The following is a 57,147-nucleotide window of genomic DNA, read 5'->3' as shown; positions in this document are numbered from 1 at the left end:
GGCGATGTGCGCGTGGGTCAGGCGCTTGAGCAGTTGCTCGCGCAGCGCCGGCAAGCCCAAGGGCGTGCTGTAGTTGAACAGGCCGCCGGTGTCGGTGCGGGTGACTTCACGAATGGCGTAACTGATGTCATCGCTCTCGCGCCAGGCATCCGGCAACCAGCCGCACCCCAGCTTGAGTTCCCCCAACGGATTGTCGGCAAAGTCGCCCCACTCCCGTTCTGCGCCTTCATACCAGTGGCCTTCGTGCGTAACGGGCGGCTGGGCCACTACAAAACCCGAGCCCGGCCGGGTCGCCAGCACCCCTTGCGCAACCATCCGCTCGAACGCCTCGACCACACTGGACTGGCTGAGCAGGTTATCCAGGGCAAATTGCCGGATGGACGGCAGACGCGTGCCGGGGCTCACCCCGTTCTTGCGAATCCACTCGGCCACTGCACTGACGATCTGCTGCACCACCGGTACAAGGGCTTGTCGATCGATCCCTAAATCCATGCGCCACTCACTTCAACTGTCTGTTATTCAACCCGACGAGTTAAGCACAGAAGCCCATGATGGCCGGCGACGAAAACTTATTAAATTATTGATTTTATTAGGTTATTTACCTAGTGATACACATTCACGCAAGGCACTTCGCCAGTTGTGGAAATGCCCCACACCCCCTTTGGCCCTTTTCGAATGAGCCACCACGCGAGGTCCTAGATCGCCGTTGCGCCTCCATCCACCGCCAAGGCCTGGCCGGTGGTGAATGCCGCGCCATCGCTGCACAGGTACAGCACCGCACTGGCGATTTCCTCGACCTTGCCAATGCGCCCGACCGGGTGCATGGCGGCGGCGTAATCGGCTTTGCGCGGGTCGGCTTCATAGGCGCGACGGAACATATCGGTATCGATCACCGCCGGGCACACGGCATTGACGCGGATTTTCTTCTTCGCATATTCGATGGCTGCCGACTTGGTCAGGCCGATCACCGCATGCTTGGAGGCTGCGTAGATGCTCATTTTGGGCGCCGCGCCCAAACCCGCCACCGACGCGGTGTTGACGATCGCCCCGCCGCCCTGGGCCAGCAGCAGCGGCAACTGATGCTTCATGCACAACCACACGCCCTTGACGTTGACACCCATGATGGCGTCGAACTCATCGAGGCTGCCGTCCGCCAGCTTGCCCTTCTCGATCTCGATCCCGGCGTTGTTGAACGCATAGTCCAGGCGCCCATACGCGGCAAGGGTCTGCGCCATCAATTGCTGCACATCCGCTTCAAGGGTGACGTTGCAGCGCACAAACAGCGCCTCGCCACCGGCCTGCTCGATCAGCGCGACAGTGCCCTCGCCGCCCGCCACATCCAGGTCGGCAACCACCACCTTCAACCCTTCGGCGGCGAACGCCAGCGCGGTGGCGCGGCCAATACCGGCGGCGGCGCCGGTTACCAGGGCGACCTGGCCGGAAAACGTCATGCTCATAGGGAATGTCCTTTGGAGGAAAACACGCGGGGTGCGAGTCTAGCCAACGCCGCCACGGGCGCGTCAGCACTATCAAAAGGCCGGTTGGGTCTGCATGAATCGCAGTGATAAGAGCCACTGTGTGACTATCAGCAACGCCTATCGCCCAGCATTCGCGCGTTCGGTGAACCTTGCTCCCGGGCCGCCCAAGGTCTATCACTGGAGGTTCATTTCCAATCAGAGTCGCTGCCATGACCGCCCAGACCAACCGCCAATTCCTGCTCGCCAAGCGCCCGGTCGGCGCGGCCACCCGGGACACCTTCACCTACCAGGAAATGCCGGTTGGCACGCCCCAGGACGGCCAGGTGCTGGTGCGCAATGAATACCTGTCCCTCGACCCGGCCATGCGTGGCTGGATGAATGAGGGCAAGTCCTACATTCCGCCGGTAGGTATCGGCGAAGTCATGCGTGCACTCGGTGTGGGAAAGGTGATTGCCTCGAACAACCCGAAATTCGCGGTGGGGGATTACGTGAATGGTGCGCTGGGCGTGCAGGATTACTTCCTCGGCGAGCCGCGCGGCTTTTACAAGGTTGACCCGAAACTTGCGCCATTACCGCGCTATCTGTCTGCCCTGGGCATGACCGGCATGACCGCCTACTTTGCGCTGCTGGACACCGGTGCGCCCAAGGCCGGCGAAACCGTAGTGATCTCCGGTGCGGCTGGCGCCGTGGGCAGCATTGCCGGGCAGATCGCCAAGATCAAAGGCTGCCGTGTGGTGGGCATTGCCGGCGGCGCCGACAAGTGCAAATTCCTGGTGGATGAACTGGGCTTCGACGCGGCCATCGACTACAAAAGCGAAGACGTGCCCGCCGCCCTCAAGCGCGAGTGCCCCAAGGGCGTGGATGTGTATTTCGATAACGTCGGCGGCGAAATTCTCGACGCGGTCCTCAGCCGCCTGGCGCTGAAAGCCCGCGTGGTGATCTGCGGGGCGATCAGCCAGTACAACAACAAGGAAGCCGTGAAAGGCCCGGCCAACTATCTGTCATTGCTGGTCAACCGCGCGCGCATGGAAGGTTTTGTGGTGATGGACCACGCCGCCAACTTTGCCGCCGCCGGCCAGGAAATGGCCGGCTGGATGGCCCAGGGCAAACTCAAGAGCAAGGAAGATATCGTCGAGGGGCTGGAGACGTTCCCGGAAACGCTGATGAAGCTGTTCAACGGCGAGAACTTTGGGAAGTTGGTGTTGAAGGTCAGCTGATACACCCCCGATCTAACTGTGGGTGATGTAAATGTGGGAGGGGGCTTTCTCCCGATGGCGGTGGTTCAGTCAATAAAGATTTCGACTGTCACACCGCTATCGGGAGCAAGCCCCCTCCCACATTATTTATTGCGTTCGCCTCAGGTATCAGGCGATCTCGGCCACCACCGCCGCCAACGCCTTGGCCGGATCTGCCGCTTGGCTGATCGGGCGACCGATCACCAGGTAGTCGGAGCCCGCGTCCAGTGCCTGACGCGGGGTCAGGATACGGCGCTGATCATCCTGGGCGCTGCCCGCCGGGCGAATCCCCGGGGTGACCAATTGCAGCGACGGGTGCGCCGTCTTGAGGGCCTGGGCTTCCAGCGCCGAGCACACCAGGCCGTCGAGGCCGGCTTTCTGCGCCAGGGCCGCGAGGCGCAATACCTGCTCCTGAGGCTCGATGTCCAGGCCGATGCCGGCCAGGTCTTCGCGCTCCATGCTGGTCAGTACGGTCACACCGATCAGCAGGGGTTTGGGGCCGCTGCGCTGTTCCAGCACTTCACGGCAGGCCGTCATCATGCGCAGGCCGCCCGAGCAGTGCACATTGACCATCCACACGCCCATCTCGGCCGCAGCCTTGACCGCCATCGCGGTGGTGTTGGGGATGTCGTGGAATTTCAGGTCGAGGAACACCTCGAAGCCTTTGTCACGCAGGGTGCCGACGATTTCCGCGGCGCAACTGGTGAACAGTTCCTTGCCGACCTTGACCCGGCAAAGCTTAGGGTCCAACTGGTCAGCCAGCTTCAGTGCGGCGTCACGGGTGGGGTAATCCAGGGCGACGATGATAGGAGTCTGGCAGACGGACATTGGAATGGGCTCTCAGGCAAGTCGAAATCGGCGCGGATTGTAGCGCAAGCGGCGCCGTTGCGGGATCCGATGATCGGTAAATACTGACTAACCGCCATTTGGCGGGCATTTCGGGGAAATGTTTCAAAGCTGATACATTCACGACATGCCCCCAACACGCCCCGCCGCTAGCCTCGCTCGCACGACCCACCGACCAGCACTTCCAGCCATGTGGCTGGGCGCCTATGCTGACCGCAACAACCAGGCAGATGATCGCATTATGCATACCCCTCCCGCCCCCGTGAATGACGAGCAAAAAGCTGCGGTGATCGCTGATGAAAAGCGCTGGAACACCCGCGCGCTGATCGTTGACGACGATGTGCCGATCCGCGAGCTGCTGATCGACTACCTGGCGCGCTTCAATATTCTGGCCACCGGCGTGACCGACGGCGCCGCGATGCGCCTGGCCATGCAAGCCGAAACCTTTGATGTGGTGGTGCTCGACCTGATGCTGCCGGGCGAAGACGGCCTGTCGCTGTGCCGCTGGCTGCGCGCGGAGTCGGATATTCCGATTTTGATGCTGACCGCCCGCTGCGAACCCACCGACCGCATCATCGGCCTGGAGCTTGGCGCCGACGACTATATGTCCAAGCCGTTCGAACCGCGTGAGCTGGTGGCGCGGATCCAGACCATCCTGCGCCGTGTGCGCGATGACCGCACCGAGCAGCGCGCCAATATCCGCTTCGACAATTGGCGCCTCAACAGTGTGTTGCGCCAACTGGTCGCGGACGATGGCCTGGTGGTGCCGCTGTCCAACGCGGAATTTCGCCTGTTGTGGGTGTTTATCGAGCGCCCGCGCCGGGTGCTGAGCCGCGAGCAATTGCTGGACGCCGCCCGTGGACGCTCGATTGAGGCGTTTGATCGCAGCATCGATCTGCTGGTATCGCGCCTGCGGCAGAAACTCGGGGATGACCCCAAGGCTCCGCAACTGATCAAGACCGTGCGCGGCGAAGGCTACCTGTTCGACGCGCGGGATATCGGTTGATGCGAGCCCCGTTCAACACGCTGTTCGGTCGGCTGTTCGGCGTGTTGCTGGTGGCTATCGTGCTGGCCCATGTGCTGGCGATCTCGTGGTTTCGCTATTACGGCCCGCCCCCACCGCCGCCGCAGGAAGCCTTTGTAGAACAGCCGGACGGCACGATGAAGCCGTTGCCCAAGCACAAGCGTCCATGGTTCGGCGGCCCGATCGTGCCGCTGACGTTCCAGTTTATCTCGCTGATCATCGCCGCCTGGTATGGCGCCAAGCTGCTGAGCCGGCCGATCCAGCGCCTGAGTGACGCCGCCGAGCGCTTGAGCCTGGACCTCGACAGCCCACCCCTCGACGAGTCCGGCCCACGGGAGGCCAAACAGGCCGCGTCGACCTTCAACCTGATGCAACGGCGCATCCGCGAACAGGTCAGCCAACGCGCGCGCATGCTCGGGGCGGTGTCCCACGACCTGCGCACCCCGCTGTCACGCCTCAAGCTGCGCCTGGAACAGATCGAGGACACCAAGCTGCAAGGCCAGATGCGCCAGGACCTGAACGACATGATCGGGATGCTCGACGCCACCCTGAGCTACCTGCACGAACAGCGCACCAGCGAAACCCGGCATTGGCTGGATGTGCAGGCACTGGTGGAGTCCATGAGTGAAAACGCCCAGGACCAAGGCGCGGATGTGCAATTTGCCGGCACCTGCGCGCCGTTGCAGGTGCAGCCGATGGCCCTGCGCTCATGCCTCAACAACCTGATCGACAACGCCTTGCGTTATGCCGGCACCGCGCGGATCGAGCTGACCGACAGCCGCGACGCCTTGGTTATCCGCGTGATCGACCATGGGCCGGGCATCGCGGCCGACATGCGCGAGGCGGTGTTCGAGCCGTTCTATCGGCTCGAAGGCTCACGCAATCGCAACTCCGGTGGTGTCGGCCTGGGCATGACGATTTCCAAGGAAGCCGCAGAGCGCCTCGGCGGCCGCCTGAGCCTGGAAGAGACCCCAGGCGGCGGCTTGACCGCTGTGATGTGGTTGCCCCGAGCCTGAAATGTGGGAGGGGGCTTGCCCCCGATGAGGGTGTGTCATTTGATGAGTCTGTTACTGACCCACTGCCATCGGGGGCAAGCCCCCTCCCACATTCGCTTGCACAGGGCAGTTATAGCGGTTTGTCTTCGCGGCGCTGCGCGTGGGTCGCACTCCAGTCCATTAACAGGCTATAAGCCACCGCCAATAGGGTCGGGCCGATAAACAGGCCGATGAAACCAAAGGCAATCAAGCCGCCGAACACACCCAGCAACACGATCACCAGCGGCAGGTTGCCGCCGCGACTGATCAGGTAGGGTTTGAGCACGTTGTCCACGCCGCTGATGATGAACGTACCCCACACCCCGAGGAAGACCGCATAGGTGTAGTCGCCCTTCCATGCCAGCCAGGCCGTGGCCGGGATCCACACCAGCGGTGGGCCCATGGGGATCAGGCTGAGCAGGAATGTCACGATGCCCAGCACCAGCGCGCCCGGCACCCCGGCAATCAGAAAGCCGATCAACGCCAGCACGGCCTGCGCGGCGGCGGTGCCGATCACGCCATTGACCACTCGTTGCACGGTGCCGGCTACCAGTTCGATGTAGTAACCGGCACGGTCGCCGATCAAGCGCTCGAGCAAGCGGTGCACGAACATCGCCAGTCGTGGCCCATCACGATAGAAAAAGAACACGAATACCAGGCTCAGGGTGAGTTCAAGTATGCCGCCGCCGATCTGCGCGCTGCGCGCCAGCAACCAGTTGCCCACCTGCCCCAGGTACGGCTTGATGCTGACCATCAATGCCGCGCCCTGCTGGTCGATACTGTCCCACATCGCCACCAGCCGCTCGCCGACCAGCGGCACCGAGCCCAGCCACGCAGGCGCCTCGGGCAGGCCGTCGACTTGGATGTCCTTGATCAACGCCGTGGCATCGCGCACATGGTCGGCCAGGTTGAACCCCAGCCACACCAGCGGTACCGCCACCAGCAACATCCAGCCTAAGGTCAGGATGCCAGCGGCCAGGGATTCGCGGCCGCCCAGCGCTCGCGTGAGCAAGCGCATCAACGGCCAACTGGCAAAGGCCAGCACCGCACCCCAGAACAGCGCCGACCAGAACGGCGCCATCACCCACAAGCTGGCACCGAACAGCACCAGCAGCAGGATTTGCACCAGCAGGCGATCGTTATTGAGCATCGGGTATCTCTAGAGGAAGGCTGTAGGAAGAGAGCTTAGGCGAACGGCACGGGTCCGTTCACCTTGTGGCGGTCAGCGTATCAGATGCAGGTGCAGACCTTTGGTTTCATCGGTGCCGGTTTCCAGCCGGGCGGCGCGCACGCCCTTGTCGATCAGGGCCAGGCGCCAGGCTTCGGCCGCAGGGCCGGTCAAGCTGACGCGCAACGTGGTATCGAGGTTCAACCCACGGGAAATCAGGGTCAGCCACGTGTCGTCAGGCTCGCCACCGAGCGCAGGCAAATCCAGCTCGCCGGTGCTTTTCAGCTCGCGCAGCAGGGTCGCCGAGGTTGGCAGCAGGTTGCCCAGGGGCGCGTTGGCGTCCAGTTGCTCCACGTGCAGATAGGCCCGGCGATTGCCCCGCGTGATGCCGTACAGCGCCACCAGGGAATTGTCCTGCGGCGCGGCCAGGCGCAAAAGCAGGTATTCCTGCTGGCCGTCGGCCCCTACCAGCTTGGCGTTGCCGAACACTTCATTGGCCCATAGGCTGCTTTCGCCGCAATCGCGGGCCTGGCACCAGAACAGCAGTTGCGCGCCCTGGGCCTGCAAGGCTTCGCGCGTTGCGGTGAACGCGGCACTGGAGGTGTGCTCGGCGGGCAGTTCGTAGGTAATGGCCGTGGCTTGCCCACGGGCGGTGGCCTGGCCTTCGTAACGCAGTTGGCCGCTGATCCTGCGGATCGCGCCCATGGGGTAGATGCGTTCCTTCTCTTCGGCCGGGCGGTAATCGACGATTTGTGCGTCGACCTGACGGGACACCGCAGGCAAATCCTGACTTCCCGGCACATCGGCGGCAAACACCAGGGGGCTGAAGCAACACAGCCCGAGGGCACGGATACATCCTTTACGCAGGCTCATCGGATCAATGAGCCCTGGCCATCGGAGCGCACAGCGGTGTTGAGGTGGTTCATGGTTGACTCCCTTTCAATCCGCCCAGCCTCGGCAGTTGACCGCCCCAAGTCAAGGCGCGGAGAAGAACCGATTGAAACAGTCTGCAACAAGGACCGCGCCAGACTCATCATTCAGGTGCAAATGATGGCCGCCTGGCAGCGTGGTAACCGTGAACGGTAGCTGAGAAAGCAATTCGGGATGTTTCGCCAACATGCCGTCAGCCGCGACCACTAACTGTGTCGGGCAACCCACCCGCTTAACGAACGCCATTGCTTGCTCATCGGTCAGACGCATCGGCGAAGCCAGGGTCAAGCGGCTGTCGGTGCGCCAGGTGTAACCGCCCGCCACCGGCATCAAACCGCGCTGGGCCAGGAGTTCGGCGGCTTCACGGCTGACCGCCACCACGCCTTTCATGCGGGCTTCAACCGCCCGATCGAGGGTGCTGTAGACCGGTTTGCGCTTGTCTTGCAGGTTCAATTGCGCCTGCAAGGCCATGCCCAGCCGCTCGGCTGCGTTCTCGCCGCTGGCGGTGGGCGGGATCACGCCGTCGATCAAGCCCAGGTGCGTGACCCGTTCCGGCAGGGCCCCGGCCAGCACCATCGAGACGATGGCGCCGAGGGAGTGGCCAAGTAATGCAAAACGTTTCCAGCCCAGTTGCTCGGCCACCTGCAGCACGTCGAACACATAGTCCCACAAGGCATAGCCTGCGCCTGCGGGGCGATGCGCCGAATGCCCATGGCCGGCCATATCCAGGGCCACAATGCGCAAGCCGGTCAGCTTGGGCGCCAGCCGCGCAAAGCTGTTGGCGTTGTCCAGCCAGCCATGCAGGGCGATGACCGGCAAGCCGTCCTCGGGCCCGAACAGATGGGCGGCCAACTCGATATGCGGCAGGCTCAGGCGCACTTCTTCGACCGGCGTACTCATGCGCAACTGCGCTCACGGGCTTGCCAGCGGGCGAACAGGTTCTTGATCAAGGTTGCGGTGTCCTGCGGGCGTTCAAGGGGGAACATATGGCCGCCGGGCATGGTGAGCATTTCGCCCATGGGCAGGCGCCCGACGCCGCTGGCGTGGTGACGCATCACCACGCGGCTTTGCCGGCCGCGCACCACCGCCAGCGGCACCTGCAATTGGCGAACCTGGCCAGGGCTGGTATGAGGCACGCCACGGTAGATGCTGATTTCGGTGGCCGGGTCGAAACGCAGGCGCAGGCGATCGCCCACCTGCTCCAGGCCATGTTGCAGGTAGGCGTCGAAGCACTCCGGGTCGAACCCGCGAAACAGCGTCTTGCCGGCAAAGTAGCTGCGCGCGCTCGCCAGGTCGGCGAACTCTTCGCGACGCCCGAGGGTGCGGCCGGCCGGGGTCAGGCGGTCGATAAAGCCGAAACGCTTGGCCGCACGGATCACCCAGCGGTCGGCGCGGGTCAATACCGGCGAGTCGAGCATCACCACCCCGCGATACAACTGCGGGCAACGCATGGCCGCGTGCAGGTGCAGCACGCCACCCAGGGAGTGGCCCACGCCCCAAACCGGCTGTGGTTGCAGCTCCAGGTGGTGAATCAGTTCATCCACCAGGTTCTGCCAGTTATCGTCTACCGGAAACCTGGGGTCGTGGCCGTGCTGCGGCAGATGGGCCACGCTGTATTCCGGGGCCAGGGCGGCAAACAGCTTGCCGTAGGTGGCCGAAGGAAAACCATTGGCGTGAGCAAAAAACACGTGCTGCGACATACCGGACCCATCTACAAGAACAGAGATTGATTGTCACCACGCCAACGCCGCACAGCAATGACTGTAACTGCCAGGAATGATGACACTCACGCCACGCCTATCGTGCCGGCGGGTTCTCACCCAGCGGCACCACGGCCATGGTCAGGCGCGAAATGCAGCTGGCCTTGCCGTCATCGCTGGTCAGGCGGATGTCCCACACCTGGGTGGTACGCCCGATATGAATCGCCTTGGCCACCGCCGTCACGCGCCCGCTGCGCACACCGCGCAAGTGGTTGGCGTTGACCTCCAGGCCCACGCAATAGAACTTGCTCGGATCGACACACAGGTAGGCCGCCATGGAGCCGACGCTCTCTGCCAGGACCACCGACGCGCCGCCATGCAGCAAACCGAAGGGCTGATGGGTACGGTGGTCGACCGGCATACTGGCGGTCAGGGAATCGTCGTCGAAGCTTTCGATGCGGATATCCAGCAACTCACCGATGCTGTTTTTCTGGCCGGCATTCAGTTGCTCGATATTCGGTTGGGTGTGCCACAGGCTCATGGAAATTATCCTTGTTGGTTTTATTACGACCCTAATCCTGCCACACAACCGTCTCGGAACGCTCGCTCCAAACGTGAAACTGTGCACCGTAAGTCGACTCGATCACGGTGCGTTTGATCTTGAGGGTCGGTGTCAGAAAGCCGTTGTCCACCGCCCAGTAGTCTTTCACCACCACCAGCTGGCGCAAGCGCTCATGTTTATCCAGCGCCTGGTTGACCTGCTCCAGCCAACGCTCAAGGCTGCTGCGCAAGGCTTGCCGGTCCTGGCCCGCCGTCACCACGCACAGGCCAAGCGGCGCCGGCAGGCCCTCGCCCACCACGCACACCTGGTCGATGCGCGCATGTTCGGCGAGGCGGTTTTCAATTGGCGCCGGGGCGACGTATTTGCCTTTGCTGGTCTTGAAGATTTCCTTGAGCCGCCCGGTCAGGCGCAGACGCCCGTCGGCGTCCTGCTCGCCCTTGTCGCCGGTGCGCAGGAAACCATCGGCGGTGAGGGCCTCGGCGGTTTTCTGCGGGTCCTTGTAGTAGCCGAGCATGGTCGCACCGCTGCGCACCTGGACTTCACCCGAGGGGTCGATGCGCACCTCGACCCCTGGACAGGGCAGGCCGATCCAGCCAATGCGCTGTTGGCCGGGGCGACAGACGTGGGAGTAGCCGCAGCTCTCTGTCATGCCGTACACCTCCAGCACATCCAGGCCCAGGCGTTGATACCAGCGCAGCAGCGCCTCGGGCACCGGCGCTGCACCGGACAACGCAATGCGCAACGCGTCCAGGCCCAGCCCGACGAGCACCTTGCGGCCCACGCGCTTGCCGATAAAGGGCAGGCCCAGCAGGGTGTCCAGGCGTTTTTGCGGGATCCTGGCATAGACCCCCATCTGGAATTTGCTCCAGATTCGCGGTACGCCAAACAGTGCCGTCGGACGCGCCCGGCGCAGGTCGGTCAGAAACGTCTCGAGGCTCTCGGCGAAAAACACCGTTTGCCCGGTGTAGATCGCCGCCATCTCGACAAACATCCGCTCCGCCACATGGCACAGCGGCAGGTAAGAGAGCAGCCGGTCGCCCTCCCCCAGGCCAAACAACTCGGTGCCATGGGTGGCGGCGAAACCCAGGGCGCCGAAGCTGTGCATCACGCCTTTGGGCAGCCCGGTGGTGCCGGAGGTGTAGATAATGGTGGCCAGGTCCGACGCGTGGGGCAGCGGGTCGTCTTCGATCGGTGGGCAGCCCTGCAGATCGGCCCAGCGGTAATCGAAGGGGCCGACGGGGCACAGCGGCAGGCTGATGGTGCGCAAACCCGCCGGTACGCCAGGGGCCATGGAGGGCCAGTCATCGAGCTTGCCGATAAACACCAGCGCCGCCTCGGAATGGCTCAGCACATGGCCGACGGAATCGGCGGTGAGGTTGGGGTACAGCGGCACCGAGACATGCCCGGCCATCCAGATTGCCAGGTCGGCGATGATCCAGTGCGCGCAGTTTTTCGAGATCAGCGCAATGTGCGAGCCCGGCGGCAATGCCTGGGCGCGCAGCCAATGCGCGGCGCAACGCGCCTGGTGGCCGACATCGCCCCAGGTGAGCATCTGCACCTCGCCCGCGCCAACGGGTTGCACCAGAAAGGTTTGGCGCGGGTGCCGCGCTTCACGTTCGTAGAAGACCTGCAACGGCAAACGAAAAGCGACGGGCATGGGACGCGCTCCTGTGTGGTCCGACGATAGCCAACCAAGCACTTGCTCGGTTGACTATATAGCACACAGATCGCAGCGATGACGCCTAGGGGTTGCTCACCCTCACCAGGCTCATCAGCCCCGCCAGCGGGAAGTCGCCCTCGAGTTCCGCCAGGCTGGCGGTGTACATCGGTTGCGGCTGGCGCAGGTGACCATGTTGCAAAAAGCTGATCAGGCTGCCGACCAATGGCTGATGGCTGACCAGCAGCACATCGTCATCGGTGTCGAGCTTTTCCAGCACCTGCAGCGGGTTGCCGTCGGGTGTCAGCCACGGCACCGTGCGGATCTGCGGCTCAAAGCCCAAAGCCTCACGCACCAGTTGCGCAGTCTGCTGCGCCCGCACATAGGGGCTGGCAATAATCGCGCTCAGCGGCTGGCCGATCAGGTGCGCGGCGCTGCGCAGCACCTCGCCACGGCCGCGCTCGGTGAGGTTGCGTTCGGCATCCGTACGCGCGTGCCCTTCGGCCTCACCGTGGCGCAGGATCCACAGCTTCACAGTTTCGGCTCTTCATCACGCGCCGGGTGCGGCGCCGGCGGCACACTGTGGGCTGGCTCGCCCTCGGGCGCGCGCGGGGTTGGCCAATCGGCGAACGGCCACGGCTTCTGCTCGCTATGGAAGCTGCCAAAGCGGCCGATCTGCGCGAGGAACTGGCTGAGGCTGTCGCCAAAATTCATCAGGCCCAGGTTCGGTGCGCTGTAGACCAGCCGGTAAATCAGTTGCACCACCACCAGCGCGCCGAGCAGGAACTGCGCTACCTGCCACACCAGGGCAAATACCAGCATCCACAGGATGCGCAGGGCAATCGACTCGTACTTGGGGGCTGCTTTGGGATCGTTCATGGCGCGTTCCTCAGTTGAAACCACTGGTGGAAATAAAGTCGACATCGGTTTTCGGCTCTGCCCGCATCAGCAGTTCGATGACCTGGTTCAAGGTGCGCCCTTCAAACAGGATCGCATGCAACCCGGCGACCAGCGGCATGTACACGCCAACTTCCTGGGCCTTGGCCTTGAGCACCTTGAGGGTATTCACGCCCTCGGCCACTTCGCCCAGGCGCGTCACCGCGTCTTCCAGGCTCAAGCCCTGGCCCAGGGCGAACCCAACCTGATAGTTGCGGCTTTTCGGCGAAGAGCAGGTGACGATCAGGTCGCCCACGCCCGCCAGGCCGAGGAAAGTCATCGGGTTGGCGCCCTGGTTCACCGCAAAGCGGGTCATTTCCGCCAGCGCGCGAGTAATCAGCATGCTCTTGGTGTTTTCGCCCATGCCCAGCGCCACGGCCATGCCGGCAATGATCGCGTAGACGTTTTTCAACGCCCCGCCCAGCTCGACGCCAAACCGGTCGCTACTGGCGTAGACGCGGAACGTACGACCATGCAGCACCGCCTGGACGCGCTCGCAGAGTGCTTCGTCTTCACTGGCAACCACGGTGGCGGTCAGTGCGTGTTCGGCGACTTCGCGCGCCAGGTTCGGCCCGGACAGCACGCCAATACGCGCCTGGGGGGCGATTTCTTCGAGGATCTCGCTCATCAGCTTGAAGGTCTGCGCCTCGATGCCCTTGGTCAGGCTGACCAGCATCTTGCCCGCCAGACGTTCGGCATGGGGCGCCAGCACCGAGCGCAACGCGCTGGACGGCAATGCAACAAAACACAGGTCGCAGTCGGTCAGGGTGGCCAGCAGGTCGGTCACCGGCTCGACCGCCGGATGAATCTTGATGCCTTTAAGGTAACGCGGGTTTTCCTGGTGGTCCCGGATGGCTTGGGCTTGCTCGGGGTCACGCATCCACTGGCGTACCGGGTGGCCGTTTTCGGCCAGCAGGTTAGCCACGGCGGTACCAAAACTTCCGCCTCCCAGGACCGCAATAGGGTGCTGTTCAGTCATATGCAATCCGTTAATCCATACCAGTGGCGATGGCGCATTATACGGGCCGACCCGCTTGCGGCCAGCCCCCGTCTCAATTCGTGCGTTTGTCGGAAAATGCGACACTTGTGTGAAGTAAATGCAATGGCGGCGACTGGCAAACGGCACGGCCTCAGTTAACATGGGCGGCTATCCGTAATTATCAAGGCCGCGCCGTGTATCTGGGCCCTCCTCCCCGTTCATCTCTGTTGTTGATGTTGTTGTGCAGTGGCGCCGTGTGGGCTGACGACCTGTTCCTCGACAGCCAGCCGCTGCCGCAAGTGTTGACCGCCACACGCCTCAAGCAATCGGCCGCCGCCGTGCCCGGCAGCATGACCGTGATCGACAGCGAACTGATCAAGGCCAGCGGCGCGCGCGACATCAGCGAATTGCTGCGCCTGGTGCCAGGGATGATGGTCGGCTACACCACCGGCAACCAGGCCGCAGTCAACTACCACGGCACCAGCGCCAGCGATGCGCGGCGCATGCAGGTGCTGATCGACGGCCGTTCGGTGTACCGCGCGGGCCTGGCCACCGTGGACTGGAGCGATATCCCGGTGGCCATGGAGGACATCGAACGCATCGAAGTATTCCGCGGCCCCAACACGGTCAGTTACGGCGCCAATGCGTTGATGGCGGTGGTGAATATCCTCACACGTTCGCCGGCCAACAGCCATGGCTCGCGGGTCAAGGTGGTACGCGGCGAACGCGGCATCAATGACGTCTACGCCAGCCAGGGCGTGGGCTGGGAAACCGGCGACTTGCGCCTGTCCCTGTCCGGGCAACAGGACGATGGTTTCGACAGCGATGCCGCCGGTGCCGACCGCCGCGACAGTCGGCGCCTGAGCCGCTTCAGCCTGGCGGTAAGCCAGACACTCAACGCGCAGCAGAGCATCGACTGGCAGCTGGACGCCAAGGAAGGCACCAACCAACGCCCGTATACCTACACGCCGGTGTTTGCCGATATCACCGAGCGCGGCGACAACTCCGACGTCACCGCCAAGGACTACGCCAGCTCGCTGCGCTGGAATTTCGACTTCAACCCCGAACACAGCCTGTATATCCAGGGCTCGGCCCAGCAATGGAACCGCCGGCAGATCTGGAAAGCCTGCGATGCCAAGGTGTCGTTCAGCCCCGAACTGACGCAGTTGTGGCAGATGAACCCCAACTACGCCGAATTGCTCGCCCGGCACATGGACACCTACAGCCAGGGCACCGCGCCACCGGGCAGCGCCGCCGAGCAGGCGCTGGCCAACCAGGTGCTGGACCAATGGCGCAACGGCGCCAACCAGAGCGTGTGCGGTGACATCGACCAAAGCACCCGCGAAAGCCGCTACGACCTGGAGGTTCAAGACACCCTCAGCCTGTCCGACAGCCTGCGCCTGGTCAGCGGCATGAACTACCGCTACGACCGCGCCGACTCCGACACCTACTTTAACGGCACCCTGGACGACACCACCTGGCGCCTGTTCGGCCAGCTGGAATGGCGTGCCACTGAACACTGGTTGCTGCAGGGCGGCGCCATGTATGAATACACCCGCCTGAGCGGCAACTCGCTGACGCCACGGGTAGCGGTCAACTACCTGATCAACCCGCGCCATGGCCTGCGCGCGGTGTATTCCGAGGCGATCCGTTCGCCGGACATGTTCGAGAACAACGTCAACTGGAGCTACCGCGTCACCAACCTCAGCTCCCCGGCCTATGGGCAGAGCGCCGGCCAGTACTTCGTGAAGACGCGCGGCCCGGGCAACCTCGATAAAGAACTGATGCGCTCGCGGGAATTGGGCTACAACGGTTTCTTTGCCGACATCGGGCTGAACATGGACGTGAAACTGTTCTACGACGAAATCACCAACATGATCAGTTCGCCCCTGCGCAATAACCAGTACATTGCCAGCAACGCCAACAGTTCACGCTTCACCGGTGCCGAAACCCAGTTCGACTGGCGCGTGAGCAATGCCGATCGCCTGCGGTTTACCTATGCTTACGTCGACGCCACGTCCAGCAACCCACTGGACAAAGCCCAAACCGCGCGTAACAGTGGCTCGGCCGGCTGGCTGCGTGAATGGGGGCAAGGCTGGTCCAGTGCGCTGTTCTATTATGGCGACGACGCCCTCAATCAATATCGCTTCGAACGGGTCGACCTGCGGGTGGCCAAGCGCATTGCCATCGGCAACGCCAACGTGGAGCTGGCCGGCATGTTGCAACAACGTCTCGACAACCAGCCCACCACGTGGGCCGACAACAATTACGACCACCGCCACGTCCTCTACTTCAGCGCGGAGTTAGAGTTCTGACATGGGCGACTCGTCACGGATGACCCGCTTCTTTATCTACACGCTCTGGCGACGCGGCCTGCTGCTCGCCTGCCTGCTGCTGGCCACCCCGGCATGGAGCGCCGAGATACTGCTGACCGCCGCCGAAGACGGTGCCGGTGTACAGGCCTTTACCCAGGCCCTGGCCGAGCAACGCCCGCAAGACAGCGTGACCTTTACCCGCCTCACCGACCTGCCTGCCCCCAGCCGCCTGCCAGCCAACACGCGCCTGATCCTGCTGGACCTGCCCGGCCTCGACTGGCGCCTGCAGGACCCCCAGGGTCCGCCGACCCTGGTACTGCGCATCAGCCGGTTGCAGGCCCATGAACGCCCCGGCAGTGCGCAGCACCCGCGGATCAGCCTGTTGTGGAGCGACCCGCCGCTTGCGCGCCAACTGCGCTTGATCACCAGCATCCTGCCGCAGGCGCGGCGGATCGGCGTGCTGTATGGCGCCGAGAGCGAGTTCCTGTTGCCCGAGCTGCGCCAATACGCCACGGCCCTGGCGTTGGAGATCGTGCCGCAGCGCTGGGACAACATTAATGACAGTCGCCCGCTGCAAAGCCTGTTCAGGAACAGCGACGTATTGCTCGGCCTCGATGACCCACAACTGTACAACCCGAAAACCGCGAAGAACCTGCTGCTGAGCAGCTACGCCCAGCAATTGCCGTTGGTGGGCCCGAATGCCGGGTTCGTGCGGGCCGGCAGCCTCGCCAGCACCTACAGCGACCAGGCCGACTGGCTGGCCGTGCTCGACCGCCTGCTCGACCATCCGCCGGCCAACTGGCCGCGCGCCCTGTACCCGGACCACTTCAAAGTCGTGGGCAACCCTCAAGTTGCACGCTCACTGGGGATCGAACAGGTGGACGACGCGAACGTCGCCGCTCGATTGGCCGAAGGAGAAAAACGCCCATGACCTTGCGTCGCCGTTGGGATATCAACACCCGCACCCAGCTCATTACCCTGGGCCCGGCGCTGTTGCTGACGTTGCTGCTGATCAGCTTCTTTACCTTCGTGCGGATCCAGGATTTGCGTCAGGAGCTGGACCACACCGGCCAACTGATCGCCAACCAACTGGCGCCCGCCACCGAATACGGGGTGATCTCCGGCAACAATGACGTGCTCGACAGCCTGCTACGCGCCACGCTGGCCACCCCCCATGTGCGCTTCCTGGAGATCCAGGACAGCAGCGAGAACATCCTGGTGTACGTCGAGCAGCCCTCGGAGAAACACGACCGCTCGCTGTCGGTGAAAGTCTTCCAGGCGCCGATTCGCCTGCAGCATATCCAGTTGGGCAATGACTTTTTCCAGGACAACCTCAACGAACCCAAGGCGCCGCGCGCGGACTACCTGGGCCGGGTGATCGTCGGCATGTCCAACGATGCCTTCAGCCAGCGCCAACAGGAGATCCTGCTCAAGGCCGGCATCCTGGCGTTGTTCGCGCTGCTGTTTACCTTCCTGCTCGCGCGGCGCCTGGCTGCCAGCCTGTCACAGCCGATCAGCGCCATGGGCAACGCAGTAAAAGCCATCCAGCAAGGCGACTACAAAACGCCGCTGCCAATTGTGGATGACTCGGAACTGGGCGACCTGTCACGGCATATCAACAACCTTGCCGAAGGCCTCAACCAGGCCAGCCGCGAACAGCAGCAGGCCATGGCTCAGTTGATCCAGACCCGCGAGGAAGCGGAACGGGCGAACAGCGCCAAATCGGACTTCCTGGCGATGATGAGTCACGAACTGCGTACGCCGATGAATGGCGTGCTGGGCATGCTGCAATTGCTCGAAACCACCGAGATGACCGACGAGCAGACCGAATACGCGGCGCTGGCCTCGGAGTCCACCGAGCACTTGCTCAAGGTCATCAACGATATTCTCGACTTCTCGCGCATCGAGCGCGCCGCCCTGGAGTTGGAGCACATTCCGTTCAACCTCGCCGACCTGATCAGCAGTTGCGCCCAGGCTTTCCAGCACAGCGCCCAGCAGCGTGGGCTGACGCTCACCCTGCCGATCCCGCCGGGCCTGGATGCATTGCGGGTCCAGGGCGACCCGACCCGCATCCGCCAGATCCTGGTGAACCTGATCGGCAATGCCCTCAAGTTCACCGAACACGGCACCGTCAGCGTGGAACCGCACTGGCAGACCCTCGACCATGAGCTGGTGTGGTTCACCTGCACCGTGCGCGACAGTGGCATCGGGATTTCCGCCGAGCGCCTGGAATTGATGTTTGATGCGTTCCAGCAGGCCGACAGTTCCATTTCAAGACGTTACGGCGGCACCGGCCTGGGCCTGCCCATCGCCCGCACCCTGGCTGAACGCATGGGCGGCACCCTGCGCGCCCAGAGCGAAGAAGGCCGCGGCTCGGTGTTTACCCTCGAAATCCCGCTGGCCATCGACCAGCAGAGCGTGCCGGCGATCGCCGCCAACGCCGACGGTAAAACCGGCGCCGGTAACGGCCGTCACGTGTTGCTGGTGGAAGACAACCCGGTCAACCGCACGGTGGTCGAAGCCATGCTGCGCAGCCTGGGCTTTGAAGTCAGCCTGGCGACCGATGGTGTCGAAGCGATCCGCAGCGCCGAAAGCCTGATTTTCACGGCGATCCTGATGGATTGCCGGCTGCCGCTGATCGACGGCTACGAAGCCACCCGGCAGATTCGCCAGCTGCCGGGCTGTTCCGACCTGCCGATCATCGCGCTGACGGCCAACGCATTGCAGGGTGACCGTGAAGCCTGTCTCGCAGCGGGAATGAACGATTACCTGGCCAAGCCGTTCAAACGTACGGATTTGCAGCAAATACTGCAGCGCTGGGTGCAATAGCGCCGCGCCATCAGCCAACTCCGACTGGCGTGAAAGACGAAAGTGCGGCAGTCTTAGGCACCCGAACGGGCCGATAAACAGGCCCGGTTTAAAATTTCAGTGAACAAGTGTACATTCAGTACCTTACCGCTGTGACTTTCACTACAACGCAATAGTCTATGTGTAGGCTGCCGACATGAGGCATGAACGCTTCATTCGGTTCGGGAAGATTTGCCCTACCCTGCCGCATGGGATTATTGAGGAGCTCGCATGACCAAACAAAACGCCTTTACTCGGGAAGACCTGCTGCGCTGCAGTCGCGGTGAGCTGTTCGGCCCAGGTAACGCGCAACTGCCCGCCCCGAACATGCTGATGGTGGATCGCATCACCCATATCAGCGAAGAGGGTGGCAAGTACGGCAAAGGTGAATTGGTCGCCGAGCTGGATATCACCCCGGACCTGTGGTTCTTCGCCTGCCATTTCGAAGGCGACCCTGTCATGCCGGGCTGCCTGGGCCTCGACGCCATGTGGCAGCTGGTCGGTTTCTTCCTCGGCTGGCAAGGCCTGCCGGGCCGCGGTCGCGCCCTGGGTTCGGGCGAGGTGAAGTTCTTTGGCCAGGTCCTGCCGACCGCCAAGAAAGTCACCTACAACATTCAGATCAAGCGCGTCCTCAAGGGCAAGCTGAACCTGGCCATTGCCGATGGTTCGGTGAGCGTCGACGGTCGCGAGATCTACACCGCCGAAGGCCTTCGCGTCGGCGTGTTCACTTCCACTGACAACTTTTAAGGGTTATCCGCATGCGCCGCGTCGTTATCACTGGTCTGGGCATCGTTTCGTGCCTGGGCAATGACAAAGAGACCGTCACCGCTAACCTGCGTGCAAGTCGCCCTGGCATCCGCTTCAACCCGGAATATGCCGAAATGGGTCTGCGTAGCCAGGTTTCCGGCTCCATCGACCTGCCCCTCGAAGAACTGATCGATCGCAAGATCTATCGCTTCGTCGGCCACGCTGCCGCCTACGCCTACCTGGCCATGAAAGACGCAATCGCCGACTCCGGCCTGAGCGAAGACCAGGTATCGAACGTGCGCACCGGCCTGATCGCAGGTTCCGGCGGCGCATCCACCCTGAACCAGATGGAAGCGCTGGACATCCTGCGCGAAAAAGGCGTGAAGCGCGTTGGCCCGTACCGTGTAACGCGCACCATGGGCAGCACCGTTTCGGCCTGCCTGGCCACGCCGTTCCAGATCAAGGGCGTGAACTACTCGATCTCCTCCGCGTGCGCCACCAGTGCTCACTGCATCGGTACGGCCGTTGAGCAGATCCAGCTGGGCAAGCAGGACATCGTGTTCGCCGGCGGCGGTGAAGAAGAACATTGGAGCCAGTCGTTCCTGTTCGACGCCATGGGCGCGCTGTCCACCCAATACAACGAAACCCCGGAAAAGGCCTCCCGCGCCTACGACGCCAAGCGTGACGGTTTCGTCATCGCCGGCGGTGGCGGCATGGTGGTGGTCGAGGAGCTGGAACACGCTCTGGCCCGTGGCGCCAAGATCTACGCGGAAATCGTTGGCTACGGCGCAACGTCCGACGGCTACGACATGGTTGCCCCAAGCGGCGAAGGCGCGATCCGTTGCATGCAGATGGCTATGTCCACTGTAGATACTCCAATCGACTACCTGAACACCCACGGCACTTCGACTCCGGTCGGCGACGCCAAGGAAATGGAAGGTGTGCGTGCGGTATTCGGCGACAAGGCACCGGCCATCAGCTCCACCAAGAGCTTGTCGGGTCACTCCCTGGGCGCCGCCGGCGTTCACGAAGCGATCTACTGCTTGCTGATGATGGAAGGCAACTTCATGGCGGGTTCGGCCAACATCGACGAGATTGATCCGGTGGTGGCTGATATGCCGATCCTGACCAAGACCGTTGAGAATGCCAAGATCGATACGGTGATGAGCAACAGCTTCGGCTTTGGTGGCACTAACGCCACCCTGGTGCTGAAACGCTGGCAGGGTAAGTAAGGCCTGTAGGTTGATCATGTGAAAAAGCCCCGACTGGTTCGGGGCTTTTTTTTGGGGTGGAGTTGGGCGGGTGCATATCCGTTGTTTGGGTGATGGCGGCTTATGGTTCCGCTCTTACAGCGGGTCACTTTTGAAAAGAGCCCAAAAGTAACCAAAAGGCTCTTGCCCCACCACTCGGCACCTCGCTCACGCTTCGGTGTGCCCGCCCGCAGCCTTGAATCCGTGGGCCGCCGCGATGGGCCATCCTTGGCCCAGCGCGGCTAACCCGGCGTCCTGCCGGGTTACCCACGGATTCAAGCCCGCGTGCGGCCAGCGTGGTTAATGGGGCGCCTAAGATCAAAAGCACGGCGGCCTGACAGCCGACCTGAGTGGTGTAGAGCAAAAGCGCGGGTTGTGGGCTGGCTTGGCGGCGTTAGATCTGACCGGAGTTGCGCCTGTTGATTGCGGTCAAAATGTGGGAGGGGGCTTGCTCCCGATGGCAGGGGGCAGTCACAGATGCATTGGCTGACACACTGCTATCGGGAGCAAGCCCCCTCCCACATTTGAACCGAGTGAGGCTTCGAGGATCAGACCGGCTGCCAGGCCGCCTCGCTGTGTTTTTGATCTGGTTTTTTTGCTTTTGTGGGAGCTGGCTTGCCTGCGATGCGGGCAACTCGGTATATCAGGCAAATCCAGTTGATGCCTTCGCAGGCAAGCCAGCTCCCACATTTGACCGAGTAAGGCTTCAACGATCAGGCCGGCTGTCAGGCCGCCTCGCTTGGCTTTGTTTTTGATCTGGCCCTTACATCCTTACCGCTGACGAAGTCAGCGATCTTTTGATCTGAGGCTTTTGATCGTGATCTTGATCTTAGGCGCCCCATAAAAACACGCTGGCCGAACGCAGGCTTGAATCCGTGGGTAACCCGGCAGGACGCCGGGTTAGCCGCGCTGGGCCAGGGGTGGCCCATCGCGGCGACCCACGGATTCAAGCCGGAGTGAGGGCACACCGAGCCCAGGCGAGGTGCCGAGTGTTGGGGCAAGAGCGTTTTGGTTACTTTTGCGCTTTTCAAAAGTGACCCGCTGTAAGAGCGGAACCATAAGCCGCCATCACCCAAAAAACGGATATACACCCAACCTAAACCGAAAACCGCGCCACCATCGAATTCAAATCCACCGCCAACCGCGACAACTCCTGACTCGCCGCACTCGTCTGATTCGCCCCGGCAGACGTCTGATGCGCCAAATCCCGAATATTAACCAAATTCCGATCCACCTCCCGCGCCACCGCAGCCTGCTGCTCCGAAGCACTGGCAATCACCAGATTACGCTCGTTGATCAAGGTAAACGCCGAAGCAATCTCCTCCAACGCAACCCCCGCCGACTTGGCGATATCCAGCGTAGACCGCGCCCGCGTATTGCTCTGCTGCATCGAACTGACCGCCTGATCCGTACCCTGCTGAATCCCACTGATCATCTGCTCGATTTCCCGGGTCGACTGCTGCGTACGATGGGCCAACGCCCGCACCTCATCAGCTACCACCGCAAACCCGCGCCCGGCATCCCCCGCACGTGCCGCTTCGATGGCGGCATTCAGCGCCAGCAAGTTGGTCTGCTCGGCAATCGCGCGGATCACGTCCAGCACTTTGCTGATGCCATAGACCTTCTGCGCCAGGTCCTCGACCTGGGTAACGTTGTCGGTCACATCGGTGGCCAGCGCCTCAATCGACACCACCGTCTGCTGCACTTGCTCACGCCCTTGCTGGGCAATGCGGTCAGACTCCCGGGACGCCTGGGACGTGGCCACGGCGTTGCTCGCCACCTCCTCCACCGCCGCCGTCATCTGGTTGACCGCCGTGGCGGCCTGTTCGATCTCCTGGTTTTGCTGATGCAGGCCCCGGGTGGCGTCCTCGGTCACACAACTGAGTTCTTCGGAGGCTGAGGCCAATTGGTTCGAGGACTCAGAGATACGCCGAATGGTGTCCCGCAGGTTCTCCTGCATGCCCTTGAGCGCCTGCTGCAAGCGCGCCGGCTCATCGCTGCCGGTGACGCTGATCTCTCCGGTCAGATCGCCACTGGCGACGCCCTGGGCTACTTTCAGCGATTGGGCCAGCGGTAACACGATACTGCGGGTCAGCCACACTGCCAGCCCGATGGTGATCAGCGCGGTGAGCACAATCATGCCGACCACCCAACTGCGCGACTCGCTGAACACCCGCTGCGCCAGGTTCGCCGCCTGATTGGCATTGGCTTTGTTGAGGGTGACCAGCGCGCGCAGGGTGGTGGCCATTTCATCGGCCAGTTGATTCATCTCACCGTTGACCACCCGGATGGCGTCATCCAGCTGATTGGCCCTGGAAAACCCCAGGACCTGTTCCTGGCGTTGCAGGTACTGCGTTTCCTGGGCCTTGAAGCGATCAAACAGCGTGCGTTCCTCGGGCAGCACGATCAGCGCCTCGTACAGGTTTTGCGCGTGGTGCAGGCCGTTTTTCAGATCGCTGAGCTTCTGCTCGTTCTGTGTCAGCGCCTGGGGATCGCGGTTGAGCAACAGGCGCAAGGTCAGCGCGCGCACCCGTAGCAGGTCCTGGCTCATCTCCCCCACCGCCATCACGCTGGGCAACCAGTTGCTTTCAACCTGATCCGACTGCTGGCGCATATTGGCCATCTGCAGCAGGGCAAAGCCGCCCAGGGCAAACACCATCAACGCCAGCACCCCAAAGCCCAGGCCAGCGCGCGGGGCGATATTCAAACTACGGATACTCATTCCCTGGATTCCTTCCAAAAGCGCTGCATCCACCTGCAGCATGGCTCTTGAAAGCTATCGGCGCGCTAACCGATTTGCGTAAGACCAAAACGCGATATCAACGCGCGTCCAAATCGCGAGGCGCCTTGGGCAAGATCGCCAAGAAGTTGTCCCGCGCAACCTGACGGGCCACGCCCTCGGGCAATGCGTCGAGGAAGGGCTCAAAGCGGCGCATCTCCTTACCCAACTTGGTGAAGTGCCCTACAACGTCCGAACCGAGCATAAAGCGCTCCGGGAAGCGCTCCACCAGCGCTACCCACTCGGGCCGGGGCTTGCCCGCCCCATCCAGCAAGTAAGGCGTGAGCACGCTCCAGGACAGGTCGATGTACAGGTTGGGGTAGGCCTCGAGCATGCGATTCAACGTCGGCAGCAAAAAGTCCATCTGCACCTGATGGCGGTGGATCTCCTTGCTGGTGCCGGCATGGGCCCAGATGAAGCGGGTGTGCGGATGGTTGCGCAGCGGCTCTTCCACTTCAGCCAGGTACAGCGGGTTGCGCTCACGCTTGGAGGTGATATTGGAATGCAGCATCACCGGCAAGTCGTTTTCGGCGGCCAGATGGTAGATGCGTGTCATGGCTTCGTTGTTGGCACGCGGGGTGTCGCCCGCCGTCAGGGCCGTCAGGTCGTCGTGGCGGGTGAACACTTCGCCGATGCCCTGCCACAGCCCGGGGTTGAGGTCGAGCATGCGCTGGATGTGGGCCGCGGAGTTCTTGTCATTGGGGTTGAAGCCGGACAGAAACGGGTGAAAGTGCTGGCGCTGTTCGGATGTGAGGCTGTTCACGGCTGCCGCAACGATGACGTCGGTGGCGCTGTACCAATAGGCGTCGGCATCGTCGCCGGCGTAATAGCGCGGGCGCTTGGGTTCGTCTTCGTGCCACTTCTTGGCGACGGGAACGCCGGAAATCATCACGTGCTCAATGCGATTGTCGGTCATGGCCTGGAGCAATTTCTGCATGCCCGCGGTTTCCTGGAAAAAATCCACGTAATGCAGGTGTGCGTCGCTGTAGGCATAGTCGCGGGCCTGCGCGGCAAGGCTGCCGGCGGCGAGCAACAGGGCAACACTCAGGCGGGTCCAGGGCACGGTATATCCTCACTAGGGCTCAATACCGGTAGACCGCCCGGGCTGCAAAGCGGTTCACCTTCGAAAAACGCGGAACACCCACGTGCCCGCATGCTCTATAACTGCATGACCTTCATCCTGCCAACCTGTGAGGTTTGCCATGCCTGTTACCGTAAATACCCTGAACCAGGACAACTTTCGTCATAGCGTCAACATCAACAACCATGAGTTGTTCACCGACCTGCCCAAAAGCCTGGGCGGTGATGATTCGGCGCCCTCCCCGCACGATTACTTCGACGCTGCGCTGGCATCGTGCAAGGCCCTGACCGTCAAGTTGTATGCACAGAAAAAAGACATCCCGCTCACCGGCGTAACCGTCGAAGTCACCCACGACGCCGCCGAGGAGCAAAAGGGCAAATACACACTCAACGTCAAGCTGACGCTCAAGGGCGTACTCACCGACGAACAACGCGACGAACTGCACCGCGTGGCTGACCGCTGCCCGGTGCACAAGCTGATGACCACCGCCGAGATCAGTATCGACACCCAGCTGTCGGAAGGCGCCTTCAGCCAATAGCGGCAAGCTCCCGTCGGGCGGGTTATGCTCAACCCATCCAACCCGCTCAGACTGGGACGCACCATGACCACCCTCACCGTGATCCGCCCTCGCCCTGAAGACGTCGAAGGCCAGCCGATCCTGCGCCCACTGCCCTCGCGCGAATGCCGCAGCGTCGGGCCTTTTGTGTTTTTCGACCATATGCTGCCCACCCGCTACGCGCCCGGCAGCGGCATGAATATCCGTCAGCATCCGCATATTGGCCTGTCCACCCTCACCTACCTGTTCGAGGGTGCATTGCAGCACAAGGACAGCCTGGGCTCGGACCAGGTGGTGCACGCCGGCGATGTGAGCTGGATGACCGCCGGCAGCGCGATTGCCCACGTCGAGCGTACCCCCGAACCACTCAAGGCCAGTGGCTTCAACCTGCATGGGCTGCAAGTGTGGCTGGCGTCGCCGAGGGACCATGAAGAGGGCCCGGGGCATTACAGCCATCACCCGGCGGCGAGCCTGCCGGTGAGTGACAACCTGGGTGTGCGAATTCGCCTGATCGCCGGCGACGGGTTCTGCCTCAAATCCCCCGTGCCGGTGCTGTCACCCACGCTGTATGCCGAGGTGCAGATGCAAGCGGCCACGACCCTGCTGATCCCGGATGAGCACGAGGAACGCGCGGTGTATGTGCTGGAGGGTGAGGCGCAGTTGGACGGCGAACCACTGGAGGTGCATAGCCTGGTGGTATTGCCGGTTGGACAAGAGATGACGCTATTTGCTGAAACGGACTGCCACGTCGTGGTATTGGGCGGCGCGGCGCTGGATGGGCCGCGGCGGATCAACTGGAATTTTGTCGCGAGTGATCCGTTGAAGATCGACGAGGCTCGGCGGCGTTGGGCGGCTGGGGAGTGGCCGACCGTGCCGGGTGAAACTGAAAGAATTGAATTGCCAGTGAGGTAGTCATCGTAGGCAAGCCCCCTCCCACACTTTGATTTTTGAATAGATTCAAAATGTGGGAGGGGCTTGCCCCCGATAGGGCCGGAACAGGCGCTAAAGAATCAGCCCTTGAACACTTCATCCAGCAAGTCATGCATCGACTTGAAGGCGCGCGCAGCAGTCTTCGCGTCGTACATCATCTTGCCCGGCACATTCGCATGCGGGTCGGTGAAGGAATGCACTGCGCCGCCGTAGCTCAGCAGTTGCCAGTCCACACCGGCCGCATTCATTTCATCTTCAAAGGCCGGCAATTGCTCTTTCGGCACCAATGGGTCCGAGGCGCCGTGCAGTACCAGCACAGAGCCCTTGATGTTCTTCGCGTCCGCCGGGTTCGGCGTATCGAGGGTGCCGTGGAAGGACACCGCAGCTTTCAACGGTGCACCGGTACGCGCCAGCTCCAGGGAGCAGCAACCACCGAAGCAGAAACCAAAGGTCGCCAGTTTCGAGGTGTCCACCGCCGCCTCGGTCTGACCCTGTAACTGTTCGAACGCCGCCTGCATGCGCTTGTTCAGCAGCGCGCGGTCATTCTTCAACGGCATCATTGCCGCGCCGGCTTCGTCGCCGTTCGACGGGCGCACGGTCTGCCCGTACAGGTCGGCGATCAGTACCACATAACCCTTGGCGGCAACGGACTTGGCGATTTCTTCAGCGCCGGCACTCACACCCATCCAGTTCGGCGCCATCAGCAGGCCCGGCAACGGGCTCTTGTGGCTGGCATCGAACGCCAGACGGCTCTCATACGACTGGCCATCAATCTGATAGACCACGGAACGCACAGTGACTTGGCTCATCATTTACTCCAGTTGAGGTGCAGTAAAACGAAAAAACCCGCCGAAGCGGGTTTTTCTACAACGGTGTTAAACCGACAGTTCCACCAACAGCTTGTTCAGTCGGCGCACGTAAGCGGCCGGGTCTTTCAGGCTGTCGCCGGCGGCCAGGGCCGCCTGGTCGAAGAGGATGTGCGACAGGTCGCCAAAACGCTCTTCGCTCTGCTCGCCGTCGAGTTTCTCGATCAGCGGGTGAGCCGGGTTGAATTCGAAGATCGGCTTGGAATCCGGAACCTTCTGGCCGCTGGCTTCGAGGATCTGACGCATCTGCATGCCCAGGTCCTGTTCGCCGATGGCCAGGATTGCCGGGGAATCGGTCAGACGGTGGGAAACCCGCACTTCGCTGACAGCCTCGCCCAGGGCAGTCTTGATCCGCTCAACCAGGCCTTCTTTGGCCTTGGCGACTTCTTCGGCTTCTTTCTTCTCTTCCTCGGAGTCCAGGTTACCCAGGTCCAGGTCACCACGGGCGACGTCGAGGAAGGTTTTGCCGTCGAACTCGCTGAGGTAGCTCATCAGCCACTCATCGATGCGGTCGGTCAGCAGCAGCACTTCGATGCCTTTCTTGCGGAAGACCTCCAGGTGCGGGCTGTTCTTGACCTGGGCGTAGGTTTCGCCGGTCAGGTAGTAGATCTTGTCCTGACCTTCCTTGGCGCGTGCCAGGTACTCGGCCAGCGCCACAACCTGCTCGCCGTCCTCGCCCTGGGTGGAGGCAAAACGCAGCAGACCGGCGATTTTTTCCTTGTTGGCGAAGTCTTCCGCCGGGCCTTCTTTCATGACCTGGCCGAAGTTTTTCCAGAAGCCCTTGTACTGCTCAGGCTCGTTCTTCGCCAGTTTTTCCAGCATGTCGAGCACACGCTTGGTCAGCGCCGACTTCATGGAGTCGATGATCGGGTCTTTCTGCAGGATTTCCCGCGACACGTTCAGCGACAGGTCATTGGAGTCGACCACGCCTTTGATGAAGCGCAGGTACAGCGGCAGGAAAGATTCCGCCTGGTCCATCACGAACACGCGCTGTACGTAGAGCTTGAGGCCTTTGGGCGCCTCGCGCTGGTACAGGTCGAACGGAGCACGGGCCGGCACGTAGAGCAGCGAGCTGTATTCCAGCTTGCCTTCGACCTTGTTATGGCTCCAGCTCAGCGGGTTTTCGTAGTCATGGGCGATGTGCTTGTAGAACTCCTGGTATTCCTCATCCTTCACTTCAGTGCGAGGACGGGTCCACAGGGCGCTGGCACGGTTGACCACTTCCCATTCCTGGGCAGGTGCGTCTTCACCTTCGACAGCCGCTTGTTCCTTCGGCAACTCGATCGGCAGCGCGATATGGTCGGAGTACTTCTTGATGATGTTGCGCAGGCGGTAACCGTCGGCGAATTCATCTTCAGCGGATTTCAGGTGCAGCACGATGCGCGTGCCACGGTCAGCCTTGTCGACGGTGGCGATTTCGAATTCGCCCTCACCTTTGGAGGACCAGTGCACGCCTTCGCTGGCGTCAAGGCCGGCGCGGCGGCTGAACACTTCAACCTTGTCGGCCACGATGAAGGCTGAGTAGAAGCCCACGCCGAATTGGCCGATCAGGTGCGAATCTTTCTTCTGATCGCCCGAGAGGTTCTTCATGAAGTCGGCAGTGCCGGATTTGGCGATGGTCCCCAGGTGGGTGATCGCATCCTCGCGGCTCATGCCGATACCGTTGTCTTCGAGGGTGACGGTCTTGGCGTCTTTGTCGAAGCTCACACGGATTTTCAGCTCGGCGCCACCTTCCAGCAACTCAGGCTTGGACAGGGCTTCGAAACGTAATTTGTCGACAGCGTCAGAGGCGTTCGAGATCAATTCGCGAAGGAAGATTTCCTTGTTGGAATACAGCGAATGGATCATGAGGTGCAGCAGTTGCTTCACCTCGGTCTGGAAGCCCAGGGTTTCCTTTTGAGTTTCCACACTCATGGTCATCAAACTCCAATTGGATGGCAGTGGCCGCACCCTTGAGGGTTGGCGGCGGGTTGTCATCAAAGTTGGGGGCTAAGACCAGGATTTCAAGGGCGGGTTGCTTCCTCGATCTTGAAATGCGCGCGGGCGGTGGCAATCGGCTCCGCCGCCGTGCTTTGCCATGCGGTGATCGCCACATTCGCCACGCGTCGGCCCTGGCGCCACACCTGGCAGGTAGCGTAAGTGTCGCGAAACTGGCCGGCGCGCAGGTAATCCAGGGAAAAATCGATGATTTTCGGGATGCCCGGCGCACCGGTGAACACCAGCAAGTGCAGCGCCGCCGACAGTTCCATAAAGCCAGCAATCACGCCGCCATGCAGCGCGGGCAATATGGGGTTACCAATGTTGTCCTTGTTGGCCGGCAGGCGAAACAGCAGCTCATCCCCCAAACGTGTGCATTCGATGCCGATCAGTTTGGCGTAGGGGACCAGGTCCAGCAGGGCCTCGTAGTTGCCGCGTTCATGGGCCTGCTCCAGGCGGGTCTTGAATCGGTGTTTCATGCCTGCTCTCCCTTGATGGCGTTGCCCAACCCGTGCGCGCCCTTGATGCGTTTGCCCATGCGCATGAACGTGCCGACGACATGGGCGATGGGCTGCTGGCGGTCATCCTGATAAGCGAAGCCGCGCGTGAAAATCACGTCGGTGGTCACGCGGTAGCACTGCGCAAAGCCATACACGGGTGTGTGCGGCGCAGCCGGATGCATGTAGTCGATGCGCAGGTCCAGGGTCGGGCACACCTCGAACTCCGGCAATACGCACAACGTGGCCATGCCGCAGGCGGTGTCCATCAGGGAGGTCAATGCCCCGCCGTGGATCACGCCGGTAATGGGATCGCCGACCAGATGCGCGGCATAGGGCAGGACCAGCGTGATGCCCTCCTCGCTGGCGTCATGTACGTTAATCCCCAAGACCTGACAATGGCGCAAAGCTGAAACAAAACGTGTCGCACGCTCTAAAAGAAGGGTTTCAGTCATTAAGTCCAGACTCTTATTAATGGTGATCGGCGGAGTGGGCAGCGTGGGCGAAAGTTCCTCGAGAGGCGTGGTTTATATATCTGTAGAAGAAAAGGAACTAATGCTGAACGCCCACGCTCGAAAGGCCAGTAGATATCTTCAATAAGGAGAAACACCCCATGCGCAAAACTTTAGCTGTTTCCATGATGTTGGCCGCTGCCCTCGGTCTCGCTGCCTGCGATAAAAAATCCGAAGACAAAGCCCAAGACGCCGCCGCGCACTCTGAGCAAGCTCAGAAAGATATGGCGAAGGCTCAGGATAAAGTGAACGACGCTGCGAAAGAAAACGCCGATGCTGCCAAAGCTCAGGCTGAATCGAACGCCGCCGCCGCAAAAGAAGCAGCACCTGCTACCCCTGCCACCGGTTCCTGATACCGCGGCATGAAATAGCCTGGCTGTAAAAAGAGAGCCCGCTTAAATAGCGGGCTTTTCTTTGTCCGGCGTTTTTATTCGAAGGGTTAATTAAGCCGCTTCTTTAACAGGCTCCGGCAGAGGTGTATCGGTCGGCGTATACACCATCACGTGCAGTACGTCGGAATGAAACTCGCGGCGATACAGCACCAACACCACCCCGCTGCTCATCAACATGAACAACCAGGGGCTGACAAACCACGCCAGCATGGTCATGCCGAAATAATAAGCGCGCAGGCCAAAGTTGAATTGGTTGGCGGCCATCGAGATGACCCGCGCGGCACGCAGGGCAAACGCCTTGCGCTCCTGTTCCGACACATGCCGCTCGCCGATCATCGGCGCCGAACCCACCAGCACCGCGGCGAAGTTGTACTGGCGCATGCACCAGCTGAACGTGAAAAACGCATAGACAAACACCAGCGCCAGGCACAGCAACTTGATCTCCGACATGCCCTGGGAGGCCTGCTGCACCATGGGGATGTCTGCCAGCAGCGACACTGCGCGCTCGGAGGCACCGAGCACCGTGAGAATGCCCGCAAGGATGATCAAGGTGCTGGAGGCGAAGAACGAGGCGTTGCGCTCCAGGTTGCCGATCACACTGGCGTCGGCGATACGGTTGTCGCGCAGCAGCATGCGGCGCATCCAGTCTTCGCGGTACAGGTGCAGCACGCTCGCCAGGCACGCGGTGTCTCGGGCTTTCCAGGTGGCATAACGGGTGTAACCGCCCCAGCACAGGACAAACCAAAGTGCGGCAAGCAGGTGGATCTGATTGGTTTCGACAAACGACATGTAGGTCCTTTTAAACAAGAGTGTATGTCTGGCGCGGTCAAAATGTGGGAGGGGGCTTGCCCCCGATTGCTTACTGCTAGTCACTGCATCTGTTGGCTGACCCACCCCTATCGGGGGCAAGCCCCCTCCCACATTAGAAAGCATTCCAACTCTAGAAGGTTGTAGCCTCTCGAGCATAAAAAATGCCCCGTATCGATTGATACGGGGCATTTCGGTACTGCGCGAAACCGCTGGTTAAGCGATCGCTTCGCTACGCTTGCCGAGCATACGGTCGATCACCACAGCCACAACCAGGGTCATCACCGACGGCACCAGCCATGCCAGGCCTTGCTCGCTCAATGGCAGGTTCGCCAACTGCGACGGCATCCAGCCAGCCAGACCAGCGCCCTTGAGCGCATCGATGCAGCCAAAGATGAACGACACCAGCATCACCGGGCCGACGATGCGGCCCTGCTCCTGCCAGAAGTCTTTGCAGAAGCTCAGGGCCACCAGCACGATGCACGGCGGGTAAATGGCAGTGAGGACCGGGATCGAGAAGGCAATCAGCTTGGTCAGGCCCAGGTTGGACACAAACAGCGAAAACAACGCCAGGATCACTACCAGGGCCTTGTAGGACAGCGGCAGGATTTTGCTGAAGTACTCTGCGCAAGCGCAGGTCAGGCCCACCGCAGTGACCAGGCATGCCAGGGAAATCAGCACCGCCAGGAAGCCGCTGCCCAGGGAACCGAAGGTGTGCTGCACGTACGCGTGCAGAACGGCAGCGCCATTGGCGGCACCGGCAGCCACTGCATGGCTGCCCGAACCCAGGCGGAACAGGCTGACATACACCAGCGCCAGGCCCACACCGGCAATCAGCCCGGCGATGATCGCGTAGCGGGTGATCAGCTTGGGTGACTCGACGCCACGCGAGCGGATCGCGTTGACGATCACAATGCCGAACACCAGTGCGCCCAGGGTATCCATGGTCAGGTAGCCATTGATAAAGCCCTGGGAGAACGACGCAGCCACGTATTCCGGGGTGGCGACACCGACATCACCGGCCGGCAAGGCAAACGCGGCGATGCCGAGGATGGCCAGGGCGATGATCTTCAGCGGCGCGAGGAAGCGACCCACGGTGTCCAGCAGTCGACCTGGGTACAGGGACACGAAGAACACCACCAGGAAGTACACCGAGCTGTAAAGAAACAGCGCCAGCGGACTTTCGCCGGTCAGCGGCGCCAGGCCGACTTCGAACGATACGGTCGCCGTACGCGGGGTGGCGAACAGCGGGCCTACCGCCAGATACGCCGCCGCCGCGAGCAGGCCACCGGCGATCTTGCCGATCGGGCTGCTCAATGCATCCATACCGCCGCCGACCTTGGCCAGGGCAACCACGGTGACCACCGGCAAACCGACCGCGGTGATCAAAAAGCCCAGCGCCGCCATCCAGACATGAGGCCCGGACTGCAAACCAACGATAGGCGGGAAGATGATGTTGCCGGCGCCCACGAACAGGGCAAAGGTCATAAAGCCCAACGCCAGGATGTCCTGGCTTTTCAACACTTTCATTTCGGGAAATACCACACTACTGAATCGGAATTTAGAGAGGGGTTCCCTGTGGATGAGGGAAATACTGCCGGCCCTTATGGGAGCCGACCGGTCTAGCGCGCAGCTTCCTTTTGGGATGGGGGCGCATAAAGAGGCGGCCAGAGTACAGAAATCGACTGACAAACGCACTGTTGCGGGGCGGACTGTCCGATAAGCGACATTCAAATGTCGCGTTTTCGTACTTAATTTTGACAATACAGGCAACTGTGGGAGGGGGCTTGCCCCCGATGAGGGAGTGTCAGTTGAAACATCTCTGACTGAAACACCGCCATCGGGGGCAAGCCCCCTCCCACATTGAACCGAGTACATGCCTGACAAATGAACAAACCCAGAACGCACAAAGGCCACCCTAAGGTGGCCTTTGTGTGGTGAAGCGTCAGTTAAGCGCGAGGCTTACTTGACAGCCCAACCGGTCAGCTCGGCCAGGGCCTTGCCGATGTCTGCCAGCGAACGCACGGTTTTTACACCTGCGTCTTGCAGCGCAGCGAATTTCTCGTCTGCAGTGCCTTTGCCGCCAGAGATGATTGCGCCAGCATGGCCCATGCGCTTGCCCGCAGGGGCAGTCACACCAGCGATGTAGGAAACAACCGGCTTGGTCACGTGTGCCTTGATGTAGGCAGCCGCTTCTTCTTCAGCCGAACCGCCGATCTCACCGATCATGACGATCGCTTCGGTCTTAGGGTCTTCCTGGAACAGCTTCAGGATGTCGATGAAGTTGGAGCCTGGGATCGGGTCACCGCCGATGCCGACGCAAGTCGACTGACCGAAACCGGCGTCAGTGGTCTGCTTCACAGCTTCGTAGGTCAGGGTGCCGGAACGGGAAACGATACCGACTTTACCTGGCAAGTGAATGTGACCTGGCATGATGCCGATCTTGCATTCGCCTGGGGTGATCACGCCTGGGCAGTTAGGGCCGATCAGGACTACGCCCAGCTCGTCGCACTTAACTTTAGCGTCCAGCATGTCCAGGGTAGGAATGCCTTCGGTGATGCAAACGATCAGCTTGATGCCGCCGAATGCTGCTTCCAGGATGGAATCCTTGCAGAAAGGAGCTGGAACGTAGATCACGCTGGCGGTGGCGCCAGTGGCAGCTACAGCGTCTTTCACGGTGTTGAACACTGGCAGACCCAGGTGCTCGGTGCCGCCTTTGCCCGGAGTTACGCCGCCAACCATCTTGGTGCCGTATTCGATGGCTTGCTGGGTGTGGAAACTACCTTGCGAACCGGTAATACCCTGGCAGATAACTTTGGTGTCTTTATTGATCAGGACGCTCATTATTTGCCCTCCGCAGCTTTGACAACTTGTTGAGCAGCGTCGGTCAGGCTGGTAGCCGCGATGATGTTCAAACCGCTTTCTGCCAGTACTTTAGCGCCCAGTTCAGCGTTGTTACCTTCGAGGCGAACAACAACCGGGATTTTAACGCCAACTTCTTTCACTGCACCGATGATGCCTTCGGCAATCATGTCGCAACGAACGATGCCGCCGAAGATGTTGACCAGTACTGCAGCGACGTTGGAGTCGGACAGGATGATCTTGAAGGCTTCGGTAACGCGTTCTTTGGTAGCACCACCGCCCACGTCGAGGAAGTTGGCTGGTTTGCCGCCATGCAGGTTGACGATGTCCATGGTACCCATGGCCAGGCCAGCACCGTTGACCATGCAACCGATGTTACCTTCCAGGGCTACGTAGTTCAGTTCGAACTTGGCAGCGTGCGCTTCGCGCGGATCGTCTTGCGACGGATCGTGGAAAGTCTTCAGCTTAGGCTGACGGTACATGGCGTTGGCGTCGATGTTGATCTTGGCATCGAGGCAATGCAGATCGCCGTCAGCCTTGATCACCAGCGGGTTCACTTCCAGCAGGGCCAGATCGTGATCCTGGAACAGTTTGGCCAGACCGACGAAGATCTTGGCGAACTGGGCAACTTGCTTGCCTTCCAGGCCCAGCTGGAAAGCCAGCTCACGACCCTGGAATGGCTGAGCGCCAACCAGTGGATCGATAGTGGCTTTCAGAATTTTTTCTGGGGTTTCGTGAGCGATCTTCTCGATGTCCACGCCACCTTCGGTGGAAGCCATGAACACGATGCGACGGCTCGAACGGTCAACGACAGCGCCCAGGTACAGCTCTTTAGCGATATCAGTGCACGATTCAACCAGGATCTTGGTGACTGGCTGGCCATTGGCATCAGTCTGGTAAGTCACCAGACGCTTGCCCAGCCACTGCTGTGCGAAGGCCTTGGCGTCTTCTTTGCTGCGAACCAGCTTAACGCCGCCCGCTTTACCGCGACCACCCGCGTGGACCTGGGCTTTGACAACCCACTCGGTACCACCGATTTTGTCGCAGGCTTCTGCTGCTGCTTCCGGGGTGTCTACTGCGTAGCCCTTGGAAACTGGCAGGCCGTATTCAGCGAACAGCTGCTTACCCTGATACTCGTGAAGATTCATGCTTTTTACCGTCTTCGTTAGGTACTGCGCATTCGGCGCTGCGCTCATTATGAGTGCCGCGCCACCTGTGACTGCTGCTTGCGCAACTTGCTGGGCTTAACGCCCGTAAAGCTGCGCAAGACTGCGTCCAGCGGATATTCCGCGGTGAGTCTTGCGCGCAAGGCTCACGACGGGCAACTCCGCCGTGGTTTCTTATTATCTCGCTTAGCGCTTCTTGCGGTTGGCGATGTGGATGGCGCCGCCATTCACTGCCAACGCTGCTTCGTGCAACGCTTCGGACAGGGTCGGATGGGAGAAGACCATCATGCCCAGGTCCTCGGCACTGGTGCCGAATTCCATACCGATCGCGCCCTGCTGAACCAGTTCTGCAGCGCTCGGGCCAATCACGTGGACGCCCAATACGCGGTCAGTCTTGGCATCAGCGATGACTTTGACAAAACCACCGGTGTCGTTGGCTGCCATGGCACGGCCAGAAGCGGCAAACGGGAAGGTGCCGACGTTAACTTCAACGCCTTCAGCTTTCAACTGCTGTTCGTTCTTGCCGACCCATGCAATTTCCGGGTGGGTGTAGATAACCGATGGGATCAGGTCGTAGTTCATCTGGGTTTTGTGGCCCTTGATGCGCTCGACAACCATGATGCCTTCTTCGGAAGCCTTGTGCGCCAGCATCATGCCGCGTACCACGTCGCCGATGGCGTACACGCCAGGCACGGTGGTAGCGCAGTGATCGTCAACGTGGATGAAACCACGCTCGTCGATGTTCACGCCGCTGTCGGAGGCCAGCAGGTCGGTGGTCACTGGACGACGACCCACGGCTACGATCAGCTTGTCGAAGGTGATGGTCTGCTCGCCTTCTTTATCGGTGTAGGTCACCACGACTTCTTCGCCGTTGACCTTGGAACCGGTAACGCGCGCGCCCAGCTTGATATCCAGACCTTGTTTGGTCAGGGTTTTCAGCGCTTCTTTGGACACTGCGGTGTCGGCAGCCAGCAGGAACGTGTCCAGGGCTTCCAGCACAGTCACTTCAGAACCCAGGCGGGACCAGACCGAACCCAGTTCCAGGCCGATCACGCCAGCGCCGATCACGCCCAGACGTTTTGGAACCGATTGGAATTCCAGGGCGCCGGTCGAATCGACGATCACGTTCTGGTCAACTGGAGCAGGCGGAATGTCGATTGGACGCGAGCCTGGTGCCAGGATCACGTTTTCGGCTTCGATGACTTCAACCGAGCCGTCTGGCTTGGTGATTTCAACTTTCTTGCCGGCCAGCAGCTTGCCGTGGCCTTGCAGGGAAGTGACGCCGTTGGCCTTGAACAAGGTGGCAACGCCGGAGGTCAGGCCTTTAACAATGTTGGCTTTACGGCCGACCATTGCGGGTACGTCCATGGTCACGCCAGCATGATTGATGCCGTGGATCGCGAAGCCGTCTTGGGCTTCGTGGAATTTCCAGGAGCTGTCCAGCAGCGCCTTGGAAGGAATGCAACCAACGTTCAGGCAAGTACCGCCCAGTGCCAGTTTGCCTTCCTTGTCGGTGTATTTTTCGATGCAAGCAGTCGAGAGGCCCAGTTGTGCGGCCTTGATCGCGGCAACGTAACCGCCAGGGCCTGCACCAATCACTACAACGTCAAATTTCTGCGACATGAAAATAGTTCCTCTATTTAGCAGCAAGCTTTCAAGCCGCAAGCCCCAGGTCAAGCCGCCCTATGTGGCGGCTTGCCCGGAGCCTGCAGCTGCTTCTATCAGATATCCAGCAGCAGACGAGCCGGGTCTTCCAGCAGGTTCTTGATGGTCACCAGGAAAGTCACGGCTTCTTTACCATCGATCAGGCGGTGATCGTACGACAGCGCCAGGTACATCATCGGGCGGATCACGACTTGGCCGTTGATGGCCATCGGACGCTGGATGATGTTGTGCATGCCCAGGATCGCAGCTTGCGGCGGGTTGACGATCGGCGTCGACATCATCGAACCGAAGGTACCACCGTTGGTGATGGTGAAGGTACCGCCGGTCATCTCGTCGATGGTCAGCTTGCCGTCACGGGCTTTCTTGCCGAAGCCGGCGATGCCGCCTTCGATTTCAGCCAGGCTCATCAGTTCGGCGTTACGCAGAACCGGAACCACCAGGCCACGGTCGCTGGACACGGCAACGCCGACGTCTGCATAGCCATGGTAAACGATGTCGCCGCCGTCGATGGAAGCGTTGACTGCCGGGAAGCGTTTCAGCGCTTCGGTGGCCGCTTTCACGAAGAACGACATGAAGCCCAGGCGTACGCCGTTGTGGGACTTCTCGAACAGATCCTTGTACTTCGAACGCAGGGCCATGACTTCGGTCATGTCGACTTCGTTGAACGTGGTCAACATCGCCATGTTCGACTGAGCTTCAACCAGGCGCTTGGCCACGGTGGCACGTACGCGGGTCATCGGTACGCGCTTCTCGGTGCGGTCGCCAGCGGCGAACACAGGCGCAGCGGCAGCCGGGGCAGCAGCCTTGGCAGGTGCGGCGGCTGGAGCGTTTTTCTTGGCTTCAACGGCAGCTACCACGTCTTCCTTGGTCACACGGCCGTCTTTGCCGGTGCCTTTGATGGAAGCCAGGTTGATGCCATTTTCTTCCGCCAGCTGACGCGCAGCCGGTGCAGCGATTGGGTCTTCACCAGCGGCAGCCGGCGCGGCAGCAGCAGGTGCGGCAGCCGGAGCAGCAGCAGCGGCGGCTGGAGCAGCGGCAGCAGCGCCGCCTGCTTCGATCGAGCCCAGTACCTGGTTCGACAGGACGGTAGCGCCCTCTTCGGCAACGATTGCGCCCAGTACGCCGTCAGCTTCGGCCAACACTTCCAGAACGACTTTGTCGGTCTCGATGTCGACGATCAGGTCGTCACGCTTTACGGCGTCGCCTGGTTTCTTGTGCCAGGTGGCAACGGTGCCATCGGCAACCGATTCCGGGAATGACGGGGCTTTGATTTCGATAGCCATTATCTGTGGGTCCTTAAAATTCGGTTTCAGTCAGCGCGAAGGCGTTAAACAGTGAAAGCATCTTGCAGCAGTTTTTCCTGCTGCTCGGCGTGCATCGACGCATAACCACACGCAGGTGCAGCAGAAGCATCACGACCGGCGTACTCCAGGCCCAGGGCCTTGTTGTGATTGCCGATGCTGCGACGCAAATGATGCTGGCTGCTGTACCAAGCGCCCTGGTTCATCGGTTCTTCCTGACACCACACCACATTGGTGAGGTTGGTGTAAGGCGCGATGGCCTCCATCAGGTCGTCTTCCGGGAACGGGTAAAGCTGCTCGATACGCACGATGGCGATGTCTTCGCGGCCTTCGGCACGGCGTTTTTCCAGCAAGTCGTAGTAGACCTTGCCGCTGCACAGAACCAGGCGCGTGACCTTGGCGGCGTCCAGGGTGTCGATTTCTGGAATCACGGTCTGGAACGAACCGTCGGCAAGATCTTCCAGGGTCGAGATGGCCAATTTGTGACGCAACAGCGATTTCGGGGTCAGCACTACCAGCGGCTTGCGCAGCGGGCGGATCACCTGGCGACGCAGCAAGTGGTAGATCTGGGCCGGGGTAGTCGGCACGCACACCTGAATGTTGTGCTCGGCGCACAGCTGCAGGTAACGCTCCAGACGGGCCGAGGAGTGCTCCGGACCCTGACCTTCATAACCGTGTGGCAGCAGCATGGTCAGACCGCACAGACGGCCCCACTTGTGCTCGCCGCTGGTGATGAACTGGTCGATAACCACCTGGGCACCGTTGGCGAAGTCGCCGAACTGGGCTTCCCAGATCACCAGCGCGTTAGGCGTGGTGGTCGAGTAGCCATATTCGAACGCCAGTACCGCTTCTTCGGACAGGAACGAATCGTACAAGTCGAAACGTGGTTGGCCTTCGTACAGGTTCTGCAGCGGGATGTAGGTGCCCGCGTCTTTCTGGTTGTGCAGCACGGCATGACGGTGCGAGAACGTACCACGGCCGATGTCCTGGCCGGTCATGCGGATCGGGTGACCTTCGAACGCCAGGGTCGCGTACGCCATGGTTTCGGCGTAACCCCAGTTGATCGGCAGGCCGCCGGCTTGCATCTTCTGACGGTCTTCGTAGATCTTCGCAACCTGGCGCTGCACCACGAAGCCTTCTGGAATTTCCAGCAGCTTGGCAGACAGTTCCTGCAGGGTTTTCAGGTCGAACGAAGTGTCGTGACGTGCAGTCCAGGCGTGACCCAGGTACGGGCGCCAGTCCACGAACAACTCTTTGTTCGGCTCTTTAACCAGGCTTTTTACTACATGCAGACCGTTGTCCAGCGCGTTGCGGTATTCATCGATCTTCGCCTGAACACGCGCATCATCCAGCACGCCGGCCTTGGTCAGGCTTTCGGCGTACAGCTCACGGGTAGTGCGCTGCTTGGTGATCTGCTGGTACATCAACGGCTGGGTGCCGCTAGGCTCATCCGCTTCGTTGTGACCGCGACGGCGGTAGCAAACCAGGTCGATGACCACGTCACGCTTGAACTGCATGCGGTAATCGATGGCCAACTGGGTCACGAACAACACAGCTTCCGGATCATCACCATTCACATGGAGGATCGGCGCCTGGATCATCTTGGCAACGTCGGTCGCGTACTCGGTAGAGCGCGCATCCAGCGGGTTGCTGATGGTGAAGCCGACCTGGTTGTTGATGACGATATGAACCGTACCGCCGGTCTTGAAGCCGCGAGTCTGCGACATCTGGAACGTTTCCAGGACCACGCCTTGACCGGCGAATGCCGCGTCACCGTGGATGGAAATCGGCAGAACCTTCTCACCGGTGGTGTCGTTACGACGATCCTGGCGAGCACGAACCGAACCCTCGACCACTGGAGAAACGATTTCCAGGTGGGATGGGTTGAAGGCCATGGCCAGGTGAACTTCACCGCCGGTGGTCATTACGTTGGACGAGAAGCCCTGGTGGTATTTAACGTCACCGGAACCCAGCTCGACCTTCTTCTTGCCTTCGAACTCGTCGAACAGCTCACGCGGGTTCTTGCCGAAGGTGTTGACCAACACGTTCAGGCGACCACGGTGAGCCATGCCGATCACGATTTCCTTGGTGCCGTAGGAACCGGAACGCTGGATCAGCTCGTCAAGCATCGGAATCAGGCTTTCGCCGCCTTCCAGGCCAAAACGCTTGGTGCCCGGGTATTTGGTACCCAGGTATTTTTCGAGACCTTCAGCAGCGGTCACGCGCTCGAGCAGATGGCTGCGCACGTCGGCGGACAGCACCGGGCGGCCGCGCACGCCTTCCAGGCGATGCTGGAACCAGTGGCGTTGCTCGGAATCGGTGATGTGCGTGAACTCAGCGCCGATGGTGCGGCAATATGTCTGCTGCAACGCTTCGTGAATTTCGCGTAGGCTCGCTTCCTCTTTGCCGATGAACAGGTCGCCGGCACGGAAGGTCGTATCAAGATCGGCATTGGTCAAGCCGTAATGATTGATCGACAGGTCAGCAGGTGCAGGACGCTGCCAGAGCCCCAGCGGGTCAAGCTGGGCCGCCTGGTGGCCACGCATCCGGTAGGCCTGGATCAGTCGCAGTACTTCAACTTGCTTCTTCTCGTGCTCACTGCTCACGCTACCGGCGGAAACCGGTTGGGCGCGGCGCTGGTTCTTTGCCAGCAGCACAAACTGATCGCGAATTGTTGCATGCGATACATCGGTGGCAGCGTTGCCGTCTGAAGACAACGTCTGAAATTTGGTGCGCCATTCTTCTGGCACAGCGTTAGGGTCGTGCAGGTAGAGCTCATAAAGCTCTTCCACATAGGCAGCGTTACCACCTGAAAGATAGCCGCTGTTCCACATGCGCTGCATCACGCTTTCTTGCATGCTTGGTCACCCTCGATTTGGGGACACCACCGGCGAAAACACCGAGTTTGCTTGCAAAAGGCCAAGTGCAGCGACCAAAACAAGCCACTTAGGATCACGCTGATAGTTCGGGTACCAACCCGAATGCCCCTGCTTGTCTCATTTCTTCAAAATAAGAGCCGCGGCTTTGTAAGTCGCTGCTCAAGTTAAAACTACGGCGCCGGTTGAAGCCTGCGCCGCAGCATTTACGGGCACAACGGTCCTGCTTTTACTACAACGTCAGTTACACGCCGCTTTGCAGCAGCATGTTACGGATGTGACCAATGGCCTTAGTCGGGTTCAGGCCTTTGGGACATACGTTGACGCAGTTCATGATCCCGCGGCAGCGGAATACGCTGAACGGGTCATCCAGCGAAGCCAGACGCTCGGACGTCTTGGTGTCACGGCTGTCTGCCAGGAAGCGGTACGCTTGCAGCAGAGCAGCTGGACCCAGGAATTTGTCCGGGTTCCACCAGAAGGACGGGCACGAGGTCGAGCAGCAAGCGCACAGGATGCACTCGTACAGACCGTCGAGCTTTTCACGCTCTTCAGGGGACTGCAGACGCTCGATGGCCGGAGCCGGCGTGTCGTTCTGCAGGAACGGCTTAACTTTCTCGTATTGCTTGTAGAAGATGCTCATATCGACGACCAGGTCACGGATAACCGGCAAACCTGGCAGCGGACGAACGATCAGCTTGTTACCTTTAACCACGGCGGACAGCGGCGTGATGCACGCCAGGCCGTTTTTGCCGTTGATGTTCATGCCGTCGGAGCCACAAACGCCTTCACGGCAAGAGCGACGATACGAGAAACCTTCGTCCTGCTCTTTGATCAGGGCCAATACATCCAGCACCATCAGGTCTTTGCCACCGGTATCGACCTGGAATTCCTGCATGAACGGCGCAGCGTCCTGATCAGGGTTGTAGCGGTAAACACTGACTTTCAACATGGCAGCCACCCTTAGTAAGTCCGAATCTTCGGTTCAAACGTCGGAACCGTCTTAGGCGAGAAGTTCACGGCACGCTTGGTTACGCGCTTGTCACCCGGGAAGTACAGGGTGTGGCACAACCAGTTTTCGTCGTCGCGGTCTTCAAAGTCTTCACGGGCGTGAGCACCACGGGACTCTTTACGAACCTCGGCAGCGATTGCGGTCGCTTCGGCCACTTCCAGCAGGTTTTGCAGCTCAAGGGCTTCGATACGAGCGGTGTTGAACGCCTGGCTCTTATCGTTGATCTTGACGTTGGCGATGCGCTTACGCAGGTCAGCCAGCTGGGCGATACCCTTCTGCATGTATTCGCCGGTACGGAATACACCGAAGTAGTTCTGCATGCAGCTTTGCAGCTCGCGACGCAGGGTAGCCACGTCTTCGCCATCGGTGCGCTCGTTCAGAGCGTTCAGACGGGCCAGGGCGGTTTCGATGTTGGCGTCGGTAGCGTCATCGTATTCGATGCCGTCAGTCAGCGCCTTCTCGAGGTGCAGGCCGGCAGCGCGACCGAATACCACCAGGTCGAGCAGCGAGTTGCCGCCCAGACGGTTGGCACCGTGCACCGATACGCAGGCCACTTCACCTACCGCGAACAGACCGTGGATGATTTCGTCCACGCCTTCGGCGTTCTGGGTGATCGCCTGGCCATGAATGTTGGTCGGCACGCCGCCCATCATATAGTGGCAAGTTGGAACAACCGGAACCGGAGCAACCACCGGGTCAACGTGAGCAAAGGTCTTGGACAGCTCGCAGATACCAGGCAGGCGGCTGTGCAGGACTTCTTCGCCGAGGTGATCGAGCTTGAGCAGTACGTGGTCGCCGTTCGGGCCACAGCCGTTGCCGGCGATGATTTCTTTAACCATCGAACGGGCTACTACGTCACGGCCTGCCAGGTCTTTGGCGTTCGGAGCATAACGCTCCATGAAACGCTCGCCGTGCTTGTTGATCAGGTATCCACCTTCACCACGGCAACCTTCAGTCACCAGTACACCGGCGCCGGCGATACCGGTCGGGTGGAACTGCCACATTTCGATGTCTTGCACCGGCACGCCGGCACGCAGTGCCATGCCAACGCCGTCACCGGTGTTGATCAGGGCGTTGGTGGTCGACGCGTAGATACGGCCAGCACCGCCAGTCGCCAGAACAGTCGCCTTGGCGCGGATGTAGGTGGTTTCACCGGTTTCGATGCAGATGGCGATCACGCCAACAAATGCACCGTCGGCGTTCTTCACCAGATCAACCGCGTAGTACTCGTTCAGGAACGTGGTACCGGCTTTCAGGTTGCCCTGATACAGGGTGTGCAGCAGCGCGTGACCGGTACGGTCGGATGCGGCGCAGGTACGGGCAGCCTGCCCGCCTTTACCGTAGTCCTTCGACTGGCCGCCGAATGGACGCTGGTAGATACGGCCTTGCTCGGTACGGGAGAACGGCAGACCCATGTGGTCCAGCTCGAACACCGCAGCCGGGCCTTCCTGACACATGTATTCGATAGCGTCCTGGTCACCGATGTAGTCGGAACCCTTGACGGTATCGTACATGTGCCAGCGCCAGTCATCGTTCGGGTCGGCGGAGGCGATGGCGCAGGTGATGCCACCCTGGGCCGATACAGTGTGCGAACGCGTCGGGAACACTTTGGTGATCACGGCAGTCTTGTGACCACCCTGGGCCAGCTGCAGCGCTGCGCGCATGCCAGCACCGCCGCCACCAATAATGATGGCGTCGAAGGAAATAGTTGGAATGTTAGCCATGAATCAGATACCCCAAAGAATCTGCACACCCCAGACGAAGTACGCGAACATTGCAATGCCGCAGACTGCCTGGAAGAGGAAACGGACTGCGGTCGCGGACTTGCCCAGCGCCATCGGCGTCAGGTAGTCGGTCGCGATGGTCCACATGCCGACCCAGGCGTGTGCGCCCAGGGCTACAAGGGCCAGCAGACTGAAGATTCGCATCGCATTGTGGGCAAACAGGCCGTGCCATTGCTCATAGCCGATGCCCGGGTTTGCGACGAGGTATCCGATCAGGAAAATGAAATAAGCCGCGAGAACAACCGCAGACACACGCTGCGCCATCCAGTCATAGAGGCCCGAACGCGAAAGGTTCGTAACGCTGGTTACCATATCCAAACTCCTGCGAGAACGATCAGCACCACGGAAATGGCGATGATGATTTTCGAGCCACGGCGGCCGCCTTCCAGCGTCTCACCGATGCCCATGTCCATGATCAAGTGGCGCACACCGGCTACCAGGTGATACAGAAGAGAGGACAGGAGGCCCCATGCTACGAACTTGGCCAGCGGGCTGGTCAAGCATGCCTTCACCTCGGCGTAACCTTCCTCGGAACCCAGGGATTTGCTCAATGCATAAAGCATGATGCCCAAGCCCAGGAACAGGATGATGCCGGAAACACGGTGCAGGAACGACGTAACGCCGGTGATGGGGAGTTTGATGGTCCTTAGGTCTAGGTTTACAGGTCGTTGGCTATTCACGGCTTTTTTTCACACTGAAGAGCCCCTAACAATCAGGGCAAAGTTGTTGGGGAGTGCACTGGTCAGGTAAGCACCACCCAGGGAGTGCGACCCCCAATGAAAGCAAGCCCAAAAGCCCTTGGCGGTCGGTGGCCGAGTATAGACAGTTAGGTTACTAATGACAACGCGCGCTCCTCACCCTAATAGCTGATTGCGCTGACGGGATAAAAGGCGTAAATGGCAGTCAATTTCGACGAAAAAGTACGGTTAAAGCCTTCTGGCGCAAGACTTTAGGCAAATTGACATCTGGATTTATATCAATATAGTGGTGCGGGCCCTGCGTGGGGGGTCTGTCTGATGATTTGAAGCATAAATAGGAGGCCACATGGCTGACAAAAAAGCGCAGTTGATCATCGAGGGCGCAGCCCCCGTCGAGCTGCCCATTTTAACCGGCACCGTTGGTCCCGATGTTATCGACGTACGGGGCCTGACGGCCACGGGCCGTTTCACATTCGACCCAGGCTTCATGTCGACCGCCTCTTGCGAGTCGAAGATCACCTATATCGATGGTGACAATGGCATTCTGCTGCACCGCGGCTACCCGATCGAGCAACTCGCCGAACAGTCGGACTACCTGGAAACCTGCTACCTGCTGCTAAATGGCGAATTGCCAACAGCCGAGCAAAAAGCCCAGTTCGTCAGCACCGTGAAGAACCACACCATGGTTCACGAGCAGTTGAAGACCTTCTTCAACGGCTTCCGTCGCGACGCCCACCCGATGGCCGTCATGTGCGGTGTGGTCGGCGCCCTGTCGGCCTTCTATCACGACTCCCTCGACATCAATAACCCGCAGCATCGTGAAATCTCCGCGATCCGCCTGGTTGCCAAGATGCCGACCCTGGCCGCGATGGTTTACAAGTACTCCATGGGTCAACCCATGATGTACCCGCGCAACGACCTGACGTACGCGGAAAACTTCCTGCACATGATGTTCAACACGCCGTGCGAGATCAAACCGATCAGCCCGGTGCTGGCCGCTGCGATGGACAAGATTTTCATCCTCCACGCCGACCATGAACAGAACGCCTCTACTTCTACCGTACGCCTGGCAGGCTCTTCGGGTGCCAACCCGTTCGCCTGTATCGCCGCCGGTATCGCCGCACTGTGGGGCCCTGCCCACGGCGGTGCGAACGAAGCCGTATTGACCATGCTGGATGAAATCGGCGATGTCTCGAACATCGACAAGTTCATCGCCAAGGCCAAGGACAAGAACGATCCGTTCAAGTTGATGGGCTTCGGTCACCGGGTCTACAAGAACCGCGACCCACGCGCCACCGTGATGAAGAAGACCTGCGACGAAGTGTTGAAGGAACTGGGCATCAAGAACGATCCGCAACTCGAACTGGCCATGCGCCTGGAAGAGATCGCCCTGACCGACCCGTACTTCATCGAACGCTCGCTGTACCCGAACGTCGACTTCTACTCGGGGATCATCCTCAAGGCGATCGGCATTCCAACCAGCATGTTCACCGTGATCTTCGCCCTGGCGCGGACCGTGGGCTGGATCTCCCACTGGAAAGAAATGCTCTCCAGCCCGTACAAGATTGGCCGCCCGCGCCAGCTGTACACCGGCTACGAGTCGCGTGACATTACCAAGCTGGAAGATCGCAAGTAAGCAATCAGCTTAGTTGTACCGAGAACGGCCTCCCTTAGTGGAGGCCGTTTTTGTTTGTGGGGCCTGGTGTACCGCCATCGGGGGCAAGCCCCCTCCCACATTGAACCGCATTCCAAAGGTTGTACTCGGCTAACTGTGGGAGGGGGCTTGCCCCCGATGAGGCCAGCACAGCCAACACAGAACCCAAGGCATAAAAAATGCCCCGGCCTTGCGACCGGGGCATTTCTTGTTCAGCAACAACCCTTAGTGGTTAACCGCCCCACTCGCCCCCAGGCCAGTCTGCGAACGCACAAACTGCGGGAAGTACAGCGCACGCTCTTTCTCTGCCGCCGCCGACTTGTCGGTGATGGAGAAGAACCAGATACCGACGAACGCAATGATCATCGAGAACAGCGCCGGGTATTCGTACGGGAAGATGGCTTTTTCATGGTGCAGGATCGACACCCAGATGGTCGGGCCGAGAACCATCAGGCCCACGGCACTGATCAAGCCCAGCCAGCCGCCGATCATGGCGCCACGGGTGGTGAGGTTCTTCCAGTACATGGAAAGCAGCAACACCGGGAAGTTACAGCTGGCGGCAATCGAGAACGCCAGGCCGACCATGAACGCGATGTTCTGGCTTTCGAACAGGATACCCAGGCCGATTGCCAGGACACCCAGAGCGACGGTGGTGATCTTCGATACGCGAATCTCATCCTTGTCGTTGGCCTTGCCTTTCTTGATCACGCTGGCGTACAGGTCATGGGACACCGCCGAGGCACCCGCCAGGGTCAAGCCGGCAACCACTGCCAGGATGGTGGCAAACGCCACGGCCGAGATGAAGCCCAGGAAGATACTGCCACCCACCGCGTTGGCCAGGTGCACCGCCGCCATGTTGTTACCACCTAACAGAGCGCCTGCAGCATCCTTGAACGCCGGGTTGGTGCTGACCAGCAGGATCGCGCCGAAGCCGATGATAAAGGTCAGGATATAGAAGTAGCCGATGAAGCCAGTGGCATACAGCACGCTCTTACGCGCTTCCTTGGCGTCGCTTACGGTGAAGAAGCGCATCAGGATGTGCGGCAGGCCGGCGGTACCGAACATCAGTGCCAGGCCCAGGGAGAATGCCGAAATCGGATCTTTCACCAAGCCGCCAGGGCTCATGATCGCCTCACCTTTAGGGTGAACCTTGATCGCCTCGGCAAACAGCATGTTGAAGTCGAAGTTGACGTGCTTCATCACCATCAGTGCCATGAACGAAGCACCGGACAGCAGCAGCACTGCCTTGATGATCTGCACCCAAGTGGTCGCCAGCATGCCGCCGAACAGCACGTACATGCACATCAGGATGCCCACCAGGATCACCGCTACGTGGTAATCAAGGCCGAACAGCAGTTGAATCAGCTTGCCCGCGCCGACCATCTGCGCGATCAGGTAGAACGCCACCACCACCAGCGAGCCACAGGCCGACAGGCTGCGGATCTGGGTTTGCCCGAGGCGGTAGGACGCCACGTCGGCAAACGTGTATTTACCCAGGTTACGCAGGCGCTCGGCGATCAGGAACAGAATGATCGGCCAGCCCACCAGGAAGCCGATCGAGTAGATCAGGCCGTCGTAGCCGGAGGTGAACACCAGCGCGGAAATCCCCAGGAAGGACGCCGCCGACATGTAGTCGCCGGCAATTGCCAGGCCGTTCTGGAAACCGGTGATCTTGCCGCCGGCCGCATAGTAGTCGGCCGCCGACTTGTTGCGCTTGGACGCCCAGTAGGTGATGCACAGGGTGGCACCGACGAACGCGACGAACATCACGATGGCGGAGACGTTGAGCGGTTGCTTGTGCACTTCGCCGGTCAATGCGTCCGCCGCCCAGAGGGCAGGAGCAAAGAGCGAAGCGCCGAATAGAGCCAGTAGACGCCGGATCATTGCGCAGCCTCCTTGAGAATCGCATTGTTCAGGTCGTCAAACTCGCCATTGGCCCGGCGCACATAGATGCCGGTCAGGATAAAGGCCGACACAATCAGCCCGACGCCCAGGGGAATGCCCCAGGTAATCGACGAACCGGGGCTGATCTTGGCCCCCAGCACTTGTGGCCCGTAGGCGATCAACAGGATGAAAGCGGAGTAAAGCCCTAGCATGATCGCCGAGAGAATCCAGGCGAACCGTTCCCTTTTTCTCACCAGCTCCTTGAAACGCGGGCTGTTTTGAATCGAGAGGTAAATGCTGTCGTTCATTGTTTTTATCCTCGCAGCACAGCTTTTTATTATTTTGGAACATATCCACTGTATTCGGCTGCGGGACAGGTTCCAGACGACCTTAGTCTTAGATCGAGTGTAGCGAGGGATTGTGGGGGTGCAGAAACATTTGCAGGGGGAGAAATCAATGTGGGAGGGGGCTTGCTCCCGATAGCAGTGATCAGCCAGCACATGTATCGCTGACAGACCGCTATCGGGAGCAAGCCCCCTCCCACAGGGGTAGATCAGGGGATGTTACTTACCCGTCCACTCAGCGACACGCTCTGGGTGCTTGGCCACCCAATCCTTGGCCGCTGCATCAGGCTTGGCACCTTCTTGAATGGCCAGCATGACTTCGCCGATTTCGTCCTTGGAGGCCCACTGGAATTTCTTCAGGAAGGCCACGACTTCCGGCGCTTTCTTCTCCAGGCCTTTGCTGCCGATGCTGTTGACGGTTTCAGCGGCTCCGTAAATCCCTTTTGGATCGTCGAGGAAACGCAGTTTCCACTTGGCGAACATCCAGTGTGGCACCCAACCGGTAACCGCAATGGACTCCTGCTTGTCTTCGGCACGGGTCAACTCGGCGATCATCGCGGCGCCCGAGCTGGCTTGCAGCTTGTAGTCCAGGCCATAGGCCTTGATGGCTTCGTCGGTCTTGAGCATCACGCCTGAGCCGGCGTCGATGCCGACGATCTTGTTCTTGAAGGTGGTGTCGGTCTTGAGGTCTTCGATGGACTTGGCCTTGACGTACTCCGGCACGATCAGGCCGATCTTCGCATCCTTGAAGTTGGGGCCGTAGTCGACCACCTTGTCCTTGTTCTTGGCCCAGTACTCGCCGTGGGTCACGGGCAGCCAGGCGGAGAGCATGGCGTCGAGCTTGCCGGTGGCCACGCCCTGCCACATGATCCCGGTGGCGACCGCTTGCAGTTTCACGTCATAACCGAGCTTTTGCTTGATCACCTCTGCCGCCACGTGGGTGGTGGCAACGCTGTCGGACCAACCGTCCACATAGCCGATGCTCAGGGTTTTGCTGTCGGCACTGGCCAGTGTGGAGCTCATCGCAACTACCAGCGTGGCAGCTGCGCCCAAGAGTCGTCGCATCTTCATCGTACTTCCCCGAAAGTGCTGCGCCCGGCGGATGCCGAGCGACGTCAACCTGTTGTTATGTGGTGCACCCGCGCCCCCTTCACGCGCATCGATCCGGTGGCGGCGACATCAGTGGAGTGCTGACACTTCGATAATCAACCTGCCGGCGCCATCGACCTGCTCTGTCAGCGACCTCATGCAAGCAAGAAACGACATCACATAGCCAGCAGGACGCTTTGTAGGACTTGGCGACCAAATCCCGCCCGAACTTTGCATGTCAAAATTATGCAGCCCCACTGGGACGGGGCAATTCCGGGTAAGATGCGCGCCTTTGCTCCCCCAGATAAGCCGACCATGCCCGCGAATGCCCGCTTCCCTGCCCTGCCCTATTGTTTCGCTCTGATCCTCGGCCTGCTGGCCCTTGTCGGCTACTGGTATGGTCTCGGCCGCCCGGTGGTGCTGCCCGACGTCGCGAGCGCCAGCCACAAGCTGCAATGTGCGTCCTATACGCCGTTCGACAAAGACCAATCGCCCTTCGACCAACCGTTCACGCTGCGCCCCGAGCGCATGGACGCCGACCTGGCCTTGCTGGCCACGCGTTTCGAATGCATTCGCACCTACTCCATGACTGGCCTGGAAGCCCTGCCGGACATGGCGCGCAAGCATGGCTTGAAGCTGATGGCCGGCGCCTGGGTCAGCAGTGACCCGGTGGCCACCGAAAAAGAAATCGACGAGCTGATCGCTGCTGCCAACGCCCACCCCGACGTGGTGACCTCAGTGATCGTCGGCAACGAAGCGCTGCTGCGCAAGGAAGTCACCGCCACGCAACTGGTGAAGCTGATCCATAAGGTAAAAAGCCAGATCAAGCAGCCGGTCACGTATGCCGACGTCTGGGAGTTCTGGCTGCAACACCCGGAAATCGCCCCGGCCGTGGATTTCCTCACCATCCACCTGCTGCCGTATTGGGAAGATGACCCTTCGGGCATCGACCAGGCCCTCAAGCACGTGGGCGATGTACGCCAGACATTCGGTCACAAATTTGCGCCCAAAGACGTGATGATCGGCGAAACCGGCTGGCCCAGCGAAGGCCGCCAGCGCGAAACAGCGGTGCCGAGCCGGGTCAACGAGGCCAAGTTCATGCGCGGTTTCGTGGCCATGGCCGAGGCCAATGGCTGGCACTACAACCTGATCGAAGCCTTTGACCAGCCGTGGAAACGCGCCAGTGAAGGTGCGGTCGGCGGGTATTGGGGCTTGTTTGATGCGGACCGTCAGGACAAGGGCATCCTCGCCGGGCCGGTGACCAATGTGCCGTACTGGCCGCTGTGGCTGGGCGTGGGCGGGATCATTCTGCTGGGTACGCTGGTGCTTGGCGGTCGTGTTCGTAGCACTCGTGCGGCGCTCGCTCTGCCACTGCTGGGTGCGGTGGCCGCCTGCTCCATTGGCACGTGGGCCGAACTGACCCGCGTGACCGCGCGCTTCAATGATGAATGGGTATGGGCAGGCCTGCTGATGGGATTGAACCTGCTGGTGCTGGCCCACGCCGCGCTGGCATTGAGCGCTCGGGAGGGTTGGCGCGAACAGGCGTTCAATCGGCTGGAACGCCGCGCGGGCTGGCTGGTGGCTATCGCCGGGTTTGCCGGCGCGGTGATGATGCTGTCGTTGGTATTTGACCCGCGCTACCGCAGCTTTCCGAGTGCGGCGCTGGTGTTGCCGGCGTTGGTGTACCTGGTGCGGCCGGTGACCGGACCGCGTCGGGAAATCGCGCTGCTGGCGTTTATCATCGGTGCTGGAATTGCGCCGCAGCTGTACCGCGAAGGTCTGTTGAATCAACAGGCGTGGGGTTGGGCGGTAGTAAGTCTGTTGATGGTTGCAGCCTTGTGGCGTTGCTTGCGGGTGCGTAAGGCTTAACAGCGCCATCGGGGGCAAGCCCCCTCCCACACTGGACCGGGTTCACACATTTCAACGTGTGAATACAGTCAAATGTGGGAGGGGGCTTGCCCCCGATGATGCCCTGTCAGGCAACCCGAGGCTTCCTGACCAACCGCAACCCTGCAATCACCACCGCAAACACCGCTAACGTGGTGTTGTACAACGCCAACGCCGGCAACCCGAACACCATCCCCAGCACTGCCAACCCCCAACCTGCACGGCCCGGCACAAAAAACGCCAGCACCGCCGACACCAATGCCGCCCACCCCAGCACCTTGAAGTGAATCATCAACCCCAGGTTCGCGCGCAGTTGGCATTCCCAGCGGCTGGCGTCATCGGCACACAGGCCGACCCAGCGGCCATCCTCCATAAAACCGTAACGCGCGCCATAACTGGCAGCCAACCACAATGGCAGGGCAATAAGCAGCAATATCAACGGCAAGCGACGGGACATGGGGCACTCCGATAGGCAAAAACGGCGCTCAGCTTAATGCCCCGGCGGCCTTTAGCAAGGTGCATACATACAATAAGTGTTCAGGTATGCGTGCCAAAGTGTATCGTCTGGCTACTATTACCCCGATTCCTACGTTATTTTCCGATTTTTCGTGCCGAGAGCTGGCACTTCGGTGGCAACGCGGTGGTCATAGCCTGCGAACTTCATTCAGCACGTTTCCTCTTAGGGATTAAGTCATGCTCCGTTCCTTGCGCTGCGCTGCCTTGCTGGGCAGCCTTTTTTTGAGTGCGTCAGCACTGGCCGTCGACGTCGACCCAGCCACCTATGGCTTCCCTTTGACCAATCCGTTCGAAGCGACCATCGCCACCACGCCGCCAGACCTCAGGCCCACCTTGCCGAGCAATGACGAGATCAACCAGTCCGACTACACCCTGAACATGCGTCCCGAGCGCGAGTTCAGCCTGCCGGACAACTTCTGGGCGGTGAAGAAGCTCACGTACCGCATCGCCAAGCAAGACCGCGCTGCACCGCTGATCTTCCTGATCGCCGGCACCGGTGCGCGGTTCGACAGCAGCATCAACGAATACCTGAAAAAGCTGTATTACCAGGCCGGCTACCACGTGGTGCAGCTGTCTTCGCCAACCAGCTTCGACTTCATCGCCTCGGCTTCGCGCTTTGCCACCCCCGGCATCAGCCAGGAAGATGCCGAAGACATGTACCGCGTGATGCAGGCCGTGCGTGCGCAGAACGCCTCGCTGCCGGTCACCGATTTCTACCTCACTGGCTACAGCCTGGGTGCGTTGGACGCGGCGTTCGTGAGCAAGCTGGACGAGACACGCCGCAGTTTCAACTTCAAGAAAGTGCTGCTGCTCAACCCGCCGGTCAACCTCTACACCTCGATCACCAACCTCGACAAGCTGGTACAGACCGAGGTCAAGGGCATCAATAACACCACCACTTTTTATGAGCTGGTGCTGAACAAGCTGACCCGTTACTTCCAGCAAAAGGGCTATATCGACCTCAACGACGCCCTGCTCTATGACTTCCAGCAGTCCAAGCAGCACCTGACCAACGAACAGATGGCCATGCTGATCGGCACCTCGTTCCGCTTCTCGGCCGCCGACATTGCCTTTACCTCGGACTTGATCAACCGCCGCGGCCTGATCATCCCGCCGAAATACCCGATCACCGAAGGCACCAGCCTTACGCCGTTCCTCAAGCGTGCGCTGCAATGCGACTTCGACTGCTACCTCACCGAACAAGTGATTCCGATGTGGCGTGCGCGCTCCGACGGCGGCAGCCTGCTGCAACTGGTCGACCAGGTCAGCCTGTACGCCCTCCAGGACTACCTGCACACCAACCCGAAAATCGCCGTCATGCACAACGCCGACGACGTGATCCTCGGCCCTGGCGACCTCGGTTTCCTGCGTAAAACCTTCGGCGATCGCTTGACCGTCTACCCGCTGGGCGGCCATTGCGGCAACCTCAATTACCGCGTCAACGCCGACGCCATGCTGGAGTTCTTCCGTGGCTAAATATCTTCTGCTGCTTGCTGCCTTGATGTGCGCAGGCGTGGCCAATGCCGACAACAGCAAGGCCCACGAGCCGACTGTGGCGGGCTCCGATGGGTTCAAGGAACCGCTGACCAAGCTCAAGTTCAACCCGGGCCTGGACCAACGTGAATTTGAACGCTCGTCCGTCAACGCCCTGAACGTGTATGACCCGCTGGAGTCGTGGAACCGCCGCGTGTACCACTTCAACTACCGCTTCGACCAATGGGTGTTCCTGCCGGTAGTCAACGGCTACACCTACGTGACCCCAAGCTTCCTGCGCACCGGCGTCAGCAACTTCTTCAACAACCTGGGCGACGTGCCCAACCTGTTGAACAGCCTGCTGCAACTCAAGGGCCACCGCTCCCTGGAAACCACCGGACGCCTGCTGCTCAACACCACCATCGGCATCGCCGGCCTGTGGGACCCGGCGACCGCCATGGGCCTGCCGCGCCAAAGCGAAGACTTCGGCCAGACCCTTGGCTTCTACGGCGTGCCCAGCGGCGCTTACCTGGTGCTACCGGTCTTCGGGCCGTCGAACCTGCGTGACACCACCGGGCTGCTGGTGGATTACACCGCTGAAAATCAGATCAACTTCCTCAACGTAGCGGAAGTCAGCTCCAACCACCCGGAAGTCTGGGCCCTGCGCGCGGTCGACAAGCGCTACCAGACCAGCTTCCGCTACGGCCAGATGAACTCGCCGTTCGAGTATGAGAAGGTGCGCTACATCTATACGGAATCGCGCAAGTTGCAGATTGCCGAGTAAGCAAGACCCACAAAAAAAGGCCATTCGATTGAATGGCCTTTTTTTGTGCCCACCCCTTATGCCCTGAGCGTTTTCCAGGTCTTGCCGACCACACTGACCACCGCCAGTACGAGCGCACCCGCGATAATTCCCACCACCGCATTCAGCAGCGGCGGCACCAACCACGCCACGCCGCCCGCGCCCTGGCTGACGGTCTCGATCCAGTGATGCACCACCGGCACCCCGTGAGTGAGAATCCCACCGCCCACCAGGAACATCGCCGCCGTGCCGATCACCGACAAGCTTTTCATCATGTAAGGTGCCGCGCGCAGGATGGCGCCGCCGATACTGCGCGCCGCCTGGCCAGGCTTCTGGGTGAGCCACAGGCCCAGATCATCGAGCTTGACGATACCGGCAACCAGCCCGTACACGCCGATGGTCATGACAATCGCAATGCCCGACAACACGATCACCTGCTGCATCAGCGGCGCATCGGCCACGGTGCCGAGGGTGATGGCGATGATTTCGGCGGAGAGGATGAAGTCGGTGCGGATCGCGCCTTTGATCTTGTCCTTTTCGAAGGCCACCAGATCGGTTGCGGGGTCTGCCACAGCCTCTGTCAGTTGTGCATGCTCGGCCTGATCCTCGGCCTTGCTGTGGAGAAACTTATGGGCCAGCTTTTCGAAACCCTCGAAGCACAGGTAGGCACCGCCGAGCATCAACAGCGGCGTGACGGCCCAGGGCGCGAACGCGCTGATCAACAGGGCGGCCGGCACCAGGATCAGCTTATTGACGAACGAACCCTTCGCCACTGCCCACACCACGGGTATTTCGCGCTCGGCGCGCACGCCGGAGACTTGCTGGGCATTGAGCGCCAGGTCATCACCCAGTACACCGGCGGTCTTCTTCGCCGCCATTTTTGTCATCAACGCCACATCGTCGAGCACAGCGGCGATGTCGTCGATCAGTACCAGTAAGCTGCTTCCTGCCATGGAGGACATTCCTGCGGTGAGAGTGCCGCGAATATAACGCGGCGACGTTCAGGGAAGCGAGCCTGCACTGCCCAGGCTGCCGATCAATTCCAGGAGGCCAGTAGCGCAGTGGCGGCTTGGGTGAGGTCACTTTTCCTTCAGCTCAAAGCGCAAACCTCCTGCTTCAGCCTACGAAGAAACCACCGCACTCTCCGGAACCACCTGACTCGACAACGCCACATAAACTCGAACCAAAAAGTCTCGCGTTCAAATTGACAGGAAATGAAGCGTCCACTCAGCACCTTATTTCCGACGATGCACATTCAATTCAAGGTAACAAACATGCACATTAATAGTCCGCGCCTTGACACGATCCAATTTCCTGGCAATCAGTCCGCCGCCACGAGTGCAGCAAAACAAGCACCGGCTTCGGCCATGGGCGTAGAGGGAAACACGCAAGTGCCGTCACCGAGTGGCAGGCCCTTGGGGGATAGGCGTACTGAGCTTGAGATCGAATACGACAATCCTATTCTCAACTCTGGCCCATTGTGGTTGAGCAACCCTTTCCCACCAGGAGGGAGCGCGAGCCGGGGCGAACTGCTTAATGACCTCAAGCGCCATGTTGGCGACTTCTCCCTCTCTAATCGAGACCTTGAATCCCGGGCCGACGCCATGTTCAACTTGGTACAGGTCTTGAAGCATATTGACGCTGAACCCAACCAACGAGGCGACGGGCAACTGTCCGATGTTTCCACAGCCGGACAGCCTTCAGAACAAGACCGCGTGCGCGAATTTGCCGCCAAGGGTTATGGCGTTCTCAAGCCCCTGAATCAGGCCCCAACGCAGAACACCGTCCCCACCGCCCATGCCGGGCTGGCACCTGGCGACAACCGTAGCCTTGAGCAAATTACCGCCAACCCTCTGTTCAAGGCGTTCGACGCACCCACCCCGAGCTCAGTGCTGAAGGACTTCCAGAAAGTACTCGGCGGGGATTGGAACAATCCCAAATTCCCCGAACACATTCGCAGGCATATCGCCGCAGATGCCGAGCGCGTCCTTCAATACATCGACAAGTCGGTGGGTGACGAACCCAAACGCAATAATGGAGTGGTCGAAGGCACTTTCCATAGTACGTATAAATTACTGGGCGAAACGTTGAGTCCAGAGGACTTTACCCTCGATAACTCCCCGGCCAGGAAGCTTGTGGAATTCAGCCAACAAGGCTATCGCGCACTAAGCAACTGACGCTGATCGCTGCAGCGCGTAGCAGAGTACGCGCTGTAGCCCTTGCGCAAGCGGCGGGCGACCTCGCCACGCCACGCCGGCAGGTTTCTTGAGCGCTGCGCAGAGCCGGTGCTACCATGCGCAACCGCCTGTCCTGGCAAGGAATCTTCTGGTTTATGAGCACCATTCGCGAGCGCAACAAAGAAAAGATCCTGCGGGCGGCGAGCGAGGAGTTTGCCGACAAGGGCTTCGCCGCGACCAAAACCAGCGACATCGCCGCCAAGGCCGGGCTGCCCAAGCCCAACGTCTATTACTACTTCAAGTCCAAGGACAACCTCTACCGCGAGGTGCTCGAAAGCATTATCGAGCCGATCCTGGCCGCGTCCACGCCTTTTAACCCGCAGGGCGAACCCAAGGAAGTGTTGAGTAATTACATCCGCTCGAAAATCCGCATCTCACGCGACCTGCCCTTTGCCTCCAAGGTATTCGCCAGCGAAATCATGCACGGCGCACCGCACCTGAGCAGCGAGCAGGTCGAACAGCTGAATGCCCAGGCCAAGCACAATATCGACTGCATTCAGAGCTGGGTGGATCGCGGCCTGATCGCCGCCATAGACCCCAATCACCTGATGTTCAGCATCTGGGCAGCGACCCAGACCTACGCCGATTTTGACTGGCAGATCTCGGCAGTGACCGGCAAGGCCAAGCTCGATGAAGCGGATTATGAGGCGGCGGCGCAGACGATTATTCGGTTGGTGCTCAAGGGGTGTGAGCCCGATTGATAGACCGAGTCGCCTGTGCCAATCGGGAGCAAGCCCCCTCCCACATTTGATCGGTGCCAGACACACAATGTATGAACACCGCAAAGCCACTGTG

The 57,147-nt window shown here is 60.6% G+C and carries 51 protein-coding genes and 1 pseudogene (1 of these 52 only partly in view); 17 read left to right on the top strand and 35 right to left on the bottom strand.

The genetic code is table 11. The annotated features are described in order from the left end of the window. Both GIW02_RS12990 and GIW02_RS12985 read right to left on the bottom strand, forming a co-directional pair. Positions 1-492, bottom strand: partial view of an aminotransferase-like domain-containing protein gene (locus GIW02_RS12990; RefSeq protein WP_236410936.1) — the 5' portion only. It extends 921 nt beyond the left edge of the window; the window shows 492 of its 1,413 coding nt (coding positions 1-492); its start codon is at positions 490-492; its stop codon lies beyond the left edge, outside the window. A 203-nt stretch (positions 493-695) separates the two neighbouring features. Further along, entirely contained in the window at positions 696-1,457 is a 762-nt protein-coding gene (locus tag GIW02_RS12985; protein WP_236410937.1) for an SDR family oxidoreductase, read from the bottom strand. 230 nt (positions 1,458-1,687) lie between these two features. Here GIW02_RS12985 and GIW02_RS12980 point away from each other — a divergent pair, with 230 nt between their 5' ends. Further along, entirely contained in the window at positions 1,688-2,695 is a 1,008-nt protein-coding gene (locus GIW02_RS12980) for an MDR family NADP-dependent oxidoreductase (protein ID WP_236410938.1), read from the top strand. Positions 2,696-2,842: 147 nt separating this feature from the next. Here GIW02_RS12980 and pyrF read toward each other — a convergent pair whose 3' ends face one another. Then, positions 2,843-3,541, bottom strand: coding sequence for an orotidine-5'-phosphate decarboxylase (gene pyrF / locus GIW02_RS12975; RefSeq protein ID WP_017734306.1), 699 nt, complete (start codon positions 3,539-3,541; stop codon positions 2,843-2,845). Positions 3,542-3,800: 259 nt separating this feature from the next. Here pyrF and GIW02_RS12970 point away from each other — a divergent pair, with 259 nt between their 5' ends. Then, the gene (locus GIW02_RS12970) at positions 3,801-4,565 is read left to right on the top strand and encodes a response regulator transcription factor (RefSeq protein WP_236410939.1); all 765 of its coding nucleotides are present in this window, start codon (positions 3,801-3,803) and stop codon (positions 4,563-4,565) included. Next, on the top strand, positions 4,565-5,599 hold the full coding sequence (locus GIW02_RS12965; RefSeq protein WP_236410940.1) for a sensor histidine kinase: 1,035 nt from the start codon (positions 4,565-4,567) through the stop codon (positions 5,597-5,599). Before GIW02_RS12970 ends, GIW02_RS12965 begins: the two co-directional genes overlap by 1 nt. 109 nt (positions 5,600-5,708) lie before the next feature. Here GIW02_RS12965 and GIW02_RS12960 read toward each other — a convergent pair whose 3' ends face one another. The 9 genes from GIW02_RS12960 to GIW02_RS12920 form a co-directional block, all read right to left on the bottom strand. After that, complete coding sequence (locus GIW02_RS12960) at positions 5,709-6,767, bottom strand: AI-2E family transporter (protein WP_236410941.1); 1,059 nt, start codon at positions 6,765-6,767, stop codon at positions 5,709-5,711. Positions 6,768-6,839: 72 nt separating this feature from the next. Then, positions 6,840-7,658 (bottom strand): DUF4892 domain-containing protein, encoded by an 819-nt coding sequence (locus GIW02_RS12955; RefSeq protein WP_236410942.1) that lies wholly within the window; start codon positions 7,656-7,658, stop codon positions 6,840-6,842. A gap of 102 nt (positions 7,659-7,760) precedes the next feature. Then, complete coding sequence (locus GIW02_RS12950; RefSeq protein ID WP_236410943.1) at positions 7,761-8,615, bottom strand: alpha/beta fold hydrolase; 855 nt, start codon at positions 8,613-8,615, stop codon at positions 7,761-7,763. Next, complete coding sequence (locus GIW02_RS12945; RefSeq protein ID WP_236410944.1) at positions 8,612-9,415, bottom strand: alpha/beta fold hydrolase; 804 nt, start codon at positions 9,413-9,415, stop codon at positions 8,612-8,614. The genes GIW02_RS12950 and GIW02_RS12945 overlap by 4 nt, the downstream gene beginning before the upstream one ends. A gap of 97 nt (positions 9,416-9,512) precedes the next feature. Continuing rightward, the gene (locus GIW02_RS12940) at positions 9,513-9,956 is read right to left on the bottom strand and encodes a hotdog fold thioesterase (RefSeq protein ID WP_122675635.1); all 444 of its coding nucleotides are present in this window, start codon (positions 9,954-9,956) and stop codon (positions 9,513-9,515) included. A gap of 31 nt (positions 9,957-9,987) precedes the next feature. Then, positions 9,988-11,634, bottom strand: coding sequence for an AMP-binding protein (locus tag GIW02_RS12935; protein WP_236410945.1), 1,647 nt, complete (start codon positions 11,632-11,634; stop codon positions 9,988-9,990). A gap of 85 nt (positions 11,635-11,719) precedes the next feature. Next, entirely contained in the window at positions 11,720-12,169 is a 450-nt protein-coding gene (sixA, locus tag GIW02_RS12930) for a phosphohistidine phosphatase SixA (RefSeq protein WP_236410946.1), read from the bottom strand. Beyond that, a complete protein-coding gene (locus GIW02_RS12925; protein ID WP_236410947.1) occupies positions 12,166-12,513 on the bottom strand; it encodes a DUF4389 domain-containing protein in 348 nt (115 codons plus the stop codon). Before GIW02_RS12925 ends, sixA begins: the two co-directional genes overlap by 4 nt. A gap of 10 nt (positions 12,514-12,523) precedes the next feature. Then, positions 12,524-13,549, bottom strand: coding sequence for an NAD(P)H-dependent glycerol-3-phosphate dehydrogenase (locus GIW02_RS12920; protein WP_236410948.1), 1,026 nt, complete (start codon positions 13,547-13,549; stop codon positions 12,524-12,526). 194 nt (positions 13,550-13,743) lie between these two features. On the opposite strand from GIW02_RS12920, the gene GIW02_RS12915 reads away from it, so the two are divergent. The 5 genes from GIW02_RS12915 (at position 13,744) to fabB (ending at position 20,690) form a co-directional block, all read left to right on the top strand. After that, on the top strand, positions 13,744-15,864 hold the full coding sequence (locus GIW02_RS12915; RefSeq protein ID WP_456361669.1) for a TonB-dependent receptor plug domain-containing protein: 2,121 nt from the start codon (positions 13,744-13,746) through the stop codon (positions 15,862-15,864). 1 nt (position 15,865) lies between these two features. Next, entirely contained in the window at positions 15,866-16,795 is a 930-nt protein-coding gene (locus GIW02_RS12910; RefSeq protein WP_236410949.1) for an ABC transporter substrate-binding protein, read from the top strand. Further along, positions 16,792-18,693, top strand: coding sequence for an ATP-binding protein (locus GIW02_RS12905; protein ID WP_236410950.1), 1,902 nt, complete (start codon positions 16,792-16,794; stop codon positions 18,691-18,693). The genes GIW02_RS12910 and GIW02_RS12905 overlap by 4 nt, the downstream gene beginning before the upstream one ends. A gap of 249 nt (positions 18,694-18,942) precedes the next feature. Beyond that, positions 18,943-19,458, top strand: a complete 516-nt coding sequence (gene fabA / locus GIW02_RS12900; protein WP_010211704.1) for a 3-hydroxyacyl-[acyl-carrier-protein] dehydratase FabA — start codon at positions 18,943-18,945, stop codon at positions 19,456-19,458. Between the two features lie 11 nt (positions 19,459-19,469). Beyond that, positions 19,470-20,690: a beta-ketoacyl-ACP synthase I gene (gene fabB, locus GIW02_RS12895; protein WP_017134470.1), complete on the top strand. Its 1,221-nt coding sequence runs from the start codon at positions 19,470-19,472 to the stop codon at positions 20,688-20,690. A 1,114-nt stretch (positions 20,691-21,804) separates the two neighbouring features. Here the strand turns inward: fabB and GIW02_RS27285 are convergent. The 3 genes and pseudogenes from GIW02_RS27285 to GIW02_RS12885 form a co-directional block, all read right to left on the bottom strand. Next, complete coding sequence (locus tag GIW02_RS27285; protein ID WP_456361653.1) at positions 21,805-22,668, bottom strand: methyl-accepting chemotaxis protein; 864 nt, start codon at positions 22,666-22,668, stop codon at positions 21,805-21,807. Next, positions 22,660-23,430, bottom strand: a pseudogene (locus GIW02_RS27280) (MCP four helix bundle domain-containing protein); the annotation flags it as partial. The pseudogene GIW02_RS27280 and the gene GIW02_RS27285, both read right to left, overlap by 9 nt. Positions 23,431-23,527: 97 nt before the next feature. Further along, positions 23,528-24,550, bottom strand: a complete 1,023-nt coding sequence (locus tag GIW02_RS12885) for an amidohydrolase family protein (protein WP_236410952.1) — start codon at positions 24,548-24,550, stop codon at positions 23,528-23,530. 139 nt (positions 24,551-24,689) lie between these two features. Between GIW02_RS12885 and GIW02_RS12880 the strand changes: the two genes are divergently transcribed. Both GIW02_RS12880 and GIW02_RS12875 read left to right on the top strand, forming a co-directional pair. Continuing rightward, positions 24,690-25,106 (top strand): OsmC family protein, encoded by a 417-nt coding sequence (locus GIW02_RS12880; protein ID WP_236410953.1) that lies wholly within the window; start codon positions 24,690-24,692, stop codon positions 25,104-25,106. Between the two features lie 63 nt (positions 25,107-25,169). Beyond that, positions 25,170-26,036 carry a pirin family protein gene (locus tag GIW02_RS12875; protein WP_236410954.1) on the top strand — a complete coding sequence of 289 codons (867 nt, stop codon included), beginning with the start codon at positions 25,170-25,172 and terminating at the stop codon, positions 26,034-26,036. 98 nt (positions 26,037-26,134) lie between these two features. Here GIW02_RS12875 and GIW02_RS12870 read toward each other — a convergent pair whose 3' ends face one another. The 4 genes from GIW02_RS12870 to GIW02_RS12855 all read right to left on the bottom strand — a co-directional run bounded on the left by GIW02_RS12870 (position 26,135) and on the right by GIW02_RS12855 (position 29,849). Next, on the bottom strand, positions 26,135-26,863 hold the full coding sequence (locus tag GIW02_RS12870) for a dienelactone hydrolase family protein (protein WP_236410955.1): 729 nt from the start codon (positions 26,861-26,863) through the stop codon (positions 26,135-26,137). Between the two features lie 66 nt (positions 26,864-26,929). After that, positions 26,930-28,834, bottom strand: a complete 1,905-nt coding sequence (gene htpG / locus GIW02_RS12865) for a molecular chaperone HtpG (RefSeq protein WP_236410956.1) — start codon at positions 28,832-28,834, stop codon at positions 26,930-26,932. Between the two features lie 89 nt (positions 28,835-28,923). Further along, positions 28,924-29,376: a PaaI family thioesterase gene (locus tag GIW02_RS12860; RefSeq protein ID WP_236410957.1), complete on the bottom strand. Its 453-nt coding sequence runs from the start codon at positions 29,374-29,376 to the stop codon at positions 28,924-28,926. Next, positions 29,373-29,849, bottom strand: a complete 477-nt coding sequence (locus GIW02_RS12855) for a PaaI family thioesterase (RefSeq protein ID WP_236410958.1) — start codon at positions 29,847-29,849, stop codon at positions 29,373-29,375. The genes GIW02_RS12860 and GIW02_RS12855 overlap by 4 nt, the downstream gene beginning before the upstream one ends. Positions 29,850-30,007: 158 nt before the next feature. Here GIW02_RS12855 and GIW02_RS12850 point away from each other — a divergent pair, with 158 nt between their 5' ends. Further along, a complete protein-coding gene (locus tag GIW02_RS12850) occupies positions 30,008-30,259 on the top strand; it encodes a hypothetical protein (protein ID WP_236410959.1) in 252 nt (83 codons plus the stop codon). Positions 30,260-30,349: 90 nt separating this feature from the next. On the opposite strand, the gene GIW02_RS12845 is transcribed toward GIW02_RS12850, so the two are convergent. The 11 genes from GIW02_RS12845 to sdhC form a co-directional block, all read right to left on the bottom strand. Then, positions 30,350-31,087 (bottom strand): DUF599 family protein, encoded by a 738-nt coding sequence (locus GIW02_RS12845; RefSeq protein WP_236410960.1) that lies wholly within the window; start codon positions 31,085-31,087, stop codon positions 30,350-30,352. A gap of 234 nt (positions 31,088-31,321) precedes the next feature. Next, positions 31,322-32,635 (bottom strand): branched-chain amino acid transport system II carrier protein, encoded by a 1,314-nt coding sequence (brnQ, locus tag GIW02_RS12840; RefSeq protein ID WP_236410961.1) that lies wholly within the window; start codon positions 32,633-32,635, stop codon positions 31,322-31,324. Positions 32,636-33,067: 432 nt separating this feature from the next. Then, positions 33,068-33,949, bottom strand: coding sequence for a succinate--CoA ligase subunit alpha (gene sucD, locus GIW02_RS12835; protein ID WP_003172813.1), 882 nt, complete (start codon positions 33,947-33,949; stop codon positions 33,068-33,070). Further along, positions 33,949-35,115: an ADP-forming succinate--CoA ligase subunit beta gene (gene sucC / locus GIW02_RS12830; RefSeq protein WP_003233235.1), complete on the bottom strand. Its 1,167-nt coding sequence runs from the start codon at positions 35,113-35,115 to the stop codon at positions 33,949-33,951. The genes sucD and sucC overlap by 1 nt, the downstream gene beginning before the upstream one ends. 204 nt (positions 35,116-35,319) lie before the next feature. Next, entirely contained in the window at positions 35,320-36,756 is a 1,437-nt protein-coding gene (gene lpdA / locus GIW02_RS12825) for a dihydrolipoyl dehydrogenase (protein ID WP_116629678.1), read from the bottom strand. Between the two features lie 98 nt (positions 36,757-36,854). Beyond that, on the bottom strand, positions 36,855-38,081 hold the full coding sequence (gene odhB, locus GIW02_RS12820) for a 2-oxoglutarate dehydrogenase complex dihydrolipoyllysine-residue succinyltransferase (protein WP_236421888.1): 1,227 nt from the start codon (positions 38,079-38,081) through the stop codon (positions 36,855-36,857). Positions 38,082-38,125: 44 nt separating this feature from the next. After that, complete coding sequence (locus tag GIW02_RS12815; RefSeq protein WP_101268129.1) at positions 38,126-40,957, bottom strand: 2-oxoglutarate dehydrogenase E1 component; 2,832 nt, start codon at positions 40,955-40,957, stop codon at positions 38,126-38,128. A 262-nt stretch (positions 40,958-41,219) separates the two neighbouring features. Beyond that, positions 41,220-41,924 (bottom strand): succinate dehydrogenase iron-sulfur subunit, encoded by a 705-nt coding sequence (locus GIW02_RS12810; protein WP_003172807.1) that lies wholly within the window; start codon positions 41,922-41,924, stop codon positions 41,220-41,222. Between the two features lie 11 nt (positions 41,925-41,935). After that, a complete protein-coding gene (sdhA, locus tag GIW02_RS12805; RefSeq protein WP_017529313.1) occupies positions 41,936-43,708 on the bottom strand; it encodes a succinate dehydrogenase flavoprotein subunit in 1,773 nt (590 codons plus the stop codon). A gap of 3 nt (positions 43,709-43,711) precedes the next feature. Continuing rightward, positions 43,712-44,080: a succinate dehydrogenase, hydrophobic membrane anchor protein gene (gene sdhD, locus GIW02_RS12800; protein ID WP_003233245.1), complete on the bottom strand. Its 369-nt coding sequence runs from the start codon at positions 44,078-44,080 to the stop codon at positions 43,712-43,714. Next, positions 44,074-44,448, bottom strand: a complete 375-nt coding sequence (gene sdhC / locus GIW02_RS12795; RefSeq protein ID WP_101268124.1) for a succinate dehydrogenase, cytochrome b556 subunit — start codon at positions 44,446-44,448, stop codon at positions 44,074-44,076. Before sdhC ends, sdhD begins: the two co-directional genes overlap by 7 nt. Before the next feature lie 364 nt (positions 44,449-44,812). On the opposite strand from sdhC, the gene gltA reads away from it, so the two are divergent. After that, positions 44,813-46,102 (top strand): citrate synthase, encoded by a 1,290-nt coding sequence (gltA, locus tag GIW02_RS12790; RefSeq protein ID WP_003210575.1) that lies wholly within the window; start codon positions 44,813-44,815, stop codon positions 46,100-46,102. A gap of 243 nt (positions 46,103-46,345) precedes the next feature. On the opposite strand, the gene GIW02_RS12785 is transcribed toward gltA, so the two are convergent. The 3 genes from GIW02_RS12785 to GIW02_RS12775 all read right to left on the bottom strand — a co-directional run bounded on the left by GIW02_RS12785 (position 46,346) and on the right by GIW02_RS12775 (position 49,419). Next, positions 46,346-48,004, bottom strand: coding sequence for a cation acetate symporter (locus tag GIW02_RS12785; RefSeq protein WP_236410963.1), 1,659 nt, complete (start codon positions 48,002-48,004; stop codon positions 46,346-46,348). Continuing rightward, positions 48,001-48,312 (bottom strand): DUF485 domain-containing protein, encoded by a 312-nt coding sequence (locus tag GIW02_RS12780; protein WP_003190001.1) that lies wholly within the window; start codon positions 48,310-48,312, stop codon positions 48,001-48,003. Before GIW02_RS12780 ends, GIW02_RS12785 begins: the two co-directional genes overlap by 4 nt. Positions 48,313-48,567: 255 nt before the next feature. After that, positions 48,568-49,419, bottom strand: a complete 852-nt coding sequence (locus GIW02_RS12775; protein ID WP_236410964.1) for a glycine betaine ABC transporter substrate-binding protein — start codon at positions 49,417-49,419, stop codon at positions 48,568-48,570. Positions 49,420-49,752: 333 nt separating this feature from the next. On the opposite strand from GIW02_RS12775, the gene GIW02_RS12770 reads away from it, so the two are divergent. Further along, a complete protein-coding gene (locus tag GIW02_RS12770) occupies positions 49,753-51,306 on the top strand; it encodes a glycosyl hydrolase family 17 protein (protein ID WP_236410965.1) in 1,554 nt (517 codons plus the stop codon). A gap of 106 nt (positions 51,307-51,412) precedes the next feature. Here the strand turns inward: GIW02_RS12770 and GIW02_RS12765 are convergent, their stop codons facing one another. Continuing rightward, on the bottom strand, positions 51,413-51,781 hold the full coding sequence (locus GIW02_RS12765; protein ID WP_236410966.1) for a hypothetical protein: 369 nt from the start codon (positions 51,779-51,781) through the stop codon (positions 51,413-51,415). 236 nt (positions 51,782-52,017) lie between these two features. On the opposite strand from GIW02_RS12765, the gene GIW02_RS12760 reads away from it, so the two are divergent. After that, entirely contained in the window at positions 52,018-53,316 is a 1,299-nt protein-coding gene (locus tag GIW02_RS12760) for a serine/threonine protein kinase (protein WP_236410967.1), read from the top strand. Next, positions 53,309-54,097, top strand: a complete 789-nt coding sequence (locus tag GIW02_RS12755) for an MlaA family lipoprotein (RefSeq protein ID WP_236421887.1) — start codon at positions 53,309-53,311, stop codon at positions 54,095-54,097. The genes GIW02_RS12760 and GIW02_RS12755 overlap by 8 nt, the downstream gene beginning before the upstream one ends. Before the next feature lie 56 nt (positions 54,098-54,153). Here the strand turns inward: GIW02_RS12755 and GIW02_RS12750 are convergent, their stop codons facing one another. After that, positions 54,154-55,068 (bottom strand): DUF808 domain-containing protein, encoded by a 915-nt coding sequence (locus GIW02_RS12750; RefSeq protein ID WP_236419727.1) that lies wholly within the window; start codon positions 55,066-55,068, stop codon positions 54,154-54,156. Positions 55,069-55,329: 261 nt separating this feature from the next. On the opposite strand from GIW02_RS12750, the gene GIW02_RS12745 reads away from it, so the two are divergent. Together GIW02_RS12745 and GIW02_RS12740 are read left to right on the top strand one after the other, a co-directional pair. Beyond that, entirely contained in the window at positions 55,330-56,292 is a 963-nt protein-coding gene (locus GIW02_RS12745; RefSeq protein WP_236419729.1) for a hypothetical protein, read from the top strand. A gap of 155 nt (positions 56,293-56,447) precedes the next feature. Further along, entirely contained in the window at positions 56,448-57,053 is a 606-nt protein-coding gene (locus GIW02_RS12740) for a TetR/AcrR family transcriptional regulator (protein WP_236419731.1), read from the top strand. Positions 57,054-57,147 lie beyond the last annotated feature (94 nt).

It is taken from the genome of Pseudomonas syringae (assembly GCF_021606685.1).
Taxonomy (GTDB): Bacteria; Pseudomonadota; Gammaproteobacteria; order Pseudomonadales; family Pseudomonadaceae; genus Aquipseudomonas; species Aquipseudomonas syringae_R.
This window is presented reverse-complemented; position numbering and strand designations above follow the sequence as displayed.

Excerpts from the sequence above, each read along its gene's own strand:
- GIW02_RS12880 (WP_236410953.1), top strand. The coding sequence starts at position 24,690 with ATGCCTGTTACCGTAAATACCCTGAACCAGGACAACTTTCGTCATAGC.
- GIW02_RS12810 (WP_003172807.1), bottom strand. The coding sequence starts at position 41,924 with ATGTTGAAAGTCAGTGTTTACCGCTACAACCCTGATCAGGACGCTGCG.
- GIW02_RS12960 (WP_236410941.1), bottom strand. The coding sequence starts at position 6,767 with ATGCTCAATAACGATCGCCTGCTGGTGCAAATCCTGCTGCTGGTGCTG.
- GIW02_RS12985 (WP_236410937.1), bottom strand. The coding sequence starts at position 1,457 with ATGAGCATGACGTTTTCCGGCCAGGTCGCCCTGGTAACCGGCGCCGCC.
- GIW02_RS12750 (WP_236419727.1), bottom strand. The coding sequence starts at position 55,068 with ATGGCAGGAAGCAGCTTACTGGTACTGATCGACGACATCGCCGCTGTG.
- sucD (WP_003172813.1), bottom strand. The coding sequence starts at position 33,949 with ATGAGCGTCCTGATCAATAAAGACACCAAAGTTATCTGCCAGGGTATT.
- sdhA (WP_017529313.1), bottom strand. The coding sequence starts at position 43,708 with ATGGCTAACATTCCAACTATTTCCTTCGACGCCATCATTATTGGTGGC.
- GIW02_RS12920 (WP_236410948.1), bottom strand. The coding sequence starts at position 13,549 with ATGACTGAACAGCACCCTATTGCGGTCCTGGGAGGCGGAAGTTTTGGT.
- GIW02_RS12980 (WP_236410938.1), top strand. The coding sequence starts at position 1,688 with ATGACCGCCCAGACCAACCGCCAATTCCTGCTCGCCAAGCGCCCGGTC.
- GIW02_RS12875 (WP_236410954.1), top strand. The coding sequence starts at position 25,170 with ATGACCACCCTCACCGTGATCCGCCCTCGCCCTGAAGACGTCGAAGGC.
- GIW02_RS12815 (WP_101268129.1), bottom strand. The coding sequence starts at position 40,957 with ATGCAAGAAAGCGTGATGCAGCGCATGTGGAACAGCGGCTATCTTTCA.
- odhB (WP_236421888.1), bottom strand. The coding sequence starts at position 38,081 with ATGGCTATCGAAATCAAAGCCCCGTCATTCCCGGAATCGGTTGCCGAT.
- brnQ (WP_236410961.1), bottom strand. The coding sequence starts at position 32,635 with ATGAAAGTGTTGAAAAGCCAGGACATCCTGGCGTTGGGCTTTATGACC.
- GIW02_RS12970 (WP_236410939.1), top strand. The coding sequence starts at position 3,801 with ATGCATACCCCTCCCGCCCCCGTGAATGACGAGCAAAAAGCTGCGGTG.
- GIW02_RS12765 (WP_236410966.1), bottom strand. The coding sequence starts at position 51,781 with ATGTCCCGTCGCTTGCCGTTGATATTGCTGCTTATTGCCCTGCCATTG.
- GIW02_RS12945 (WP_236410944.1), bottom strand. The coding sequence starts at position 9,415 with ATGTCGCAGCACGTGTTTTTTGCTCACGCCAATGGTTTTCCTTCGGCC.
- GIW02_RS12940 (WP_122675635.1), bottom strand. The coding sequence starts at position 9,956 with ATGAGCCTGTGGCACACCCAACCGAATATCGAGCAACTGAATGCCGGC.
- GIW02_RS12760 (WP_236410967.1), top strand. The coding sequence starts at position 52,018 with ATGCTCCGTTCCTTGCGCTGCGCTGCCTTGCTGGGCAGCCTTTTTTTG.
- GIW02_RS12905 (WP_236410950.1), top strand. The coding sequence starts at position 16,792 with ATGACCTTGCGTCGCCGTTGGGATATCAACACCCGCACCCAGCTCATT.
- pyrF (WP_017734306.1), bottom strand. The coding sequence starts at position 3,541 with ATGTCCGTCTGCCAGACTCCTATCATCGTCGCCCTGGATTACCCCACC.
- GIW02_RS12770 (WP_236410965.1), top strand. The coding sequence starts at position 49,753 with ATGCCCGCGAATGCCCGCTTCCCTGCCCTGCCCTATTGTTTCGCTCTG.
- GIW02_RS12955 (WP_236410942.1), bottom strand. The coding sequence starts at position 7,658 with ATGAGCCTGCGTAAAGGATGTATCCGTGCCCTCGGGCTGTGTTGCTTC.
- GIW02_RS12925 (WP_236410947.1), bottom strand. The coding sequence starts at position 12,513 with ATGAACGATCCCAAAGCAGCCCCCAAGTACGAGTCGATTGCCCTGCGC.
- GIW02_RS12965 (WP_236410940.1), top strand. The coding sequence starts at position 4,565 with ATGCGAGCCCCGTTCAACACGCTGTTCGGTCGGCTGTTCGGCGTGTTG.
- GIW02_RS12860 (WP_236410957.1), bottom strand. The coding sequence starts at position 29,376 with ATGAAACACCGATTCAAGACCCGCCTGGAGCAGGCCCATGAACGCGGC.
- GIW02_RS12780 (WP_003190001.1), bottom strand. The coding sequence starts at position 48,312 with ATGAACGACAGCATTTACCTCTCGATTCAAAACAGCCCGCGTTTCAAG.
- GIW02_RS12850 (WP_236410959.1), top strand. The coding sequence starts at position 30,008 with ATGCGCAAAACTTTAGCTGTTTCCATGATGTTGGCCGCTGCCCTCGGT.
- GIW02_RS12950 (WP_236410943.1), bottom strand. The coding sequence starts at position 8,615 with ATGAGTACGCCGGTCGAAGAAGTGCGCCTGAGCCTGCCGCATATCGAG.
- htpG (WP_236410956.1), bottom strand. The coding sequence starts at position 28,834 with ATGAGTGTGGAAACTCAAAAGGAAACCCTGGGCTTCCAGACCGAGGTG.
- GIW02_RS27285 (WP_456361653.1), bottom strand. The coding sequence starts at position 22,668 with ATGCAGGAGAACCTGCGGGACACCATTCGGCGTATCTCTGAGTCCTCG.
- gltA (WP_003210575.1), top strand. The coding sequence starts at position 44,813 with ATGGCTGACAAAAAAGCGCAGTTGATCATCGAGGGCGCAGCCCCCGTC.
- fabB (WP_017134470.1), top strand. The coding sequence starts at position 19,470 with ATGCGCCGCGTCGTTATCACTGGTCTGGGCATCGTTTCGTGCCTGGGC.
- GIW02_RS12745 (WP_236419729.1), top strand. The coding sequence starts at position 55,330 with ATGAAGCGTCCACTCAGCACCTTATTTCCGACGATGCACATTCAATTC.
- GIW02_RS12870 (WP_236410955.1), bottom strand. The coding sequence starts at position 26,863 with ATGAGCCAAGTCACTGTGCGTTCCGTGGTCTATCAGATTGATGGCCAG.
- GIW02_RS12845 (WP_236410960.1), bottom strand. The coding sequence starts at position 31,087 with ATGTCGTTTGTCGAAACCAATCAGATCCACCTGCTTGCCGCACTTTGG.
- sucC (WP_003233235.1), bottom strand. The coding sequence starts at position 35,115 with ATGAATCTTCACGAGTATCAGGGTAAGCAGCTGTTCGCTGAATACGGC.
- sdhD (WP_003233245.1), bottom strand. The coding sequence starts at position 44,080 with ATGGTAACCAGCGTTACGAACCTTTCGCGTTCGGGCCTCTATGACTGG.
- GIW02_RS12910 (WP_236410949.1), top strand. The coding sequence starts at position 15,866 with ATGGGCGACTCGTCACGGATGACCCGCTTCTTTATCTACACGCTCTGG.
- fabA (WP_010211704.1), top strand. The coding sequence starts at position 18,943 with ATGACCAAACAAAACGCCTTTACTCGGGAAGACCTGCTGCGCTGCAGT.
- GIW02_RS12855 (WP_236410958.1), bottom strand. The coding sequence starts at position 29,849 with ATGACTGAAACCCTTCTTTTAGAGCGTGCGACACGTTTTGTTTCAGCT.
- GIW02_RS12775 (WP_236410964.1), bottom strand. The coding sequence starts at position 49,419 with ATGAAGATGCGACGACTCTTGGGCGCAGCTGCCACGCTGGTAGTTGCG.
- lpdA (WP_116629678.1), bottom strand. The coding sequence starts at position 36,756 with ATGTCGCAGAAATTTGACGTTGTAGTGATTGGTGCAGGCCCTGGCGGT.
- GIW02_RS12740 (WP_236419731.1), top strand. The coding sequence starts at position 56,448 with ATGAGCACCATTCGCGAGCGCAACAAAGAAAAGATCCTGCGGGCGGCG.
- GIW02_RS12785 (WP_236410963.1), bottom strand. The coding sequence starts at position 48,004 with ATGATCCGGCGTCTACTGGCTCTATTCGGCGCTTCGCTCTTTGCTCCT.
- GIW02_RS12935 (WP_236410945.1), bottom strand. The coding sequence starts at position 11,634 with ATGCCCGTCGCTTTTCGTTTGCCGTTGCAGGTCTTCTACGAACGTGAA.